This window comes from Pseudomonas viridiflava, assembly GCF_003702045.1.
Taxonomy (GTDB): domain Bacteria; phylum Pseudomonadota; class Gammaproteobacteria; order Pseudomonadales; family Pseudomonadaceae; genus Aquipseudomonas; species Aquipseudomonas viridiflava_C.
Window position 1 is genome coordinate 1 of sequence record NZ_RBTP01000066.1, and the last position, 47,541, is coordinate 47,541.

At 58.6% G+C, this 47,541-nt stretch carries 41 protein-coding genes and 2 tRNA genes; 14 read left to right on the forward strand and 29 right to left on the reverse strand.

The genetic code is table 11. The features are described from left to right. Nucleotide 1 precedes the first annotated feature (1 nt). From ALP40_RS19680 to rluD, 5 genes are all read right to left on the reverse strand, one after another. Nucleotides 2-78 (reverse strand) — tRNA-Pro (locus ALP40_RS19680). Nucleotides 79-107: 29 nt separating this feature from the next. Further along, a tRNA-Asn gene (locus ALP40_RS19685) sits at nucleotides 108-183 on the reverse strand. A 296-nt stretch (nucleotides 184-479) separates the two neighbouring features. Beyond that, a complete protein-coding gene (gene clpB / locus ALP40_RS19690; RefSeq protein WP_122209869.1) occupies nucleotides 480-3,044 on the reverse strand; it encodes an ATP-dependent chaperone ClpB in 2,565 nt (854 codons plus the stop codon). A 177-nt stretch (nucleotides 3,045-3,221) separates the two neighbouring features. Further along, a complete protein-coding gene (gene pgeF, locus ALP40_RS19695) occupies nucleotides 3,222-3,950 on the reverse strand; it encodes a peptidoglycan editing factor PgeF (protein WP_122209870.1) in 729 nt (242 codons plus the stop codon). Further along, entirely contained in the window at nucleotides 3,947-4,909 is a 963-nt protein-coding gene (gene rluD, locus ALP40_RS19700; RefSeq protein WP_122209871.1) for a 23S rRNA pseudouridine(1911/1915/1917) synthase RluD, read from the reverse strand. The genes pgeF and rluD overlap by 4 nt, the downstream gene beginning before the upstream one ends. Nucleotides 4,910-5,058: 149 nt before the next feature. On the opposite strand from rluD, the gene ALP40_RS19705 reads away from it, so the two are divergent. From ALP40_RS19705 to ALP40_RS19720, 4 genes are all read left to right on the forward strand, one after another. Further along, entirely contained in the window at nucleotides 5,059-6,081 is a 1,023-nt protein-coding gene (locus ALP40_RS19705) for an outer membrane protein assembly factor BamD (RefSeq protein ID WP_122209872.1), read from the forward strand. Nucleotides 6,082-6,202: 121 nt separating this feature from the next. Beyond that, nucleotides 6,203-6,442: a PP0621 family protein gene (locus tag ALP40_RS19710; RefSeq protein WP_122209873.1), complete on the forward strand. Its 240-nt coding sequence runs from the start codon at nucleotides 6,203-6,205 to the stop codon at nucleotides 6,440-6,442. Next, nucleotides 6,432-8,024 carry a PAS domain-containing sensor histidine kinase gene (locus tag ALP40_RS19715; RefSeq protein ID WP_122209874.1) on the forward strand — a complete coding sequence of 531 codons (1,593 nt, stop codon included), beginning with the start codon at nucleotides 6,432-6,434 and terminating at the stop codon, nucleotides 8,022-8,024. The genes ALP40_RS19710 and ALP40_RS19715 overlap by 11 nt, the downstream gene beginning before the upstream one ends. 2 nt (nucleotides 8,025-8,026) lie before the next feature. Beyond that, a complete protein-coding gene (locus ALP40_RS19720) occupies nucleotides 8,027-9,367 on the forward strand; it encodes a sigma-54 dependent transcriptional regulator (RefSeq protein WP_122209875.1) in 1,341 nt (446 codons plus the stop codon). Between the two features lie 257 nt (nucleotides 9,368-9,624). On the opposite strand, the gene thiO is transcribed toward ALP40_RS19720, so the two are convergent. The 7 genes from thiO to ALP40_RS19755 are packed head-to-tail and all read right to left on the reverse strand — an operon-like array spanning nucleotide 9,625 to nucleotide 16,599. Further along, the gene (gene thiO / locus ALP40_RS19725; RefSeq protein ID WP_122209876.1) at nucleotides 9,625-10,737 is read right to left on the reverse strand and encodes a glycine oxidase ThiO; all 1,113 of its coding nucleotides are present in this window, start codon (nucleotides 10,735-10,737) and stop codon (nucleotides 9,625-9,627) included. 27 nt (nucleotides 10,738-10,764) lie between these two features. Next, nucleotides 10,765-11,166 carry a type IV pilin protein gene (locus ALP40_RS19730; protein ID WP_122209877.1) on the reverse strand — a complete coding sequence of 134 codons (402 nt, stop codon included), beginning with the start codon at nucleotides 11,164-11,166 and terminating at the stop codon, nucleotides 10,765-10,767. Nucleotides 11,167-11,177: 11 nt separating this feature from the next. After that, nucleotides 11,178-14,396, reverse strand: coding sequence for a pilus assembly protein (locus ALP40_RS19735; protein ID WP_122209878.1), 3,219 nt, complete (start codon nucleotides 14,394-14,396; stop codon nucleotides 11,178-11,180). Next, nucleotides 14,380-14,895: a PilX N-terminal domain-containing pilus assembly protein gene (locus ALP40_RS19740; RefSeq protein ID WP_122209879.1), complete on the reverse strand. Its 516-nt coding sequence runs from the start codon at nucleotides 14,893-14,895 to the stop codon at nucleotides 14,380-14,382. The genes ALP40_RS19735 and ALP40_RS19740 overlap by 17 nt, the downstream gene beginning before the upstream one ends. Nucleotides 14,896-14,906: 11 nt before the next feature. Then, complete coding sequence (locus ALP40_RS19745) at nucleotides 14,907-15,611, reverse strand: PilW family protein (RefSeq protein WP_122209880.1); 705 nt, start codon at nucleotides 15,609-15,611, stop codon at nucleotides 14,907-14,909. Next, a complete protein-coding gene (gene pilV, locus ALP40_RS19750; RefSeq protein WP_122209881.1) occupies nucleotides 15,608-16,117 on the reverse strand; it encodes a type IV pilus modification protein PilV in 510 nt (169 codons plus the stop codon). Before pilV ends, ALP40_RS19745 begins: the two co-directional genes overlap by 4 nt. Further along, complete coding sequence (locus tag ALP40_RS19755; RefSeq protein WP_122209882.1) at nucleotides 16,117-16,599, reverse strand: GspH/FimT family pseudopilin; 483 nt, start codon at nucleotides 16,597-16,599, stop codon at nucleotides 16,117-16,119. The genes pilV and ALP40_RS19755 overlap by 1 nt, the downstream gene beginning before the upstream one ends. Before the next feature lie 131 nt (nucleotides 16,600-16,730). On the opposite strand from ALP40_RS19755, the gene ALP40_RS19760 reads away from it, so the two are divergent. Next, nucleotides 16,731-17,231 (forward strand): GspH/FimT family pseudopilin, encoded by a 501-nt coding sequence (locus ALP40_RS19760; RefSeq protein WP_122209883.1) that lies wholly within the window; start codon nucleotides 16,731-16,733, stop codon nucleotides 17,229-17,231. A 6-nt stretch (nucleotides 17,232-17,237) separates the two neighbouring features. On the opposite strand, the gene ispH is transcribed toward ALP40_RS19760, so the two are convergent. The 6 genes from ispH to murJ form a co-directional block, all read right to left on the reverse strand. Next, on the reverse strand, nucleotides 17,238-18,185 hold the full coding sequence (gene ispH, locus ALP40_RS19765; RefSeq protein ID WP_122209884.1) for a 4-hydroxy-3-methylbut-2-enyl diphosphate reductase: 948 nt from the start codon (nucleotides 18,183-18,185) through the stop codon (nucleotides 17,238-17,240). 58 nt (nucleotides 18,186-18,243) lie between these two features. After that, complete coding sequence (locus ALP40_RS19770; protein WP_122209885.1) at nucleotides 18,244-18,720, reverse strand: peptidylprolyl isomerase; 477 nt, start codon at nucleotides 18,718-18,720, stop codon at nucleotides 18,244-18,246. After that, nucleotides 18,713-19,228: a signal peptidase II gene (lspA, locus tag ALP40_RS19775; RefSeq protein ID WP_083181190.1), complete on the reverse strand. Its 516-nt coding sequence runs from the start codon at nucleotides 19,226-19,228 to the stop codon at nucleotides 18,713-18,715. The genes ALP40_RS19770 and lspA overlap by 8 nt, the downstream gene beginning before the upstream one ends. After that, on the reverse strand, nucleotides 19,221-22,052 hold the full coding sequence (ileS, locus tag ALP40_RS19780) for an isoleucine--tRNA ligase (protein ID WP_122209886.1): 2,832 nt from the start codon (nucleotides 22,050-22,052) through the stop codon (nucleotides 19,221-19,223). The genes lspA and ileS overlap by 8 nt, the downstream gene beginning before the upstream one ends. After that, complete coding sequence (gene ribF / locus ALP40_RS19785; RefSeq protein WP_122209887.1) at nucleotides 22,049-22,999, reverse strand: bifunctional riboflavin kinase/FAD synthetase; 951 nt, start codon at nucleotides 22,997-22,999, stop codon at nucleotides 22,049-22,051. Before ribF ends, ileS begins: the two co-directional genes overlap by 4 nt. Before the next feature lie 132 nt (nucleotides 23,000-23,131). Continuing rightward, nucleotides 23,132-24,670 (reverse strand): murein biosynthesis integral membrane protein MurJ, encoded by a 1,539-nt coding sequence (gene murJ / locus ALP40_RS19790; RefSeq protein ID WP_122209888.1) that lies wholly within the window; start codon nucleotides 24,668-24,670, stop codon nucleotides 23,132-23,134. 252 nt (nucleotides 24,671-24,922) lie between these two features. On the opposite strand from murJ, the gene rpsT reads away from it, so the two are divergent. Beyond that, complete coding sequence (gene rpsT, locus ALP40_RS19795) at nucleotides 24,923-25,201, forward strand: 30S ribosomal protein S20 (RefSeq protein ID WP_003344603.1); 279 nt, start codon at nucleotides 24,923-24,925, stop codon at nucleotides 25,199-25,201. A gap of 296 nt (nucleotides 25,202-25,497) precedes the next feature. Here rpsT and ALP40_RS19800 read toward each other — a convergent pair whose 3' ends face one another. From ALP40_RS19800 to rplU, 5 genes are all read right to left on the reverse strand, one after another. Next, nucleotides 25,498-25,968, reverse strand: coding sequence for a CreA family protein (locus ALP40_RS19800; RefSeq protein WP_122209889.1), 471 nt, complete (start codon nucleotides 25,966-25,968; stop codon nucleotides 25,498-25,500). Between the two features lie 28 nt (nucleotides 25,969-25,996). Beyond that, entirely contained in the window at nucleotides 25,997-27,115 is a 1,119-nt protein-coding gene (gene proB, locus ALP40_RS19805; RefSeq protein WP_122210037.1) for a glutamate 5-kinase, read from the reverse strand. Between the two features lie 89 nt (nucleotides 27,116-27,204). Further along, nucleotides 27,205-28,428, reverse strand: a complete 1,224-nt coding sequence (cgtA, locus tag ALP40_RS19810; protein WP_004884053.1) for an Obg family GTPase CgtA — start codon at nucleotides 28,426-28,428, stop codon at nucleotides 27,205-27,207. Nucleotides 28,429-28,644: 216 nt separating this feature from the next. Continuing rightward, nucleotides 28,645-28,920, reverse strand: a complete 276-nt coding sequence (gene rpmA / locus ALP40_RS19815) for a 50S ribosomal protein L27 (RefSeq protein ID WP_002551972.1) — start codon at nucleotides 28,918-28,920, stop codon at nucleotides 28,645-28,647. A 32-nt stretch (nucleotides 28,921-28,952) separates the two neighbouring features. Further along, entirely contained in the window at nucleotides 28,953-29,264 is a 312-nt protein-coding gene (gene rplU, locus ALP40_RS19820) for a 50S ribosomal protein L21 (RefSeq protein WP_002551971.1), read from the reverse strand. Between the two features lie 240 nt (nucleotides 29,265-29,504). On the opposite strand from rplU, the gene ALP40_RS19825 reads away from it, so the two are divergent. Beyond that, the gene (locus ALP40_RS19825) at nucleotides 29,505-30,473 is read left to right on the forward strand and encodes a polyprenyl synthetase family protein (protein ID WP_122209890.1); all 969 of its coding nucleotides are present in this window, start codon (nucleotides 29,505-29,507) and stop codon (nucleotides 30,471-30,473) included. 330 nt (nucleotides 30,474-30,803) lie between these two features. Further along, complete coding sequence (locus ALP40_RS19830; protein ID WP_122209891.1) at nucleotides 30,804-31,046, forward strand: hypothetical protein; 243 nt, start codon at nucleotides 30,804-30,806, stop codon at nucleotides 31,044-31,046. Between the two features lie 79 nt (nucleotides 31,047-31,125). Here the strand turns inward: ALP40_RS19830 and ALP40_RS19835 are convergent, their stop codons facing one another. The 5 genes from ALP40_RS19835 to ALP40_RS19855 all read right to left on the reverse strand — a co-directional run bounded on the left by ALP40_RS19835 (nucleotide 31,126) and on the right by ALP40_RS19855 (nucleotide 35,911). Then, a complete protein-coding gene (locus tag ALP40_RS19835) occupies nucleotides 31,126-31,743 on the reverse strand; it encodes an FKBP-type peptidyl-prolyl cis-trans isomerase (RefSeq protein ID WP_122209892.1) in 618 nt (205 codons plus the stop codon). Between the two features lie 151 nt (nucleotides 31,744-31,894). Beyond that, nucleotides 31,895-32,203, reverse strand: coding sequence for a DUF6482 family protein (locus ALP40_RS19840; protein ID WP_122209893.1), 309 nt, complete (start codon nucleotides 32,201-32,203; stop codon nucleotides 31,895-31,897). A gap of 144 nt (nucleotides 32,204-32,347) precedes the next feature. Next, nucleotides 32,348-32,863, reverse strand: coding sequence for a TIGR00645 family protein (locus ALP40_RS19845; RefSeq protein WP_122209894.1), 516 nt, complete (start codon nucleotides 32,861-32,863; stop codon nucleotides 32,348-32,350). Between the two features lie 98 nt (nucleotides 32,864-32,961). Continuing rightward, nucleotides 32,962-33,291, reverse strand: coding sequence for a hypothetical protein (locus ALP40_RS19850; RefSeq protein ID WP_122209895.1), 330 nt, complete (start codon nucleotides 33,289-33,291; stop codon nucleotides 32,962-32,964). A gap of 184 nt (nucleotides 33,292-33,475) precedes the next feature. Further along, nucleotides 33,476-35,911, reverse strand: a complete 2,436-nt coding sequence (locus ALP40_RS19855; RefSeq protein ID WP_122209896.1) for a Lon protease family protein — start codon at nucleotides 35,909-35,911, stop codon at nucleotides 33,476-33,478. 287 nt (nucleotides 35,912-36,198) lie between these two features. Between ALP40_RS19855 and ALP40_RS19860 the strand changes: the two genes are divergently transcribed. The 4 genes from ALP40_RS19860 to ALP40_RS19875 all read left to right on the forward strand — a co-directional run bounded on the left by ALP40_RS19860 (nucleotide 36,199) and on the right by ALP40_RS19875 (nucleotide 39,741). After that, nucleotides 36,199-36,687: a DUF3015 domain-containing protein gene (locus ALP40_RS19860; RefSeq protein ID WP_004884045.1), complete on the forward strand. Its 489-nt coding sequence runs from the start codon at nucleotides 36,199-36,201 to the stop codon at nucleotides 36,685-36,687. Between the two features lie 61 nt (nucleotides 36,688-36,748). After that, nucleotides 36,749-38,602: a DUF4105 domain-containing protein gene (locus ALP40_RS19865; protein WP_122209897.1), complete on the forward strand. Its 1,854-nt coding sequence runs from the start codon at nucleotides 36,749-36,751 to the stop codon at nucleotides 38,600-38,602. 206 nt (nucleotides 38,603-38,808) lie between these two features. After that, the gene (locus ALP40_RS19870; RefSeq protein WP_122209898.1) at nucleotides 38,809-39,162 is read left to right on the forward strand and encodes a hypothetical protein; all 354 of its coding nucleotides are present in this window, start codon (nucleotides 38,809-38,811) and stop codon (nucleotides 39,160-39,162) included. A gap of 78 nt (nucleotides 39,163-39,240) precedes the next feature. Beyond that, a complete protein-coding gene (locus tag ALP40_RS19875) occupies nucleotides 39,241-39,741 on the forward strand; it encodes a GreA/GreB family elongation factor (protein WP_122209899.1) in 501 nt (166 codons plus the stop codon). Nucleotides 39,742-39,948: 207 nt separating this feature from the next. Here ALP40_RS19875 and ettA read toward each other — a convergent pair whose 3' ends face one another. Next, nucleotides 39,949-41,613, reverse strand: a complete 1,665-nt coding sequence (ettA, locus tag ALP40_RS19880; protein WP_122209900.1) for an energy-dependent translational throttle protein EttA — start codon at nucleotides 41,611-41,613, stop codon at nucleotides 39,949-39,951. Between the two features lie 489 nt (nucleotides 41,614-42,102). Here ettA and ALP40_RS19885 point away from each other — a divergent pair, with 489 nt between their 5' ends. Beyond that, nucleotides 42,103-45,834: an EAL domain-containing protein gene (locus ALP40_RS19885; RefSeq protein ID WP_259640738.1), complete on the forward strand. Its 3,732-nt coding sequence runs from the start codon at nucleotides 42,103-42,105 to the stop codon at nucleotides 45,832-45,834. Between the two features lie 234 nt (nucleotides 45,835-46,068). After that, complete coding sequence (gene glyA / locus ALP40_RS19890) at nucleotides 46,069-47,322, forward strand: serine hydroxymethyltransferase (RefSeq protein WP_122209902.1); 1,254 nt, start codon at nucleotides 46,069-46,071, stop codon at nucleotides 47,320-47,322. The last annotated feature ends 219 nt before the right edge of the window (nucleotides 47,323-47,541 follow it).

Sequence of the window (47,541 nt, forward strand, 5' to 3'; positions counted from 1 at the left end):
ATGGTCGGGGTAAGGGGATTCGAACTCCTGACATCCTGCTCCCAAAGCAGGCGCGCTACCGGACTGCGCTATACCCCGACTGAAACATCATTGAACCTTGCGAAATCTGGCTCCACGACCTGGACTCGAACCAGGGACCCAGTGATTAACAGTCACTTGCTCTACCAACTGAGCTATCGCGGAACTATCGATTTCAGATTCAACGTTACCACTTACCGCATTGAAATCACATCGCTGTTAACTCTTTGATTTCAATCTCAATGACGTTTGCGCTTCGTTTGTATCGTTGCGTTCACGTCTCTGAGGCGCGCTATTCTACAATTTTAAAAACACCTGTCAACCCTCTAAATTGCTTTTTAAGACAATGATTTGCGATTTTTTTTCAGATCGCCTTTCAGGGCTGATTTTGCTGCGCGTACAGCGCTCAACAAAAAGGGCTCCCGCTTGGGGAGCCCTCCTTTATAAGGCAACAGGCCTCATCAGGCAAACACGATCTCGTCGTCCACCACGCTGCCGGTAATGCTCGTGCCCGGCACAAAGCTGCCCGACAGGATGAGCTGTGCCAGCGGGTTTTCAATCCAGCGCTGGATGGCACGCTTCAGTGGCCGTGCGCCATAGACTGGGTCATAGCCCACCGCAATCAGCTTGTCCAACGCCTCCGGGCTCAGTGCCAACGACAACTCCCGCTCGGTCAGACGCTTGCGCAGGCGGTCGAGCTGGATGTCGGTGATGCCGGCAATCTGATCACGGGCCAACGGCTCGAAGATCACCACTTCGTCGATCCGGTTGATGAACTCCGGCCGGAAGTGCGTACTGACCGCATCCATCACCGCCGCGCGCTGCGCTTCACGATCGCCCACCAATTCCTGAATCTGCGCCGAGCCCAGGTTGGAGGTCATCACGATCACGGTATTGCGGAAATCAACCGTACGTCCGTGGCTATCGGTCAGGCGGCCATCTTCCAGTACCTGCAACAGAATGTTGAAAACGTCCGAATGCGCTTTCTCGACCTCATCGAGCAGGATCACCGAGTACGGCTTGCGACGAACGGCCTCGGTCAGGTAACCGCCCTCTTCATACCCCACATAACCCGGTGGTGCCCCGATGAGCCGCGCCACGGAATGTTTTTCCATGAACTCGGACATGTCGATACGCACCATCGCTTCTTCGGTGTCGAACAGGAACTCGGCCAGCGCCTTGCACAATTCCGTCTTACCGACGCCGGTCGGGCCGAGGAACATGAACGAGCCGCTTGGGCGATTAGGGTCGGACAGTCCCGCACGAGAACGACGCACGGCGTTCGACACAGCGACCACGGCTTCTTCCTGGCCGATCACCCGGTTGTGCAACAGGGTTTCCATTTTCAACAGTTTTTCGCGCTCGCCTTCCAGCATCTTGGAAACCGGAATGCCGGTCCACTTCGACACGACCTCAGCGATCTCTTCCTCGGTCACTTTGCTACGCAGCAGCTGGTTCTCGGGCTTGCCGTGCTGATCCACCATTTGCAGGCTGCGTTCCAGGTCTGGAATGATCCCGTACTGCAATTCAGCCATGCGATTCAGATCGCCACGACGACGCGCCGCTTCCAGCTCCTGACGCGACTGTTCGATTTTCTGTTGAATCTGCGCCGAACCGGTCACTTCAGCTTTTTCCGACGTCCAGATTTCTTCCAGATCGGCGTACTCAAGCTCCAGGCGCTGGATTTCGTCCTGAAGCTTTTCCAGGCGCTTCATGGCCGCTTCGTCTTTCTCTTTCTTGAGCGCCTGAGCTTCAACCTTCAACTGGATCAAGCGACGCTCAAGGCGATCAAGGACTTCGGGCTTGGAATCGATTTCCATACGAATTCGGCTGGCCGCCTCATCGATCAGGTCAATGGCCTTGTCAGGCAGTTGACGATCAGTGATGTAGCGATGGCTCAGCTTCGCCGCGGCGATGATCGCACCGTCGGTGATGGCTACTTTGTGGTGGACTTCATAACGCTCTTTCAGGCCACGCAGAATGGCGATGGTGTCCTCTTCGCTCGGCTCATCCACCAGCACTTTCTGGAAGCGGCGCTCAAGCGCGGCGTCCTTCTCTATATATTGGCGGTACTCATTGAGCGTGGTCGCGCCAACGCAATGCAGCTCACCGCGCGCCAACGCAGGCTTGAGCATATTGCCTGCATCCATCGAGCCCTCGCCTTTGCCGGCACCAACCATCGTGTGCAGCTCGTCGATGAACAGGATGATCTGGCCTTCCTGCTTGGACAGCTCGTTAAGCAGCGACTTCAGGCGTTCTTCGAACTCGCCGCGGTACTTGGCACCCGCAATCAGCGCGCCCATGTCCAGCGACAGCAGACGCTTGCCACGAAGGCCGTCAGGAACTTCACCATTAATGATGCGCTGCGCCAGACCTTCGGCAATGGCGGTCTTGCCCACACCGGGCTCACCGATCAGCACCGGGTTATTCTTGGTGCGGCGTTGCAGCACCTGAATCGTGCGACGAATCTCGTCGTCACGGCCGATCACTGGGTCAAGCTTGCCTTCTTCGGCGCGCTTGGTCAGGTCGACGGTGTACTTATCCAGCGCCTGGCGTGATTCTTCAACGTTAGGATCGTTGATCGCCCCGCCGCCGCGCAGGTTGTTGATGGCGTTTTCCAGCGCTTTCTTGCTGACGCCCTGCCCCAGCAACAACTTGCCGAGTTTGCTGTTCTCGTCCATTGCCGCGAGCAACACCAGTTCACTTGAAATGAACTGATCACCCTTCTGCTGCGCCAGACGGTCGGCCTGGTTGAGAAGGCGCGCCAGATCCTGCGACATGTTGACGTCGCCGGTCGGATTCTGGATTTTCGGCAGTTGATCGAGCTCTTTGCTCAACTCCTTGCGCAGGCTGTTGATGTCAAAGCCCACCTGCAACAGCAGGGGCTTGATCGAGCCGCCTTGTTGCTCAAGCAATGCCTGCATCAAATGCGCAGGCTCAATGGCTGGGTGGTCGAGGCCCACTGCCAGCGATTGCGAATCGGATAACGCTAACTGTAATTTGCTGGTCAATCTGTCGATACGCATAGTCACCTTCCTTTAAAGCAGGCCGGAGCAATGAACACACCTGTGATGAAAACCTGCTGAACACTTATGGATGCGCAATAGATGCGGGCAATTCTGTGTGTTTCAAGACTGGCTCGATTGATGTGGATCAGCCTCACGCTCAGGCAAGCCTAGCTGGCTTGCACAAAAGAGCAGGCGTCAGGCGTGATCGATCCAGATCAGCGAGGCAAATCGACCGGTGCGGGCTGCACGCCGATAGGAGAAAAAGCGCGGATCGGTGAAGGTATCGAAACCGCCACCATAAACGGAAACGATGCCGCTGGCTGCCAATCGCAGGCGGGCCAGGCTGTAGATGTCAGCCATGAAGCGATCCGGGTTGGAACTGGCGACAAACGCACTGGCCGTTTCTGGATGCTGGTTCACGAACGTTTCGCGAACCTCAGGCCCGACTTCGAACGACGGCTGACCGATGGCAGGACCGAGCCAGACCAGAGCGTCTTGAGGATCGGCCTGCAAACTGTTGGCCGTCGCTTCCAGAACTCCTCCCGCCAGACCACGCCAGCCGGCATGCGCGGCGGCGACTCGCGTGCCGTCACGGCGGCAGAACAACGCGGGCAGACAATCGGCAGTCATGATGGTGCAGGCAATACCGGGCGTTTGCGTCCAGCTGGCGTCGGCTTCCATGACGCCCGAAGGATCGGCGTGAGCAACCACAACACCATGCACCTGACGCAACCAGCCGGGCTGGACATTCAAGCAAGTGGTCAGCCGCGAGCGATTGTCGGCAACGGCCTCTGGGCGGTCATCAACGTGATCGCCCAGATTGAAGGTGTCGAACGGGGCCAGACTGACCCCGCCCGCGCGAGTGGTGACGCAGGACTTGATGTGAGCTGGCGCAGGCCAGTCAGGTATCAGCCAGTCATTCACCCGATGAACGCCTCGCGATCCTGCTTGAGCAGGGACAGCAGCCAGACGAAATCGTCAGGCAGTGGCGATTCCCAGCTCATGCGCTTACCGGTCGTCGGGTGATCCAGCTCCAGAAAACGCGCATGCAGGGCCTGGCGCGGAAAGGTCTTGAGCGAATCGACCATCGTCAGGCTGGCAGCGGGCGGAATACGGAAACGACCACCGTAAGCCGGATCGCCGACCAACGGGTAATTGATGTGCGCCATGTGTACGCGAATCTGGTGCGTACGACCGGTTTCCAGCTTGACCCGCACATGGGTGTGAGAACGGAAACGCTCAAGCACTCGGTAATGACTCACCGCCTGCTTGCCGCCTTCCATCACCGCCATGCGCTGGCGCTGTTGACCATGACGACCAATCGGCGCATCGATCTTGCCGCCTGCGGTCACGACACCGATCACGATGCATTCATAGATGCGGCTCACGCTGCGGCTCTGAAGCTGTGTCACCAGCTGGGTCTGCGCCTGAATGGTCTTGGCGACCACCATCAGACCGGTGGTGTCCTTGTCCAGACGATGCACGATGCCGGCGCGCGGAACATTGATGATGTCCGGCACATGGTGCAACAGGGCATTGAGCAGCGTACCGTCGGCGTGACCGGCAGCCGGATGCACCACCAGGCCCGCAGGCTTGTTGATGACCAGGATCTGGTCGTCTTCGTAGACGATGTCCAGCTCGATGTCCTGAGCGACCCATTCACCCTGGGCCTCCTGCTCGGCAACAAGCTCGAGGATGGCACCACCATGCACGATGTCACGCGGGCGCAGAACGCCACCGTCCACAGTCAGGCGGCCGTCCTTGATCCAGGCGGAAAGGCGCGAGCGCGAGTGCTCAGCGAATAATTGTGCGGCGACTTGATCGAGGCGTTGACCGCCCAATTCGGACGGCACCTCTGCGCGGAGTTCTATATTTTCGGACATGACCAGACTAGGTGGCGGCTAGCCTTTGGTTTCGGCAGCGCGCTTGTGGTTAAATACGGCGTCTTTTGTCCCGCCGGTATCGCGGGGCGCTCATCATAACAGGACGGCCCCGCCCAAGACAGCAGGCCGTTATAGGGACGCAAGCCGCCATGCAAGTGAAACACCTGCTGCTGATCGCCATCCTCGCATTGACTGCGGCCTGTTCGTCGAAGGAAGTCATCGACGAAAACCTCAGCGAAGTCGAGCTGTACCAGCAGGCGCAGGCCGACCTGGGCAATAACAGCTATAACAGCGCCACTGAGAAGCTCAAGGCGCTGGAATCTCGCTATCCGTTCGGTCGCTACGCCGACCAGGCCCAGCTTGAGCTGATCTACTCCAACTACAAGAACGGTGAACCCGAGGCCGCGAAATCCGCTGCCGAGCGTTTCATTCGTCTGCACCCTCAGCACCCGAACGTCGATTACGCCTACTACATGAAAGGCCTGACCTCGTTCGACCAGGACGTCGGCCTGCTGGCGCGCTTCCTGCCGCTGGACCAGACCAAACGTGACCCGGGTGCCGCTCGTGACTCGTTCAACGAGTTCGCGCAGTTGACCAGCCGTTTCCCGAACAGCCGTTATTCGCCCGACGCCAAGCAGCGCATGATCTACCTGCGCAACCTGCTGGCTTCGTACGAAATTCACGTGGCCGACTACTACCTGACCCGTCAGGCCTACGTCGCCGCTGCCAACCGCGGTCGTTATGTGGTCGAGAACTTCCAGGAAACGCCGTCTGTTGGTGATGGCCTGGCCGTAATGGTCGAGTCTTACCAGCGCCTGCATCTGGACGATCTGGCTGCCACCAGCCTTGAAGTGCTGAAAACCAACTACCCGAACCATCCGCAGTTGAACAACGGCGAATTCACCCCTCGTGAGGCAGAAGCGGACAACCGTTCGTGGCTGTCCAAGGCGACGCTGGGTCTGATCAGCGGCAGCGCACCACTGCCACCGGGTGAAACCCGTGCCGACCAGGACATCAAGAAGCAGTATCAGGACGCCAAGGACTCCATCCCTAAAGAGCTGCTGCCGGAAAACCAGGCAGAGCTGGATGAGCAGGCCGAAAAAGAAGCCGAAGAGAAAGGAACCAAGAGCCGTTCCTGGTTCAGTTACATGACCCTGGGCCTGTTCGACTGAGTCGGACACAGCCCTTAAAAAGAGGCCCATTCAGGGCCTCTTTTTTTATGCGCGCTCGCCACTGTGCGCCGGCCTGCTCCTTGGCTACACTGCGCAGACTCAACTCACTAAGCGGGTAGTCATGCTTCGGTTATTAATGTGGGCCGCGCTGATCGCGGCGGCGATCTGGTTCATCAAGCGCCTGCTCAATCCCCCGAAACCAAAACCCCGCCCGGCCCCGCCTGACAACACGGCTGCGCCGATGGTGCGTTGCGCCCATTGCGGCGTTCATCTTCCTCGTGACCGCGCATTGAGCCAGGAAAAACAATGGTATTGCAGCGAGGCGCACCGGCTAGAAGGCCCCGCGGCTCGTGACCGCTGAGGTACTTTCCCTCAGCAGTGCCCAAGCGCAACGGATTCTGCGGCTCTATCACCTTTATCGCCTCGTTATCGGCGTCCTGCTGGTATCGCTGATCTCCACCAGCCTGGACACCGAACTGTTGCAGATGGCCAACCCGAACCTGTTTCGGGCTGGCTGCTGGTTGTATCTGGTGTTCAACATTCTGGTCGTGGTGCTGCTGGAACGCCCTAGCCGCCAGTCTCATCTGTTCAGCCTGGCGATGACTGACGCGGTCATGCTCTCCGGCCTGTTCTACGCCGCCGGTGGTCCTTCAAGCGGTATCGGCAACCTGTTGATCGCATCGGTTGCGATCAGCAACGTGCTGCTGCGTGGTCGAATCGGTCTGCTGATCGCTGCGGTTTCGGCCATTGGCATTATTTACCTGACGTTCTATATCAGCTTCGGAACGCCTTCGGTTTCCAATGACTACGTTCAGGCCGGCTTGTTGGGCGCCATGTGCTTCGCCGCCGCCCTTATGGTGCAGGCCCTCACGGCTCGCATGCTGAACAGCGAGGTGCTGGCCAGACAGCGTGCCGCCGACGTCGATAATCTCGAAGAACTCAACGCGCTGATTTTGCAACGCATGCGCACTGGCATTCTGGTGCTGGACGCCCGGCGCCAGGTGCTCCTGGCCAATCAGGGCGCACTCAGCCTGCTGGGGCATGAGCAACTGGTCGGTCACGTGATCGACCATTACTGCCCGCAACTGGTGGACCGTCTGCGCCACTGGCTGATCAACCCGGTCATGGTGCCGCGCAGCATCACCACCTCGGCCATCGGCCCCGAGCTGCAACCCAGCTTTGCAGCGGTCAACCGGGGCGATCAGCTCCAGACCCTGATTTTTCTAGAGGACCTGACCCAAGTCGCCCATCAGGCTCAGCAATTGAAGCTGGCTGCACTGGGGCGCCTGACGGCTGGCATCGCCCACGAAATCCGCAACCCGCTCGGCGCAGTCAGCCATGCAGCACAACTGCTGAACGAATCGGAAGAACTAACCGCGCCGGACCGACGTTTGGGACAGATCATTCATGACCAGTCGCGGCGGATCAACCTCGTCATCGAGAACGTGCTGCAGCTGTCCAGGCGTCGTGAAGCCCAGCGTGAATTGCTTGACCTGAAACACTGGCTGGAAACCTTTGTGGCAGACTTTCGCAGCGCCGCTTCGCCTGATCAAAACATTGAGGTTGAAATCGGCATCGGCATGCTGACCACCCGCATGGACGCCGAACAGCTGAATCAGGTCGTGACCAACCTGCTGCAAAACGGTCTGCGCTACAGCCGTCAGAATCACCCCACTGCTCAGGTGCTGCTCAGGCTGTATCACGATCAGAACAGCGATCTGCCCACGCTGGAGGTGCTGGATGATGGCCCCGGCGTCAGCGAGAAGCACTTGGGCAAACTGTTCGAACCGTTTTTCACCACCGAAAGCAAAGGGACGGGCCTGGGCCTCTACCTGTCGCGAGAGCTATGCGAAAGCAATCAGGCACACCTGGATTATGCCCCTCGTCAAAGCGGCGGCAGTTGTCTGCGTATTACCTTCGCCCACCCGTTCAAACCGAGCTGAAGATGACCCCACGGCAAAAAATCCTGATCGTCGATGATGAGCCGGACATTCGCGAACTCCTGGAGATCACTCTGGGCCGGATGAAGCTCGACACCCGCAGCGCTCGCAATGTCGCTGAAGCCCATGACTGGCTGGCGCGCGAGCCCTTCGACCTGTGCCTGACCGACATGCGCCTGCCGGACGGTAATGGCCTGGAACTGGTGCAGCACATCCAGCAGAACTTCGCTCACGTCCCGGTGGCGATGATCACCGCTCATGGCAGTCTGGACACGGCCATTCATGCGCTCAAGGCGGGTGCGTTCGACTTTCTGACCAAACCGGTAGACCTCGGTCGCCTGCGTGAACTGGTCAACAGCGCGTTGCGCCTCACACCCGTCGTGCAGCCGGTACGCACCCTGGACAACCGCCTGCTGGGCGATTCGCCGCCCATGCGCACGCTGCGCAGCCAGATCGCCAAACTGGCGCGCAGTCAGGCCCCCGTTTATATCAGCGGCGAGTCCGGCAGCGGCAAAGAGTTGGTGGCGAAGCTTATTCACGAACAAGGCCCGCGCGGGGAGAAACCGTTCGTGCCGGTCAACTGCGGCGCCATTCCTTCTGACCTGATGGAAAGCGAATTCTTCGGGCATCGCAAAGGCAGCTTCACCGGCGCCCATGAAGACAAGCCCGGACTGTTCCAGGCGGCGCAGAACGGCACGCTGTTTCTGGACGAGGTGGCCGATCTGCCATTGGCCATGCAGGTCAAACTGCTGCGCGCGATACAGGAGAAGTCCATTCGCAGCGTCGGGGGCCAGCAGGAACAAGTGGTGGATGTACGAATTCTCTGTGCAACCCACAAGGACCTAAGTGTGGAGGTGGCCGCAGGACGCTTCCGGCAGGATTTGTATTACCGGTTGAACGTCATCGAACTGCGCGTGCCGTCCCTGCGCGAGCGTCGTGAAGACATCGATCAATTGGCCGCCATCGTCCTGCAGCGACTGGCGACCAACAGCGGACTGCCCGCCGCCAGGCTCGACGCTCAGGCACTGGATACGCTGAAAAACTATCGCTTCCCAGGCAACGTTCGTGAGCTTGAAAATATGCTGGAGCGTGCCTATACGTTGTGCGAAAACGACGAAATCCATGCGTCTGACCTGCGCCTGGCCGAGTCTGCCAGACCTCAGGAGAGCGACGGCCCGAACCTGGCGGACATCGACAATCTGGAAGACTATCTTGAAGGCATCGAGCGCAAACTGATTCTGCAGGCCCTGGAAGAGACCCGCTGGAACAGGACCGCGGCAGCCCAGCGACTCAGCCTGTCATTCAGGTCAATGCGTTATCGATTGAAGAAGCTGGGGCTGGATTGAGCGGGAAGGCGCGGGTGTTCGTTGGCCTCTGACACAGTGCTGTGTCGCTGCGAATACAGATTGTGGGAGCGGACTTGTCCGCGAAAGCAGTATTTCAGCCACTGCATATGCGTCGGATGTAACAGCCTTTTCGCGGACAAGTCCGCTCCCACGAACCGGTGTTTGCTGCGCGACAGCGCCACGTTGAAGACGTGGTGGGGCCTCACACAAAAACCGCGTTTATCCAGCAAACTATAATTTATCGACGAAAGCGCAGCTCATATTAGGGCGGGCGTCATACGCCCTTCCGGCGAATACGGAGCAGGATCAATGATCGGCTCATGCCCCAGCAGCAAATCGGCAAGCAACTGGCACGAGGCTGGCGCCAGCACCAGGCCGTTGCGGTAATGACCGCTGTTGAGCCACAACCCTTCGAAACCGGGCACAGGGCCAATGAACGGAATACCTTCCGGCGAGCCCGGGCGCAACCCCGCCCACTGAGCGACCGGCTCGGCATCCGCCAACGCCGGAATCAGTTCAATGGCCGAGGCCTTGAGGCTTTCAAGCGCAGCATTGGTTGTTGTCTTGTCGAAGCCTGCGTGTTCCAGCGTGCTGCCGATCAGGATGTGTCCGTCACGCCGCGGGATCGCGTATCGCCCTTTCGCCAGCACCATGCTGGGTAAAAAGTCCGACGCGCATTTGTAGAGGATCATCTGCCCTTTGACGGGCTCGACCGGCAGATCAAGCCCCAGCGTACCGAGCAACTCACCACTCCAGGCACCCGCTGCAAGAATCACGCGATCAGCGAGCACATCGCCTGTAGCCGTCATCACGCCCTTGACTCGACCGTTACGACGCACAAAGCCCTTGACCTCGCACTGCTCGCGAATCTCGACATTGGGCATCGCCAGCAAGGCGGCCTTGAGGGATTTGACCAGCCTGGGATTTCGCACGTTGGCCACGTCGGCCATATAGATAGCCCGCGAATACCCTTTCCCGAGCGGCGGGACTGCATCGTGTACCGCTGAAATATCAACGCTGCTCAGCGGGCGGCCTTCGCGCGCAGCCCATTCGAGCGCTTGCTGCTCGTCGTCCAGATCCAGCCAGTACAAACCGGTGGTATGGACTTCCGGGTCCAGGCCCGTCTGTTTGAAAAGCCGCTCGCCCAAATGCGGATAGAAATCCTGAGACCAGTGCGCCAACGCCGTCACGGCGGGACTGTAGCGCCAAGGGTAGAGCGGCGAGACGATCCCTCCGCCCGCCCAGGAAGACTCCAGTCCCACGCCGGACCGATCCAGCAGCACGACGCTGACGTGCGCCGACGCCAGGTTGAAGGCAGTCAACAAACCGATTACACCACCGCCGACGATCACTACGTGTTGCTTGGGCATTTTGCTCTCTGGGCAAGTTGAAAAGGGTTAACGGCCCCAACAGTCCTTTCTCGTCACACCACTGGATGCGCCTGTGTTGCTGTACTCGCCCGTACTCTTGATGACGAAATTGCCGCACTTGTCGCCGTTCATCATCGAGGTGCCAATGGGGGTCGCGGTCAGTGTGAAGTCGGTTGCCGTAGGGGCGATGGCAATGGTGTAGAAAGAATTCCCGGCGCTCAGGCCCGGCGCATTCATGTAAGTCCTGTTACGCGAATAAAACCGCTCCAGCGCCTGGGTCTGCTCGGACAGCAGGCTGGCTATCTCAGCGCGATGGCTACGCTTCACGTACTCGGTGTAACTGGGGTAAGCCACCGCCGCAAGAATACCGACAATCGCCACGACGATCATGAGTTCGATCAACGTAAAGCCCTTGGATGTTGCTTGCATGGTCAGCTTCCCTATTGAATTTGTCGCCACATGATACGTTGGTTAACCCCGCCCTTTTCAAACACAACGCTCGGTTGACCGGCGCTGGTATCGGTCACGACCTTGCTTTCGTTACCTGACCCGCTAGCACTGGGCGGCGAGACGATAGCCGAAATGACAGGAATACCTGTACCTATACCTAAACCCGAAATCCTCAGGTCGCCGCCGTTTATCACGTTGTCACCATTGGTGTCGAGCACTTGGTAATTGAGCATGCTCCCCGTAGCGGCATCGAGTTCAAATATCCGACCGGTACCGGTACTTTCGCAAGGATCGTCCGAGTTGACGGAGGCAGTGGAGAAGATAATTCGCCCCCGACTGGTTTGAGCAGGGTAGATAATTCGCTCTCCCAAGTAAGGAGTAGCGATCGACAGCGGCATGAACCAACCTCTTTTGGAGGCCCAGTCCACATCCCTCGTGGTCGATGTGAAGTAGGTACTTCCATTACTGACGACGCTGCCATTGACGTCCTGCTGTTGGAGGTTCGCTTCGACAATATTGCCTGTTCCGCCATCAGCATCCCAGATCGCATAGAAATCCTGCTGTGCCGTGGTCTGCTTGTCGGCCGTTTCAAGAAACTTGCCGGTCCCGAAGTAGACAAGCTTGCCGTTGAGTGGGTGATTAAGCAGGATGGGTTGCACGGTTATAGGCTGACCGGCGCCCCTTGGCGCGGTGAACAACGGCGCACCTCCAAAAGCGACTTTCCAGCCGGATGCGTCGGATGAGCTCAGATCAAACTTCCATAGCCGCCCTTTCAAATCGCCGGCATAAGCGGCCTGAACGACGTTCTGAGAATTGACACGCAGCTTGACTGAAGACAGGCCGTTGTCTGTCTCATTCCCGATGACCGGCGTAGGGATTTCTGCAATGAGCGCCCCGGTATTGGCGTTGAGGACAAACAGTGAGGCCCTGCCGGTGAAGCTGCCATAGCCGTTACCCAACACAACAATCCCTGCGCCGCTCGCCATGCGGGCCACATCAGGCTTTGCATAGGCGAAGCCCAGGTTATTGAAGGCGTTGGAAGGCGTAGAGGTATCAGGCGCTTTGACCTCCCATAACGCGCTAGGCGTATTACTGGTGCCTTCGAACAGCTTGACCGCAAAAAATGCCTTGCCGCCGGCACCGGTCCCTCCGAACGCCACCGTACGCCATGCGGAACCTGCCGAAACCTGCGTGTCAAAAACCGACACCTGACCATCCACTGTGAACTTGTGTACACCAGAACCGTAGGTCGCCGACGCCACAGTTGCCAACGAAGCCAGCGCCGTCGATGGCATGTACGCATAACGCCGTGAGCCGTCGGTAGTATTGATGATGTTAAAGAAACCGTCATTGGCATTTGCCAACAGGCTGGGCGTCATGGTGCTGGCCTTGGTCGCCAGATAGCTCGTGTAGCTGTTGTCACCCACCAGCTCGGTAGCCGTCTTCTGCGTGGGCATCCCGGCCGCTAATGGCGCATTAATGATGTCCCCCAGCAGTCTGGTGCGCGTACGCAACTTACTGTTTGCCGCACCTTTGGCCCAGGCAATCAACTCGGTTCCCGTCACATTGCTCGGCAGCGTCAGGTTGAATGCATTCTTCTGCGGGGTGCTTAGATTGGCGTAATCCAGGGTGATTCTGCCGGGCGTCGCCGTATTCCATGATTCAAAAACAGCAGATCCTGCACCGCTGACAATGGTGTTGTCCGTGTTCCAGACCGTATCGCCCAAAGTGCCAGTTGTAGGGTTGATGTTGTAAGCCTTGATCGTGCCATGCCAGTCCGACGGGTCGTAAATTGTCTGGTAGAACTGGGTGCCGGTTTGCAGCGTGAGCGAGTTGGCAGCGCCCGCGCTCCCCGAGCCTATTCGGGCGTAGATATCACTCAGCGCGAGATTCAGCGCGGAACTGAGGCCTGCACTGTCATTGGCCTGGAAGTACTTACCATGACCATGATTGTTGTCGGCGGTGTCCAGAAGCATTTGATTGTCGACCGTAAAACCGATGGTGTACGTCGACAGGTTCTGCTTGCTGAAGCCTGCGCTGTCCCAACTCTTGCCGGTCAGATCACCTGGAGATGCCGTAGAGTCCTTGCGCATATCAATGTCGTAGGCAAACTTGGCCACGTCATCCAGATACTGAGTATCGCCCTCACCGTCCCCTTGAAGATTGGGACCGTCATTGGCGGCGTTCAAATCCCAGTTGGGCAATGAACGCGTGGTATCGGCAAGGTCATCAGGGTCATTGTTGGGTATCGAGCGGTCATAGGTGGGCAGACCATCGGTGATCACCACGCCATAGTTCTTTTGGCAGCGGTACTGAATGGGGCTCACGTAGGTCGCAGCGTTTTGATAAAACGGCGACATCCCGCGAAAGTAACGAGTGATCTCATAATAGGTTTCAGCCAGCGGTGTGTTGGCCGTTGGCTGCAGCGCGCCAATTGCCGCCTTTAGCGCGTCATTGTTCTTATTGGCCTGATCCTGACTGACTGCGATGGGCTGATACTTCGAGGTCGCCACCGGGGACAGATCCATGACGGCCCGGGCGATCCTGCCGCCAGGGCCGGGGTCACCGTTACTCGGATCATTGAAGGTCGCCAGCCCGATCCTGAGCGTCGGGTTATTCGTCACCAGGTTGGTCGCCACGGACTTTGCGACATTCATACGAAAGTCGTTGGGAATCACGCCATTGGTGTAGAAGCGAACCCCAGCATCGAAAAAACCCGGATTTACCAGGTCAATCAGATACGAAAGATAGTCTGCGGTATAACGCGTCAGACCATTCCCGGCCGGGTCAGGCAATACCAGGCAATACCCCTGTCCGTTGCGAAAGACCGGGCGTCCGCCAAACAGACAGCTCAACGAAATATTGAGCACTCCCGTGGCGTTTATGTCGCCTAACGCCAGCGTTTCCCCACCCGAGATGGTGCTGATGAAAGGACACGGCACTGTAATCAGGCCACTCACGCACTGCGTGGAGTAGAACTGGATATCCGGACGATTGACATTGGGGTTGAAACCCGACGCCCAGATAATGTTGTACATGCTGCCCGAATTATCGACCAGCAACATAAGATTGGGCGGTACCGCCGAAGAACTGAGCAGTGGAGCCTGAGCGGGAGTGAACGCGTAGACCGGTGTCGTCAGGTAGAGCGCCAACAATGCGCCGTAGACGCACTTCAGGGCACGGCGAAGCGTCTTAGCAATTGGTGGCATAGATACTCTCCAGAACAGTTCGCGACGTGCCTTTGATGGAAACGGCTGTCACTCGGTACATCGTTACCTGACTCGGATTCGAAGTCGCGCATTTGAAAATTGCCGCCGCCGGAGGCCCCAGATTTTGAATGCCATAAAAACCCAAACCGGCATCAAGAGCGACCCAGGTCACGCCTGAAGCACCGTTCCTGCCGGCTGCGGTCACGACAGTGGATTCAACCGGGGGCGCACACGTAGCGTTACTGGCGCACTGTGCAATCGAAAACCCAGGCTTTTGTATCTCCGACTCGCCCAACCTCAACACCGCTTCTGCCGCTTGAAACGACACGTTGCGGGTGGCCACGCTGCCCGCCATTTTTTCCTGCAGGGTCGCGTTTTGCATGGAAGAAATGCCCAATAGCGTGAGCAACAACAGAAACACCAGGCTGACCAGCAGAACCATGCCCCGCTGATGGGCAGGAAGCGCTTTTCTCACTCTGAATCCTTTGGTCTTGATCATGTCAGGCCCGTTCAAAAGCGGTTACGCACGTGCGCGACAACGCTGTAACTCTGCTGCATGACCCGGTTGTTCGGATCTTGCAGAGTCAACTCGATGCGAATACTGCGGATGTCTGCGGCATTGGCCACATTGATGGTCGAGGTATAAGACATGGGATTGCCTGCCATGCCGAAAAACACTCTGAACCGGGTAACGTTTTGCAGCAATGGCTGCACTGCCCCTCCGGTACCGTAACGTATCGTCAGGTCTGTCCCGGTGAGCGTGTACACCAACTGCCTTAGCGGAAATGCCGTTTCGCCTGCCAGCGGCGCTCTGGCGCCTGCATACAGTTGTGTGTTGGTCCTGCAGTCCGAGGTGATCGTCCATGTGGGCACGCTGCCGGTGAAACCCACATCGGTGGTCACCAAGGTGAGCGTATTGTTCGTGCTATCCCACAAGATGGGATTATCGAGCGCCGCAGGCCAGGCAATGGCCGGTGAGGTGGGCGTGTAGTTGTTAAAGCTCAAGCAACCGTAGGTGCCCGCCATGCGGATTTCCTGCATCAGCTTGCTCAATACGAACCTGGCATCTTCCTGCATGCTGGCCGCCGCGTTCTGGCTCTGATAAGTGGCTCGGGAAGCGGTGAATATCTGGACGATGCCCAGCGTGACCAGAAGTCCGAGGACAAGAGCCACCATGATTTCGATCAGGCCAAAACCTCTGCTCAGTCTCCTCATGGGTTGACCCCTACGCGTGAGGTCAGAACAAAGGTCTGTGTGGGGGTAGTTGCAGATCCTGACGCTTTGTCGCTTGCCGCTGCTGCGCGTGCATCACTCCAGCCAATGGTGATCGTCACTTCTGGCGCATTGGCAACGGTGATCACTCCCGTTCCGGTGGCCCCTGCAAAAGCCGTGATATTGGCACTGAAGTCGGCCAGGTCCTGATCACGGGCGATGTTCGGGTTCGCAACTGGCGCGGAGCCCAGGTTCGGCAACGCATAAGTGGCCAGGACGTTGGTCGTCCCGTTTGCAAAGGCATTACCGTCTACGTTCGCGCGAATCCGGTCCATCATGTCGTAGGCGATAAAGCTGGCCTGGCTGCTCATCGCTGCGCTGTCGGTGTATTTCAGCGCGTTGAGCTGAATAGCCGCCGCGCCCAGCAATCCGATGGCGAGGATCAGCACCGAAACCAGCACCTCGATCAGGGTCATGCCGTTCTGGCGATGTCGTGGCTTGTTGGGCATTAGCAGCTTCCACCGAGGACGATCCGGCCGGTCAGGCAGACATTCATGGTTCGGATGATAGAGCCTCGTGTGTAAGTCATCGCCACGGCATTGGCTGGCGCGATGAGCCCGCCCAGATTATTGAAATCCAACGCAGTGACATTGGCCGCGACCAGCGTGCCGCCGCTGCTCATTGCCGCGACCTTGCGCAGGACTTTTGTCGAGTCGGCCGCGACCGTGCCCGCATCGGCAACCTGATACACCTGCAACTCGGTATTCCACGCCGTTCCCGTGGTCGGCGCGATTCTTACCGTCACTCCTCTGTTTATCGCCTCAAGCCGCGCATAGTTGAGGGCCCGCTGCAAATCATTGAGCTCGGTATCGGCCTTGTTGCCCTGCAAGGTGCTGGTGAAATTCGGGATCGCGATAGCTGCCAGGATGCCCACCAGGGACACAGTGACTAACAATTCGATGAGGCTGAATCCCTTGGCGATATGACGCATTGAGTGTCTCCTAGACGTTACGACTATAAGGCAGCAATGCCGTCGGAAAATCTATAGCGGGACGTACGGTTGTTTTGCGATGACGAACGCCCGAACGCATCTGAAACAGTCTTTCCAGGGAAGGAAAACGAATGAAGCCGTCAGGTTTTACGCTGATCGAATTGTTAGTCGTGGTTGCACTGGTAGCCATTCTTGCCAACGTTGCGACACCTTCTGTCACGCAAATCATTGATAGCAACCGCAGGCTCGTCGCCGCTCAGGAACTGGCCAGCGGCATACGCTCCGCACGCGTCGCCGCCATCACACACAATCAATTTGTGACAGTTCACGCCATCGAAGCTGACTGGAGCAAGGGCTGGAGGATCATTCTCGACCCGGATGGCAAAGGCCCTGACGATCAGGACGTGTTGCTCATCGAGCGCGCCAGAACGGCGAACACCAGAATCGTCGGCAACCGGAAACTGGCCGGGCACCTGACATTCAATGGGTTAGGCGGACTGGTGAACAGAGCCAACGGAACACTGTTTGTCTGTGTAAGAAATCAGCCGGTCAGCCACTATCGCGTGATAGTGGCTGCGACCGGCAGGGTCAGGATCGCAGACCAGAAAACCGAATCACCGCTGTGCGGCTGAGCCGATTCAGAGCAACGATTTGACCCGCAGTTCCTTGGGCATGGAGAACGTGATGTTCTCCTCGCGACCGGCCAGCTCATCCGCGCCTGTCGCACCCCAGGCTTGCAGTTGCTGGATCACGCCGCGCACCAGCACTTCAGGAGCAGAAGCACCGGCAGTGATGCCGATGCGCTCGACACCCTCAAACCAGCCGCGCTGCATGTCTTCGGCACCGTCGATGAGGTAAGCAGGCGTGGACATCCGCTCGGCCAGTTCCCGCAGACGATTGGAGTTGGAGCTGTTCGGGCTGCCCACCACCAATACCACATCGCACTCGTCAGCCAGTTGCTTGACCGCGTCCTGACGGTTCTGCGTGGCGTAGCAGATGTCATCCTTGCGAGGCCCGCCGATGGCCGGGAATTTCTGACGCAATGCATCGATGACCCGGCTGGTGTCGTCCATCGATAACGTAGTCTGGGTCACGAACGCCAACGAATCGGGATTGCGCACCTGCAGGCTGGCAACGTCCGCTTCATCTTCGACCAGATAGATCGCACCGCCATTGGTGGCATCGTACTGCCCCATCGTGCCTTCGACTTCCGGGTGACCTTCGTGGCCAATCAGGATGCATTCGCGGCCATCTCGGCTGTAGCGGGCCACTTCGATGTGGACCTTGGTGACCAGTGGACAAGTGGCATCGAACACCTTCAGCCCACGCCCGGCCGCCTCAGTGCGCACCGCCTGGGAAACGCCGTGGGCACTGAAGATGACGATGACGTCGTCGGGCACTTGATCCAGCTCTTCGACGAAGATCGCGCCACGGGAGCGCAGGTCTTCAACGACGAATTTGTTATGAACCACTTCATGGCGCACATAGATCGGCGGACCAAACACTTCCAGAGCGCGATTGACGATTTCGATCGCGCGATCCACACCGGCACAAAAGCCGCGGGGGTTGGCGAGTTTGATTTGCATGCTGTGCCTCATGGTTACGTGCGAAGCAGCCCGACCGCAGCCGGGCTCGATATCGGGATCAGGACGCCAGAATCGCCTTCACTTCAAAGATTTGCACTTCAAAGCTCAGTGTCTTGCCTGCCAGCGGGTGGTTGAAGTCGATGGTGACCTGCTCATCATCGAATGCTTTCACCACGCCGGGCAACTCGGTGTTTGCCGCATCATTGAAGATCACCAGCAACCCTTCGGACAGTTCCATACCCGCGAACTGCGAGCGTGGCATGATCTGCACGTTTTGTGGGTTGGGCTGACCAAAGGCGTTTTCCGGCAGAATCTGCACGGTCTTCCGGTCGCCGGCCTTGAAGCCGAAAATGGCGGCTTCAAAGCCCGGCAGCAGATTGCCGTCACCGACCTTGAACGTGGCCGGTGCCTTTTCGAAGGTGCTGTCGACGGTGTCGCCGTTTTCCAGACGCAGAGCGAAGTGCAGTGTGACCTGCGTGTTCTGGCCGATGCGCAGCTCGTCGGACGAGCCTTGGGTCGAAGACTGTTCAGTCATGGGCAGGCTCTCCGGTTTTCTTGCTCTTGAACATATCCAGCGCCAACATGATCGCGCCAACGGTGATGCCACTGTCGGCCACGTTGAAGGCCGGGAAGTGCCAACGGTTCTGCCAGTGAACCAGAATGAAGTCGATCACGTGGCCCAGCACGATGCGGTCATAGAGGTTACCCAATGCACCGCCCAGCACCAGCGCCAGCGCGATGGCCAGCCAGGTATCGTCGCGCCCCAGGCGCTTGAGCCAGACCACCAGCACGCCACTGACCACGACAGCGATCAGGGCGAATAACCAGCGCTGCCAGCCAGCACCGTCGGCCAGGAAGCTGAAGGCCGCACCGGTGTTGTAGGCCAGCATCCAGCTGAAGTAATCGGGAATCACCACAATCTGTTCGTACAGGCCCAGGCGGTTCTCGAAGTAGAACTTGCTGGCCTGGTCGATGACCAGGACCAGCACGCTCAACCACAACCAGCTCAGACGGCCGAAACGGCCCGGAGCGGAATCACGCATAGTGACGCACCTCGCCCGCACCGCTGATGTTGTCCACGCAGCGACCGCAGATTTCAGGATGCTCAGGGTTCACACCGACATCTTCACGGTGATGCCAGCAACGGGCGCACTTGGCGTGACCGGACTTGACCACTTTCAGCTTCAGACCGGCGACTTCAGTGACCACGGCGTCAGCCGGTGCCGACGCCAGGGGCGCGACACTGGCCGTGGACGTGATCAGCACGAAGCGCAGCTCGTTGCTCAGCTTCGACAGATCAGCGACCAGCGAGTCTTCGGCGTACAAGGTCACTTCGGCCTGCAGGTTGCCGCCAATGGCCTTGGCTGCGCGCAGGTTTTCCATTTCCTTGTTGACTGAGGTCTTCACCGCCATGATCCGCTCCCAGTAGGCACGGTCCATTTCGAAGTTGGCCGGCATTTCGGTCAGGCCTTCGTACCAGGTGTTGAGCATCACGGATTCGTTGCGCTCGCCCGGCAGGAACTGCCACAGCTCGTCGGCGGTAAAGGCCAGGATCGGCGCGATCCAGCGCACCAGCGCTTCAGAGATGTGGAACAGAGCGGTCTGGCACGAGCGACGCGCCGTGCTGTTGGCTGCAGTCGTGTACTGACGATCCTTGATGATGTCCAGGTAGAACCCACCCAGCTCCTGCACGCAGAAGTTGTGGACCTTGGAGTACACGTTCCAGAAACGGTATTCGCTGTAGTGCTCTTGCAGTTCGCGTTGCAGCAGCAACGTACGGTCCACCGCCCAGCGGTCCAGCGCCAACATTTCATCGGCCGGTAACAGATCGGTCGCCGGGTTGAAGCCCGAGAGGTTGGAGAGCAGGAAGCGCGCCGTGTTGCGGATACGCCGGTAGGCATCGGCGCTGCGCTGCAGGATCTGGTCAGAGACTGCCATTTCGCCGGAATAGTCAGTCGCCGAGACCCACAGGCGCATGATGTCGGCACCCAGCGAATCGTTGACCTTCTGCGGCGCAACCACGTTTTTCAGCGACTTGGACATCTTGCGGCCGTTCTCGTCAACCACGAACCCGTGGGTCAGGAGTTCGCGATACGGCGCATGGTTGTCGATGGCGCAACCGGTCAGCAGCGACGAATGGAACCAGCCGCGATGCTGGTCGGAGCCTTCCAGGTAAAGGTCGGCGCGAGGACCGCTTTCGTGGCCCATTGGGTGCGAACCGCGCAACACATGCCAGTGTGTGGTGCCGGAGTCGAACCAGACGTCCAGGGTGTCGGAGATCTTGTCGTACTTGGCCGCCTCGTCTCCCAGCAGTTCGCTGGCGTCGAGCTTGAACCAGGCCTCGATGCCTTCTTTCTCGACGCGCTGCGCCACTTCTTCCATCAACTCGACGGTACGTGGGTGCAGCTCGCCACTTTCCTTGTGCAGGAAGAACGGAATCGGCACGCCCCAGTTGCGCTGACGCGAGATGCACCAGTCGGGACGATTGGCGATCATCGAATGCAAACGCGCCTGGCCCCAAGCCGGGACGAACTGGGTGTCTTCGATGGCTTTGACCGCACGCTCACGCAGTGTGTCGCCCACGACCGGCTGCTTGTCCATGCCAACGAACCACTGCGCAGTGGCGCGGTAGATCAGCGGCGACTTGTGACGCCAGCAATGCATGTAGCTGTGGCTGATGGTTTCGGTGTCCATCAGGCTGCCGACTTCGGCCAGCTTGTCGATGATGCTCTGGTTGGCCTTGAAGATGAACTGGCCACCGAAGAACTCCAGCGATTCGACATACACGCCGTTGCTCTGCACCGGGCTGATGATGTCGTCGTTGGTGATGCCGTAAGCCTTGCTGATAGTGAAGTCGTCCACGCCATAGGCAGGTGAGCAGTGAACGACGCCTGTACCGGCACCCAGCTCGACGTAGTCAGCCAGATACACCGGCGACAGACGATCATAGAAAGGATGACGGAAGTTGATCAGCTCCAGCGACTGGCCAGTGGTGGTCGCGATGACCGAGCCTTCCAGCTTGTAGCGAGCCAGGCAGGACTCGACCAGTTCCTCGGCCAGCACCAGCAGTTTGTCGCCGACATCGACCAGCGCGTAGTTGAACTCCGGGTGGACGTTCAGCGCCTGGTTGGCCGGAATGGTCCACGGGGTGGTGGTCCAGATGACGATGGAAGCAGGCTTGTCCAGCGAAGCCAGGCCAAATGCAGCGGCCAGTTTCGCTTCGTCGGCGATCGGGAACGCAACGTCGATGGTCGAGGACTTCTTGTCCTGATATTCGACTTCAGCTTCGGCCAGCGCCGAACCGCAATCGAAACACCAGTTGACCGGCTTCAGGCCCTTGAAGACGAAACCGCCCTTGACCATTTCGGCCAACGCGCGGATTTCTCCGGCCTCGTTGGAGAAGTTCATGGTCAGATACGGATTGCTCCAGTCACCCAGCACGCCCAGACGGATGAACTCGGATTTCTGCCCTTCGATCTGCTCGGCCGCATAGGCGCGGCACAACTCGCGGGTTTTGTCCGCAGACAGGTTCTTGCCGTGAGTCACTTCGACCTTGTGCTCGATCGGCAGGCCATGACAGTCCCAGCCCGGCACATACGGGGCATCGAAGCCCGCCAGGGTCTTGGACCGCAGGATCATGTCCTTAAGAATCTTGTTGACGGCATGACCGATGTGAATATTGCCGTTGGCGTACGGAGGGCCGTCGTGCAGGACGAACTTCGGACGATCCTTGCCAATTTCGCGCAGCTTCTGGTACAGGCCAATGCTGTCCCAGCGCTGCAGAGTTTGCGGCTCGCGCTGGGGCAGGCCGGCCTTCATAGGGAAGGCGGTGTCCGGAAGGTTTAGCGTGGCTTTATAGTCGGTCATTTCAGGCTCTTGGTTAGCGGTTGACCATGCCAATGGGCACGGGCGGCGGCGACGTCCGCATTGATCGCCGTCTTGAGCGCCTCCAGAGAGGCAAAACGCTGCTCATCACGCAGCTTGTGGTGGAAAGCCACCGTTAAACGCCGGCCATAAAGGTCGCCGGCAAAATCCAGAAGATGCACCTCAAGGTGGGCACTGCCATCACCCGCCACACTCGGTCGCACGCCGATGTTGGCGACACCCGGCCAGGCCTTGCCATCGATGTCCACGCTGACCAGGTACACCCCGCTCAACGGCACACGACGACGCTTGAGTTGCACGTTGGCGGTGGGCGTACCCAACTGACGCGCCAGCTTCTGGCCATGCAATACCCGTCCGGTGATCTGGAACGGGCGACCGAGCATGCGCTCGGCCAAGGCAAAATCCGCGGCAGCCAGGGCTTTACGCACCTTGGTACTGCTGACGCGAAGGCCATCGATTTCAACGGTCTGTGCCGCTTCCACCGTAAATCCATACGTCGTTCCGGCCTGTTGCAGAAAGTCGAAATCACCGACCCGGTCACAGCCGAAACGAAAATCATCGCCCACTTCAAGGTGCTGGATGCCCAAACCGTCAATCAGCACGGTTTCGACAAAGCTGGCAGCACTGAGTTTGCTCAAACGCTGATTGAAAGACAGGCACAGGACCCGATCCACACCTTCAGCGCTCAACAGCTCAAGTTTGTCGCGCAGACGGGCCAGACGCGCCGGAGCCGTCTCTGGCGCGAAGAACTCGCGCGGTTGTGGTTCGAAGATAACCACACAGCTGGGCACGCCCAACTCGACAGCCCGCTCACGCAAACGCGCCAGGATTGCCTGGTGGCCGCGGTGAACACCGTCGAAATTGCCAATCGTGGCGACGCAGCCCCGATGCTCGGGACGCAGGTTGTGAAGACCTCTAACCAGCTGCATAACGCGCTTCTTGCTCATAAAGTGGCCGATTATAACCACACACGGCCCCGGACGACAGGCAACACGCCAGGACCCGATCAAAGCCGTCGGCGCATCACCTGCAAACCCGACAACTCACCTTTGAAATACCGCTTACAGGATCGCCTTGCGGGCAAAATCCCGAAGCCTGAAACCCAACAGCAGAAGCATCGCGAAATAGGTCACGACTCCCGCTGCCACCAAGGCGCCCAAGCGCAGGAATCGCTCGAACATCTGCCCCTCATCCCATGCGGGCATGAAGTGCATCAACCCCAACAGAACGGCCGACATCACCGCCACTGCGATCACCAGCTTTAACAGAAACTTAACCCAGCCCGGCTGCGGCTGAAACAACGCCTGCTTGCGCAGTTGCCAGAACAACAGCCCGGCATTGATGCACGCACCGACACTGATCGCCAACGCCAGACCCGCGTGCTGCAACGGCACGATAAACGCCAGGTTGAGCAGTTGAGTCACTATGAGGGTGAAGATCGCGATTTTCACCGGGGTACGAATATTTTGCTGTGCATAAAACCCCGGAGCCAGCACCTTGATCAGGATGATCCCCAGCAGACCGACCGAATAGGCAACCAGCGCACGCTGCGTCATGGCGGCATCCAGCGCATCGAATTTACCGTATTGAAACAGAGAAACGGTCAGCGGTTCGGCCAGCAAACCCAGTGCCAGCGTGCAAGGCAGCACCAGCACGAAGCACAGACGCAGCCCCCAGTCGAGAATCCGCGAATATTCCTGACGGTCCCGCTGTGCATAGGTTTTCGACAGGATCGGCAGCAGAATCGTGCCCAACGCAACGCCCAGCACGCCGGACGGCAGCTCCATGAGGCGGTCGGCATAGTACATCCACGACACCGAACCGGCGACGAGGAACGAGGCAAATATCGTGTTGATAATCAGAGAAATCTGACTGACGGAGACGCCAAGGATCGCGGGCAGCATCTGCTTCATCACACGCCAGACGCCTGTATCACGCAGATTCAGACGCGGCAGCACCAGCATGCCGATCTTTTTCAAGTGCGGGAGTTGATACAGCAACTGCAAAAGACCTCCCGCCAGCACCGCCCAGCCCAGCGCCATGACCGGCGGATCGAAGTACGGGGTCAGGAACAGCGCGAAAAAGATCATGCTTACGTTGAGCAGGGTCGGCACGAACGCTGGCACCGAGAAACGGTTCCACGTATTAAGAATCGCCCCTGCTAGCGACGACAGCGAAATCAGCAATATATAAGGAAACGTCACCCGCAGCAGGTCAGAGGTCAGCGCAAATTTTTCGGGTGTGTCGACAAAGCCAGGCGCCGTGGCCCAGATCACCCAGGGCGCGAAGATCACGCCCAGCAGCGTCACCAGAGCCAGGACCAGCGTCAGCAGCCCGGTGACGTACGCCACGAACGTACGGGTCGCTTCTTCGCCCTGCTGGCTCTTGTACTCGGCCAGAATCGGCACGAACGCCTGGGAAAACGCCCCCTCGGCGAAGATGCGCCGCAGCAGATTGGGCAGCTTGAAGGCGATGAAGAAGGCATCGGTCGCCATTCCGGCACCGAAAGTGCGCGCAATGATGGTGTCCCGCACAAAGCCCAGAACTCTGGAAACCATTGTGATAGAGCTGACGGCGGCGAGTGATTTGAGTAGATTCATTGAAAGACTTGTACGCCTTGGCAAAGGATGGGCGATTAAGCCGTCCATTTATGCGATACTTCGCGCCGCTAAAAAGGCCCGAAGCCAAAGGCCGCGAGTTTACAGGTCGCACGCCGGAAATAAATCATCCGGATAAAAGCAGCGACCACTCAGCGGAACACCTTAACTGCCCTTGACAAGACTTCAACTCATCGGCATGATTCGCGGCCTATTTTGTTTGCTATTTCACAAAGTCTTTCGAGGAGCTCGACGGTGGCCAACACACCTTCCGCCAAAAAACGTGCAAAACAGGCTGAGAAGCGTCGCAGCCACAACGCCAGCCTGCGTTCCATGGTTCGTACCTACATCAAGAATGTAGTTAAAGCCATCGACGCAAAAGACGCTGAAAAAGCGCAAGCTGCCTATGTTCTGGCTGTACCTGTTATCGACCGTATGGCCGATAAAGGCATCATCCACAAGAACAAAGCTGCTCGCCATAAAGGCCGCCTGAACGGTCACATCAAGGCCCTGAGCCTTGCTGCTGCAGCCTAAGCGATCTGCTTGTTAAAAAACCGACCCTAGGGTCGGTTTTTTATTGCCTGCGAGAAAGCAGAGTCATATTGGTCAATACCCCCTGCCTGCAGGTAACACCACACCTTCAACGTGGCACTGGCGCGTGCAAACAACGATCCCGTGGGAGCGAGCTTGCTCGCGAATACTGAGTACAAAATACTGAATCTCTAGCGGATGCAGGGCCTTTTCATGAGCAAGCTCACTCCCACATTCGAGGCACGATCACTCCCATGTGCCGCGCGCAAGAAACTCGAACTTGCGGGAGCCTACCAGAATCAAGGCGCTGGCGCGGGTGACCACGGCAGGATCGGGATGGCCGTCACAGCGTTCTGCGGACTGCCCTCAATGATCCGATCGCTATAGACCAGATACACCAGCGAGTTACGCTTCTTGTCGAAGAAACGCACCACCTGCATGGTCTTGAACACCAGCGACGTACGCTCTTTGAAGACCTCGTCTCCGTCCTTGAGATTTTCCTTGAAATGGATCGGCCCCACCTGGCGGCACGCGATCGACGCCTCGGCGCGGTCCTCAGCCAACCCCAACCCACCTTTGATTCCGCCCGTCTTGGCGCGCGACAGGTAGCAAGTCACCCCATCGACCTTCGGATCGTCAAACGCCTCAACCACGATTCGATCATTCGGCCCGACCATCTTGAACACGGTCGACACCTGACCGATCTCTTCTGCCGACACCAGCACCGGCACGAATAGCAGAGCAGCCAATACACTTTTCATGACACGCATCGAGCGCTCCTTCTATTAGCGGCCTGAATCAGACGAGAATCAGGTTGTCGCGATGAATCAATTCGGGCTCAGCCATATAGCCCAACTCGCGAACGATGGCCTCGGACGACTGACCAATAATTTTCTGAGCCTCTACCGCACTGTAGTTGCTCAAGCCGCGCGCGACCTCACGCCCATCCTGCGCAACACAGACGACCATCTCGCCGCGCCGAAAGCTGCCTTGCACCAACTTGACACCCACCGGCAACAGACTCTTGTGATCGCGCGCCAAAGCAGACACCGCGCCATCGTCCAGTACCAGCGTGCCGCGAGTCTGCAGATGACCGGCCAGCCACTGCTTGCGCGCCGCCAGCATGCCGCGCTCGGGCGACAGCAGCGTACCCAGCCGCTCGCCACTCTTGAGCCGCGCCAGGACGCGCTCTATACGACCGCCGACAATCACGGTGTGCGCCCCGGAACGCGCCGCCAGACGCGCAGCACGCAGCTTGGTCTGCATCCCGCCACGCCCCAGCGCCCCACCAGTACTGCCCGCCACCGCATCCAGCGCCGGATCATCTGCGCGCGCCTCGAAAATCAGCTGAGCATCAGGGTTGTTGCGCGGATCGGCATCGAACATACCGTCGCGATCCGTGAGAATGACCAACAGATCAGCCTCAACCAGATTAGCTACCAGCGCCGCGAGCGTGTCGTTGTCGCCGAAACGAATTTCATCGGTGACCACCGTATCGTTTTCATTGATGACCGGCACGACACCCAGCTCGACGAGCGTACGCAAGGTACTGCGCGCATTCAGGTAACGCTTGCGATCTGACAGGTCGTCATGAGTGAGCAGGATCTGCGCAGTGTGCCGGTCATGCTCGGCAAAGCTCGATTCCCACGCCTGAACCAGCCCCATCTGACCGATGGCGGCCGCAGCCTGAAGCTCATGCATTGCACTGGGCCGAACAGTCCAGCCGAGGCGACTCATACCGGCAGCCACCGCTCCGGAAGAAACCAGCACCAGCTCGACGCCTGCCTCATGCAGCGCCACCATCTGCTCTACCCACACGCCCATAGCCGCGCGATCCAGCCCCTTGCCATCCGCAGTCAGCAAGGCACTACCGATCTTCACAACCCAGCGCTGGGCTCCCGTCACTTTGCTGCGCATCATCTTCCAACCTTAGCCAGAGAGTTTTCAAATTCGGGATACGAAAACGCCGCTAACAACGTAGCGGCGTTCAAGTTTACTTCAAGCGATCAGTCACGGACGTAAATGATTTCCGGACCATCTTCGTCGTCCACATCTTCCTCGTCCCAGTCATCATCGCCGATGTCATGCACGCTCTTGACGCCACTGCGACGCAGCGCACGCTGATCGTCCAGCGCCTGCAACTGAGCACGCGCTTCGTCTTCGATGCGCTGATCCAGCTCGGCCAGCTCTTCAGCGTAACCAGGCTCCTCGGCAATACGCAGGCTGCGCTCCTCAAGATAACGCATGATGTCGCGCGTAAGCTGCTCGGTGCCTTCTTTGGCGATGGCAGAAATCACATAGACCGGGCCTGTCCATTCCAGGCGGTCAACGATTTCCTGCTTGCGAGCTTCATGCTCTTCTTCAAGCAACTGGTCGCACTTGTTCAGCACCAGCCAGCGATCACGATCGGCCAGGGAAGGACTGAACTTCACCAACTCGTTGACGATGATTTCAGCCGAATCGGCTGCACTGGTTTCATCCAGCGGCGCCATGTCGACGAGGTGCAACAGCAAGCGAGTACGCGCCAGGTGCTTCAGGAAGCGAATACCCAGGCCAGCGCCATCGGAGGCACCCTCGATCAGACCAGGGATGTCGGCCACGACGAAGCTCTTCCAGCGATCGACGCTGACCACACCCAGGTTCGGCACCAGCGTGGTGAACGGATAGTCAGCCACTTTCGGCTTGGCAGCAGACACCGAGCGAATGAAGGTACTTTTACCCGCATTCGGCAAGCCCAGCAGACCGACGTCGGCCAGCACTTTCAATTCCAGCTTCAGGTCACGCTGATCGCCAGGCTTGCCCGGCGTGGTCTGGCGCGGTGCGCGGTTGGTACTGGATTTGAAACGCGTATTGCCCAGACCGTGCCAGCCGCCCTGCGCAACCATGATGCGCTGACCGTCTTTGGTCAGGTCACCAATGATTTCCTGAGTGGTGGCGTCGATGATCGTGGTGCCCACAGGCACGCGCAGCACCAACTCTTCACCCTTGCGACCGGTGCAGTCAGTGCTGCCGCCATTGGAGCCGCGCTCGGCATCGAAGTGACGGGTATAGCGATAGTCGACCAACGTGTTCAGGTTGACATCGGCCATCATGTAGACCGAACCACCATCACCACCGTCGCCGCCGTTCGGGCCACCGTTTTCAATGAATTTTTCGCGACGGAAGCTCATGCAACCGTTGCCGCCATCACCGGCCTTTACTCGAATGGATACTTCATCTACAAATTTCATAACGCACGCCTCCCGCCACAGGGACGAGCAGAACCACATAAATTACATAAGACTCTTGCAAAAATGAGCGTTGCGATACCGATCAGAAACCAGCGACCCCAGGGGTCAACATCACAACAGCCCGCACAAACAGTTTTGCAAGAGACTCACCTGACTCTCTACCTCTACAAACGAAAAAGCCCCGTCGCAAGACAGGGCTTTTAAGCTACTGCGTGATTACGCTGCGGAGACTTCAGTCTTCGGAACGATGCTCACGTAGCGGCGACCGAAGGCGCCCTTGACTTGAAACTTGATCACGCCTTCCACTTTCGCGAACAGGGTGTGATCTTTACCCATGCCAACGCCGTAGCCAGCGTGGAATTGGGTGCCGCGCTGACGCACGATGATGTTGCCCGGAATGATAGCCTGGCCGCCATACATCTTCACGCCAAGGCGTTTGGCTTCTGAGTCGCGCCCGTTACGGGTACTACCACCAGCTTTTTTGTGTGCCATGAGTCAATTCTCCAAATGAGGATTAGGCTGAATTAAGCCTGAATACCTGTGATTTTGATCTCGGTGTACCACTGGCGGTGGCCCATGCGCTTCATGTGGTGCTTACGACGACGGAACTTGATGATGCGAACCTTATCGTGACGACCTTGCGAAACCACTTCTGCCACGACAGTAGCGCCAGCAACAACCGGAGCACCGATATTGACGTCGTCGCCATTACCAACCAGCAGAACGCGGTCGAAAGTGACGGATTCGCCAGTAGCGATTTCCAGCTTTTCAATTTTCAGGTATTCACCTGGGGCGACTTTGTACTGCTTGCCACCGGTAACAATTACTGCGTACATGGTATTTCTCCGAAAATCCTGCTCACCCAGCTCTTTATAAGAAGAGTATCGGCTGGCATGGCTGCATAGGGCTGGAACGGCCCGTTTGCAATTGCGTAAGGCAGGTGCTGCCCAGGAAAGTTAGGGTGCGCGATTGTACGCAAGGCAATCCCGGGTTGCAAGAGGCCGCTCGTCATACCTTGACACGCTCTACCCCGCGACCTAGCATGCGGCGCAACCTTTCCGGAGCACGTGTCGCTGATGCAACCCCAAGCCTTCTACCGCGCGGTGGCGGACGACTTTAGTGCCGTTGACGTTATCATCAAAAAGCAACTGACGTCACGCGTACCGCTGGTCTCGAAAATCGGCGATTACATCACGTCCGCCGGTGGCAAGCGCCTGCGTCCGTTGCTGGTGCTGCTGTGTGGTAAGGCACTGGGTCGCGAAGGCGACGACGTGCGCCTGCTGGCCGCCACCATCGAATTCCTGCACACCGCTACCCTGCTGCATGACGATGTCGTCGACATGTCCGGCATGCGTCGTGGCCGCTCGACTGCCAATGCGCTGTGGGGCAATGCGCCCAGCGTGCTGGTCGGCGACTTCCTTTATTCGCGCTCTTTCGAAATGATGGTCGAACTCGGCTCGATGGACGTGATGCGAATTCTGTCCAAGGCTACGCGCGTGATTGCCGAAGGCGAAGTGCTGCAATTGTCCAAAGTTCGAGACGCCAGCACCACTGAAGAAATTTACATGGACGTGATTCGCGGCAAGACAGCCATGCTGTTCGAAGCCTCGACCCACAGTGCCGCCGCATTGTGTAGCGCCTCTGCCGAGCAGACCGAAGCGCTGCGCACCTTTGGTGACCATCTGGGCGTTGCGTTCCAGCTGGTGGATGACCTGCTGGACTACCGGGGCGATGCCGAGACGCTGGGCAAGAACGTCGGTGACGACCTCGCCGAAGGCAAGCCGACGCTGCCGCTGATCTACACCATGCGTGAAGGCACGCCTGAGCAGGCGGCACTGGTTCGCCAGGCCATTCAGAAAGGCGGCCTGGAAGATCTGGAAAGCATCCGCAATGCCGTCGAAAGCGCCGGCGCCCTGGATTACACCGCACAGCTGGCCCGTGACTACGCCGCCAAAGCCATTGCCTGCCTGAACGCCCTGCCGCCCAGCGAATACCGCGATGCGCTGATCGAACTGAGCGAGTTCGCTGTAGCGCGCACGCACTGATTCCGTCAGGCATTACCCAAAAGCCCGTCCTTGTGACGGGCTTTTTGTTTAACAGGTCGTTGACGCTCCGCTTCCAGGCGCACATACCGAAACCTCAACGTTCCCCATCCAATGAGACGCAGAGCGTCTAGGCTGCCTGCCCACGCAAAGCATGGGCACGGTCATCATTCGCCATACTGCTCGTTCCTCACGCTCCGCATGGGAACGACCATGATCCGAATTCACTGACCCACATCAACCGCCCGGCACAAAATGAGAATTAATCTCAATAGAGCCTTGCTATTATCCCAATAAGAATTATTCTCATCAAACCGATACAGGAGATGGAACATGACTTATTTGATCGATGCATGGCTGGACCGCCCACACCCGTACCTGAGAATTCTTCATCGCGAAACCGGGGAAGTGTGCGCAGTGCTTGAGGAAGATGCGTTGGAGGAATTACGTGATCAAGGCGATCTGGATGTGCACAGCCTGAGTTCCAGCGAGCCGGTGGTGCTCAAGGAGTTGGTGCGCAATTTGTTTCTGTTCTGCTATGCACGGGCGTTGCGCCCGATAGGCGAGTTGCACTGAACATGAAGCATCAGCACAACTGCGTTGCTGAACGAATCGCGTCGACTCGTTCAGCAACCTTGCATACCGCCTGAAACCGTTACAGGACAGCCAGCAGTTCCACATCAAACACCAGCACGCTGTGCGGTGCGATGCTGCCGACGCCTTGCTCGCCGTAAGCCAGCTCGCTCGGCACATACAGACGCCATTTGCTGCCGGTGTTCATCAGTTGCAGCGCCTCGGTCCAGCCGGCAATTACGCCGCCGACCGGGAATTCGGCAGGCTCGCCACGATCGTACGAGCTATCGAACACGGTGCCATCGATCAACGTGCCGTGGTAGTGAGTACGAACCTGACTTTCACGCGTAGGCTTTGGACCCGTACCTGCGGTCAGTACTTCGAACTGCAGACCCGAGGCCAGTGTGGTCACGCCTTCGCGCTTGGCGTTTTCAGCCAGGAAAGCCAGACCGGCACCCGCAGCTTTTTCAGCCTTGGCAGCCGCTTCGGCTTGCATGATTTCGCGGATGACCTTGAAGCTGGCGGACATTTCTTCCTGACCTACGCGGCTCGGCAGACTGTTGAACGCATCGGTCAGGCCCGCCAGGATGGCGTCCAGGTTGACGCCCGGTGGCGGGTTGTCGCGCAGTTGGTCGCCCAACTGACGGCCAATGCCGTAGCTGACGCGAGTTTCGTCGGTGGACAGATTGACTTCGGACATGACACTGCTCCGCAAAGGGGCGCGCTGTCGGCGGACATGAACCCTGCCTGGCATTCATGACCTGCTCGGTTGCACCCCGAACCAAAAGGGCGGCCAGCCTAGCACAGTTGACCTGACAGGCCCTACCACCGTGGCGAAGCGCGGTGTTGTGTCAGGACCAGGATGAGTGAAACGAGATGGGCATGCGCATCTCGGAGCGGTCATTGACCGGCATACCGCAGAGTTCGTCATGCACCACGCAATGGACCAGATAGAACGGCACCACCGGCAGGTTTTTGAGCAGATCCCGTGCGTGCTCGACCGAACGCAGGTGAAGGGTCTTGCCCGCTGGGTCCTTGAGCATCCCGGAGCTGCCTTCCATCAGCACCTCCAGCAGATAGATGCCGCCCTCGATAGAGATCAGATTCAGCTCATTGACCCGTCCCGCCTGAGCGTGGTCGGTAAATTCCTGATAATTCATGATCGAACCTCTTTCGTCGTTTGCTGAAAGCATCGCAAGGGACTTTTTACAGCACACCGAAACAACAATCCAGAAACGAAAACGCCCGCCCCCGGCTCGACGTCAAGCTTGGGGCAGGCGAATGCAAGGCGTAGATCCTCGATCTCAGTGCTTGGATGCCTTATCGAGCTTGTCCAGTTTGGTCAGCTTATCCAGGTAGCCCATCGCGAACGCCGAGATCACAAAAGTCATGTGGATAATCACGTACCACATCAGGTATTCAGGCTTGATGTTGGTCGCGTCCATGAACACGCGCAGCAGGTGAATGGACGAGATCGCCACGATAGACGCCGCCACTTTCATTTTCAGCGACGACGAATCCATCGTGCCCAGCCAGTTGAGCTTTTCCTTGTCCTCGTCGATATCCAGCTGCGAAACGAAGTTCTCGTAGCCGGAGATCATCACCATGACCAGCAGACCGCCCACCAGCGCCATGTCGATCAGCGACAGCAGGACCAGGATGAGGTCGGCCTCGGCCAGGCTGAAGATATTGGGAAGGACGTGAAAGATTTCCTGAAAGAACTTAAGGCACAGCGCAAGCAACCCAAGGGACAACCCGAAATAGATCGGTGCCAGCAACCAGCGCGATGCGTACATGGCATTTTCGAAGAAACGTTCCATTGAAACTCGCAAGTGTGGTGAAAAAGACGCGCGAGTATATCAGCGGGAACGGAAGGCTCTAGCTGTGCGACAAAATAACGCACAGAAATGCAGGCTCACTAGAACGGAGAGGAACGTTTGTAACCAGGTCTGCTCTTGCTGATACGGCGCAACTCGGCCTGCATGTGCAACACCCAGATCGGCACGTCTTCAGCGAACAGATAGCCGCTCGACGTCAGGCTTTCAGCAATGTTTTCCAGCATGGACTGCGCGGCGTCCAGGCTGTTGAACGGCCCTTGAGAGCGAATGGCGGAAGGGTGTTCGCCAGACATCCCTGCGGCGAACAGCAGCATCCACGTGCCCTCCTCACCGGAAACAGGACGGATGACGCATTCGATACGGGTTATCAAACCCAGGCATTGACGGGTGAGGCAAAGGCAGCGCGGCATCGCAAGCTCCTTGTCAGCAGCGGTATCAACCTCCCTTGTCCGCTGGGTGCGTCGGGAAGAGGTGCCAGTCCATTTGGCCACCACGGTCAATTCACAGCATAGAAGAAAGGTTAGCTGACGAAACCATTCCTGATGAACGGGCATCGGACTTACCTGAGGTCACCCGATGCCGCTCACGGCAGCATTACGCCTTGAGTTCAGGCTGCAACTGGGCAGGCTCCTTCTCGAGTTCTTCCTTCAGGTCTTCATCACTGAGCATTTCCGCGATATCCCGAAGACGCTCCACCACTCGGGCATTGACACTGCCTTCGGGGAATTCGCCGTGCTCGTCCGGCTCACCGGCCGGCTCGCCCACCAGCAGGCTCAAGGCTTCATCAGCCTGACGCACCGCATAGATATGGAACTGGCCGTCACGCACCGCCTGTACCACACGCTCATCAAGCATCAGCGTGGTCACGTTGGCGTGCGGGATGATTGCGCCCTGCTCGCCCGTCAGACCACGTGCCTCGCACAGACGGAAGAAGCCTTCGATCTTCTCGTTGACCCCGCCGACCGCCTGCACTTCACCAAACTGGTTGATGGAGCCGGTGATCGCGAAGCACTGCTTCAGCGGGGTGCGTGACAGCGCCGAAATCAGCGTGCAGACCTCGCCCAACGAAGCGCTGTCGCCGTCGACATAACCGTAGGACTGCTCCAGGGCGATACTGGCGGAAATCGCCAGCGGGAATTCCTGCGCGTAACGGCTACCCAGGTAACCGGTCAGGATCATCACGCCTTTGGAGTGGATCGGCTGCCCGAGGTTGACTTCACGCTCAATGTCGACGATGCCGCTGCCGCCCGGGTACACCGTCGCAGAGATGCGAGCCGGCACCCCGAATGCGGAGTCGCCCACTTCCAGAACGGTGAGGCCGTTGCACTTGCCGACGGCGGCCCCCTCGGTGTCGATCAGAATGACGCCGGCCATCATGTCATCGAGAATGCGTGCAGAAACCCGTCCGGTGCGCGTGGCCTTGGCCTTGAGCGCACGCTCGATGTGACCTGCGTCGGTCTTGTCGTCGCTGGCCAGTTGCCGGATGAAATCCGCTTCGCTGACCAGCTGGAACAGATCGCCGATGCGTGCCGACAACCGCCCCTGGTGCTCGGCAAGGCGCGCACTGTAGGTGGCCAGACGCGCAACGGCGTCGGCTGTCAGGGGTGCCATGCCCTCCTCCGACGTTCGGGTTTTCAGCAACTGAGCGAACTGCTCCAGGGTTTCGTCGACCATCGGAATTTCTTCGTCGAAGTCGACCAGCACGCGGAACATCTCCTGGAAGTCCGGATCAAGGTCTTGCAGCGTGTAGTACAGCGAACGCGAACCGATGATGACGATTTTGACGTTCCACGGAATGACCTGCGGCGTCAGCGTCACGGTAGCCACGCGACCCAGCTCGCCAAGCGGCGACTCCATCTTCAGCTTGCGCGATTGCAGGGTACGCTTGAGTGCGTCCCACACGAATGGCTCGCCAAGCATCTTTTCCGCTTCAAGAATCAGGAAGCCGCCATTGGCACGGTGCAGCGCACCCGGGCGCAGTTGGCGATAGGTGGTGTAAAGCGCGCCCTGATCCGTGCTGTATTCAATACGGCCAAACAGGTTGTCGTAGGTTGGATGCGGCTCGAACACAACCGGCGCGCCGCCATCATGGGTGTGACCGACCACCAGGCTGGGGCTGTATTGCTCTTCGAGCAGCTTGCGGGCCTGGGCATCGGTCTTGCTGTCATCGACCAATTGCTCGACCAGCGTCTTGAGCAGATACACCTGCATCGCTTGCAGGTACGCGCAAACGGCGGCGTTTTCGGCGTACTTTTCCGACAGCGGAGCCAGCAACGGCTGCAACGTCAGGGTGATGGTTTCTTCGTTCAACTGACGCAGCTGATTATTCGATTCGCGCTTCCACTGTGGCAGGCTCGCCAACTCTTCGTTCAGACGCTCTTCCAGCGCCGAGATGTCTTCGTGAAAACGGTCCCGATCCGCCTCAGGCAGTTGCGAGAACTCGGCTTCGTCCAGCGCTTTGCCGTCCGCCATCGGCGTGAAGGCGATGTTGCTGCTGTCGCGGTACAGCGCGATGTCCTTTTCCAGCGACAAACGCTCGATCACATCCAGGGCGCGGTCGTAGCGCTGATTGAACGCGCGATCGATCGAGCTTTTCTTCTGCTGGTACGACGGGTGTTCGAATACAGCGGGAAAGGTCACCAGCAGATTATCGATCAAACCACCGATGTCGGCGATGAACGCCTGCGCGCTGCCCGGAGGCAACTCCAGCGCCCGCGGCTCGCGAGGCTCGTCGAAATTATTGACGTAAACCCAGTCCGATGGCGTTTGCATCCGCTTGCCTTCGGCCTTGAGGTAGCGTTTCACGAACGAGAAACGGCCGGTGCCAGGCTCGCCCATGACGAATACGTTGTAACCGGGACGCGGCATCGCGACCCCGAACTGCAAAGCTTCTACCGCTCGCTCCTGGCCGAGCACACCGCGAAAGGGTTCCAGCTCATGGGTGGTCGAAAAGCTGAACTGTTCAGCGGAAAACGGACGGGTCAGCGCGTGAGGCGCCAGGCGTAGGTTGGCTGCGACAGAATCGGGCATCAGTGTTCCTTACATCATGCGGGGCAGATGTCGGCATTCTGGCGCTCGCCGCACACGACTTGCAAGGCAGGCTTTCGGGGCAAAAGACGTCTGGATGATTTTTACTCCCTCGAACGGCGTTTCAGCGCAGATGAAAAATGCCGTTTTGGGCAATATTCTGCAATAGTTCACGGAACCCTTGTAACGTGCCTAAACTCAAACTTGCGCGGACGACTCGAAAAAGTCTTCCGGCTTGGTGTGACACTAAAGAAACTCGACCCTTGGCTGACCATAAAGAGAAAAAAGCTATGAAACGGATTCTTCTAGGAACGCTCTTCGCCGCTGTATCCATCAACGCTATGGCTCAAGCGCCAGGCGGCCCGGATTGCGGTTGGGGCAACATGCTGTTTGAAGGTCAACGCGGCACTCCCGCTCACTTCCTGGCTTCCACTACCAACGGTACTTCGGGCAACGCCACATTCGGCATGACCTCCGGCACCAACGGCTGCTCCACCAACAGCGCCCTGACGTATGGCGGCAAATCCTGGCTGGCCATGAACGGCATGATGGATGAGCTCTCCAAAGACATGGCAATGGGCCAAGGTGAAGCACTGACCACCTACGCGGTCGTGCTGGGCGTTGCACCGGAAGACCGTGCGCGCTTCGCTTCCGTCACTCACGAGCACTTCTCGCAAATCTTCAGCAAGGCTGACGCCACTGCCGAAGACGTTCACGCCAACACCGTTAACGTTCTGAAAAACGATCCAACCCTGGCCAAGTACGCTACCCAGGCTTAAAGTCGTTCGCCCGCCCCCCTTCGCGAGGGGCGGGACTCCTCTCCCTGACTAGTTGCCCTCTATGCTCAAACGTCTTGCCTTGCTGGCGCTGTTTGTCTGTGCCCCCTTGTCTGCCGCGCCGCGTGTGGCTGCCGACCGTTTGCAGCAACTGGCCAACGAGCCGTTCTGGATTTCACTGGGCCACTACGAGGCAGGCAAGCTCGGCGGCTGGCGCAGTTATGTTGACGACCCCAAATTCTTTCTTGCGGCTGACGGCGCGCACGACCCGAAGGCTGAACTGAGCGCTACGCTCGACGCCCTCTACGCCCCCGTGACCAACGAACAGACGCATGCCCAATGCGTTTACCCTGCAAGGACCCGCTGGCTGCGTGATCAGTTGAAACTGACCGACCTGCCGGTACTGGACTGCAAGGAATTCAAGGCCTGGTACAAAGACGTAGCCCCGGACAGCACCGTGCTGATCTTCCCGGCGGCCTATCTCAACAGTCCATCCTCCATGTTCGGCCACACACTGCTGCGCATCGACCCGGCGAGCGCGAAGGCCAACAACACCACGCTGCTGAGCTACGCGATCAACTTCGGTGCGTACATCGAAGGCATGGACAACAGCATTCTGTATGCCTGGAAAGGCTTGATGGGCGGCTACCCCGGCCTGTTCGCGCTGGTGCCCTATCAGGAGAAGCTGTCGGAATACCGCAGTCTGGAAAACCGTGACTTGTGGGAGTACCGGCTCAATCTGACGCCCGAGGAAACCGGGCGCATGGTCGAGCATGTCTGGGAACTGAAACAGATTCGCTTCAGCTATTTCTTCTTCGACGAAAACTGCTCGTACCGTTTGCTGGAGCTGTTGCAAGTGGCGCGCCCCGGGTTGCACCTGACCGAGCAGTTCGGGCTGACGGCCATTCCGACGGACACGGTCAAGGCGATCAAAGCGGCCGGGCTTGTAGAGAGCATTGATTATCGCCCTTCCCGCGAACGCGAGCTGCTGAGCCGCGCCGAGCCGCTGGACGCGGACGAACAGCAGTGGGTGCTCAAGGTCAGCGCTGACCAGAAACAACTGCAAGACAGCCAGTACCTGGCACAGCCCAAGGAGCGCCGTGCGTTGATTCAGGACGCGGCCTATCGCCTCGAACGCTATCGTGCCAACGGACTGGAACGTGACGCCGCGCGCTCGCAACGCAGCTTCGAACTGTTGCAGGCCATCAACCAGAATCCGCCGCCGCAACTGGATATCCAGCGTCCCGGCCTGCCAGAAGATGGTCATGAATCCCGTACCTGGCAATTGGGCGTCGGCACCCGCGGTGACAGGGCCTTTGGCGAATACGGCCTGCGCATGGCGTATCACGACCTGAACGACAACGCTTATGGCTTCCCCCTCGGTGCGCAGATCGAAATCCTGCAACTCAAAGTGCGCCAATACGAAGGCAACGACTGGCAAGTTCAGCAGTTGGACCTGGCCACCATCCGCTCGCTGACCCCGCGCACCGAACTGCTTAAGCCGTGGTCGTGGCAAGTGACCGGAGGCCTTGAGCGCGTGCTGGGCAAACATGGCGATGAAAATCTGGTCAGCCATGTCAATGGCGGCGCGGGCGGCACCTGGCAACTGAGCGAAGGCGTATTGGGCTTCGCGCTGGGTACCGTGCGCGTCGAGCACAACAACGACTTTTCGGAATTCATCTCACCCGCCGCCGGTTTCAATACTGGCGTGCTGTGGCGCAACCCGCTGGGCAACCTGAGCCTGGAAGCCAAAGGCGACTACTTCACCAATGGCGAAGTGCGCCGCAGCGTCAGCCTCAACCAGCAGTGGGAGCTGTCCCGCAACGTAGGCCTGCGCCTGAGCGCACAACGTGAATTCAGCCAGATGAGCTCGCCACAGAACGAAGTGATGCTTGAGGTGAAGTGGTATCACTATTGAGGCGTGACGCTCTTGCGCACCGCCGGGGAGCGTCTCAAAAGACGCTCCCCGGCGGTGCGTGAGCGCTGACGCTTCCACGCCCGTCGCATGGGGATGCCGCCCAGAAGTGCAAGATATCTCATTGCCACCACACATCCCCTACGTCGTTTTTACAAATAACTCACATATTCGCTTCTAGACTCTACTCATACGTAGAGGAATCCACCATGAAGCTGCATTGGGTGTTGTTGTCGCTGGCCATTGGGCTGGCGGGTTGTCAGTCCGCCCACGATCAAATGCTGGCTGAAGGTTATCCGCCCGGCTTCGCCGACGGTTATCAGGACGGCTGTGGCAGTGGCAAGGCGGCGGCAGGCGCGTTCACCGGGCAGTTCAAGAAAGACGTGCCGCGCTACCTCAAAGACAAGATCTACGCAGAAGGCTGGGGCGATGGTTTTCGCCAGTGTCAGGCCTATCAGGAAAATCGCGGCCGCTTCGATCCGGGGCAGATCTTCAACGATCGTGATCGCGACTGGGAGCGGGAAAAGACTCGTAGCGCTGCGAAAGCCTACCGTCCGAACTGATCGGCTCACCCTGATCGGCAGTTCGACGAAACCAATCCCCCCTCCCGATAGCCCAATATCAATTAGGGAGGACATTTCATGAGCCGCGCGTTTGTAAACGAAGACAATGCCGCCGCCGACGCCAGTCAGCCGGTGGAGCGACTGGTCAGCGAACAACCCAATTACGTCACCGCCCACGGTCTGGTATTGCTGCAACAACAGGTGAGCAATCTTCAGGCGCAGCACAGCGCGCAGACTGCCCAGGGCGATAACGCCGACAAGCAACGTCTGGCAGACCTTGAGCGCGACTTGCGCTACTTCAATCAGCGCCTGCAAAGCGCACAGGTGGTCACGCCTGCCCTTTCGACCGAGAAAGTCCAGATTGGCAGCTGGGTCACATTTGCCGACGAAAATGACCAGCAGCAGCGCATTCAGTTGGTGGGTGAGGATCAGGCCGATGCGGCCAAAGGTTTGATCAACTGGGGCTCGCCGCTGGGCCGGGCTTTAATGGGGGCGCAGTTGGGCGATGAGGTGCTGTGGAAAAGGCCGGCGGGTGATCAGATGATTGAAGTGGTGCTGATCGACACGGACAAGGGTTGAACGAACACCCTTTCCGAAAAGTGCATAAAACATAGTTCTGTGGGAGCGAGCTTGCTCGCGAAGACCCTATTTCAAATGTGATGTTTAGAGTGCAGGTAAAGGCCCTTTCGCGAGCAAGCTCGCTCCCACGGCCCTGTATCTCTGGAAAAACGCAGCCTTCAAAAGGCTGCGCTGTTTTCCACAGTAACGCGAACTTACGACGCTATATCACGCCAGTTTCTTGTGACGCACCCGGTGCGGCTGGGCAGCGGCATCGCCAAGACGCTTCTTGCGATCCGCTTCGTATTCGGTGTAGTTGCCTTCGAAGAATACCGCTTGCGAATCGTCTTCGTACGCCAGAATGTGAGTCGCGACACGGTCAAGGAACCACCGATCGTGGGAGATCACAATGGCAGCGCCCGGGAAGTCCAGCAGCGCTTCCTCCAGCGAACGCAGGGTTTCAACGTCAAGGTCGTTGGACGGTTCGTCGAGCAGCAGCACGTTGCCGCCCTCTTTCAAGGTCAGCGCCAGGTGCAGACGACCGCGCTCACCACCGGACAGGTCCTTGACGAACTTCTGTTGATCGCCGCCCTTGAAGTTGAAGCGACCCACATAGGTACGTGATGGAATTTCATAGTTGCCGATACGGATCACGTCCGAACCATCCGAAACCGCCTGGAACACCGACTTGCTGCCATCCAGGTCGTCACGGCTCTGGTCAACACAGGCCAGCTGCACGGTTTCACCGATTTCGATGCTGCCCGAATCCGGTTGCTCTTTGCCCATCAGCATGCGGAACAGGGTCGACTTACCGGCACCGTTACCGCCAATCACGCCAACGATCGCGCCTTTAGGCATGGCGAATGACAGGTTGTCGATCAGGACGCGATCGCCGTAGCCCTTGGTGACATTCTTGAATTCAATGACCTTGTCGCCCAGACGCGGACCAGCCGGGATATAAATCTCGTTGGTTTCGCTGCGTTTCTGGAATTCCTGCGACTGCATCTCTTCGAAGCGTTGCAGACGAGCCTTGGACTTGGACTGACGCGCCTTGGCACCTTTGCGAACCCACTCCAGCTCATCTTTCATGGCCTTTTCATGGGCCGACTGCTGCTTGGATTCCTGGGCCAGACGATCGGACTTGGCTTCAAGCCAGCCCGAATAGTTGCCCTCGTAAGGAATGCCCGCACCGCGGTCGAGTTCCAGAATCCAGCCGGCGACGTTGTCCAGGAAGTAACGGTCGTGCGTGATCGCGACCACTGTGCCCGGGAAATCGTGCAGGAAGTGCTCCAGCCAGGCGACCGAGTCGGCGTCCAGGTGGTTGGTCGGTTCGTCGAGCAGCAGCATGTCAGGCGCGGACAGCAGCAGGCGGCACAGGGCTACGCGACGCTTTTCACCGCCCGACAGGACAGAGATTTTTGCGTCCCAGGCGGGCAGACGCAGCGCATCGGCGGCGACTTCCAGCTGGCGCTCAAGGTTATGGCCGTCGCTGGCTTGCAGGATCGCTTCGAGCTTGGCCTGTTCAGCGGCCAGCTTGTCGAAATCAGCATCCGGGTCGGCGTATTCGGCGTAGACCTGATCCAGGCGTGCCTGGGCATCCTTGATAACGCTGACCGCTTCTTCAACCACTTCACGCACGGTTTTGGTGGGGTCAAGTTGCGGTTCCTGCGGCAGATAACCCACGTTCAGCTCAGGCATCGGGCGCGCTTCGCCATCGAACTCGGTGTCGACGCCAGCCATTATTTTCAACAGCGTGGACTTACCCGAGCCGTTGAGGCCCAGCACGCCGATCTTGGCGCCCGGAAAGAAAGAGAGAGAAATGTTCTTGAGGATTTCCCGCTTCGGCGGCACAACTTTGCTCAGCCGATGCATGGTAAAGACGTATTGAGCCATTGAATGAAAACCTGGTGTCTGTGATAAGGACCGATCTGGAGCGCGAGCTTAAAGCTCCGACCGAAAAAAAGCTTTTATTTGTCTTTCAGACTTGCCGCATGAGCGTTCCACGCCTTGAATCAGAACAGGCAGAGAACAAATTCGAGTGCCTGGGCAGCTGTAAAGCTGCATCTTGGTTTGCACACAGTGGAGTCACTCATGCAGGAGTCGGGCTGTGATCGCGCGTTGCGCAAAGCTACCCGAATGCGGCCTGCAGGGCAAACGATCCGGCCCGGCGGGACTGGCACTCTGCCACAACTCAAGGCATGCTAGCCGCCCTTTTGGGCGACCGGCTTATATTGCATAGCGCATCGCTGCTTCAGTTCAGTAGTCAGGAACAACGACTTGCCGATATCAACGACCTCTTCGCCATCGAGTACCGCCCAACGCGGTACTGCCAGGCCTCTGCGTGGTTCATTGAAAGGTGCGCTGGCAGGGTTGGTGTTGCTGATGATTGCACTGCTGCTCTGGCAATTGATCGAGCAATTTCATCAGACCCAGGAGCGCCAGCGCCAGCGCAGCCTTGACTATGCCACGCAGCTTTCGGACCGCCTCAGCCTTAACATGGCGCTCAACGCTCAGATCGCCATGAATCTGCTGGAGGACATCCAGTCATCAGGACAACGGCTCGATCAACGCACAACGCTGGATGGCGTGCGTACGGCCCTACCGGCAGTGCGCAGCGTGGTCAGTCTCGCGCCCACGGGCGAGGTGATCAAAGACAGCGCCGACTTGCCTGGCGATGCGGCCATTCTGAAAAGCGCCTTGAAGCAGGCAACCGGGCGTCCCTTCTTTTACACCAGCAACGAGGACGGTTCGCAGATCTATCTGCTGATTCGCCAGAGCGGTGGATTGACCGGTAATTACTGGGTCGTGCGCATGGTCCCCGACGCGCTCAAGGCCTTCATTCAACAGCCGACGCAGGATTTTCAGCACCTGTGGCGACTGGAAAAACGCAACACGCAACGTGTCATCCTGCGCGAACCCTTACCTGAAAATGGCACGGACACCGCCCACACCGACACCCTTCTGCTTCAACCCCTGAGCAACAGTGACTGGCAACTGCGCGGGCTCTTCGATGCACACAAGACGCGTCAGGACCTGCTCGCCCCCTTGTTGGGCAAGTGCCTTGTGGGCCTGCTGCTTTCGATTCTGCCGCTCATTGCCCTCATGAGCATTCGCGTAAGACAGCGCCAGGTGCTCGAAAGCCAGCGCCGCTATCGGGACATTTTCGAAGGCGCTGGCGTGGCCATTTGCGTGATGGACATGTCCAGCCTGCCTGAGCGTCTTGAAACCTTGCAGATCCGTACCTGCGAAGACCTTGATCTGATGCTCAAGAACCAGCCGGCCTTTCTCGACCGGCTGCTGCAGCAGTTGCGCATCAACCAGGTCAACGAGGTTGCGCTGGGACTGCTCAACGTCGATGGTGGTGAGCAGGCGTGGCAGCAGTTGATCGAGGGGGAGTCGCGCGCGCGCCCAGGGATCGGCATCGAGATCATCCGTGCAGTCCTGGACAATCAGCCGCAGCTGGAGCTGGAAATCCGTCGCACTCGGGAAGGCGGTCAGGATCAGCACCTGTGGTTGGTCCTGAGACTGCCGGACAGTCGCGCCGACTTCGACGCGGTCATTCTCAGCATCGGCGACATCACCAGCCGCAAGCAGATCGAGCTGTCGCTGCTGGACCGTGAAAGTTTCTGGTCGGATGTGGTCCGCACCGTCCCTGATCACCTGTATGTGCAAGATGTGCTCAGCCAGCGCATGATTTACAGCAACCACCATTTGGGCCATACCCTGGGTTACAGCAAGTCCGAACTCAACGCGATGGGCGAGTTTTTCTGGGAAATCCTGCTTCACCCGGACGACGCCAAGCCCTATCAGGACATGCGCCTGCGCCAGCGTCATCACGGGCACAACGAACTGCTGGAATGCGTCCTGCGCTTTCGCCACCGCGACAACCAGTGGCGCTGCTTCGATGTTCGCGAGCAGGCGCTGGCACGGGACAGTCAGAACTTGGTGACGCGCATTATCGGCGTGGCCAAAGACATCACTGATCAGGTCGCCTCCAGCCAGTCTCTGCGCGACAGTGAACAGCGTCATCGCATGCTCGCCGAGAGCATCAGCGATGTGATCTTTTCCACTGACAGCCAACTGGAACCCAACTATGTCAGCCCGTCGGTCCATAGCGTGCTGGGTTACAGCGCCGACTGGATTCTCACCCACGGCTGGGGTGCGACGATCGCCAACCCGCAACAGCTGACGGGTTTCGATGCACTGATCCGCAACATACGCAAAGTCCTGCACAAGCCCAATGAACTGCTGAAGCTGCGCGGCGACACGACCCCGAGGCTGTTCGTGTTCGACTGCCTGCGGGCCGATGGCCGCAAAGTCCCTGTAGAGCTGCGCATGGTGCTGGTGTGGGACGAGCATGACAATTTTGAAGGCCTTCTAGGCGTCGGACGCGACATCAGCCAGCAGCGCCGTGCGGAAAAAGACCTGCGCATGGCCGCCACGGTGTTCGAACACTCCACTTCGGCCATCCTGATTACCGACCCCGCCGGCTACATCGTTCAGGTCAACGAGGCATTCACTCGCGTGAGCGGCTATGAAGTGGCACAGGTCCTCGACCAATTGCCCGGCATGCTGACGGTGGAAGCTGAACAGGAAGCGCACCTGCGTTATGTGATCAAGCAACTCAACAATCGCGGCACTTGGGAAGGCGAGGTCAGGCTCAAGCGTCGCAACGGCGAGCATTATCCGGCGTGGGTCGGCATTACTGCTGTGGTGGATGACGAGGGCGATCTGGCGAGCTACGTGTGTTTCTTCACCGATATCAGCGAGCGCAAAGCCAGCGAAGAGCGCATTCACCGCCTGGCTTATTACGATGCCCTGACCCACCTGCCTAACCGTACGCTGTTTCAGGACCGCCTGCATTCGGCCCTGCAACAGGCTGAGCGTCAGCAGGCCTGGGTGGTACTGATGTTCCTCGACCTGGACCGTTTCAAGCCCATCAACGACTCGCTGGGCCATGCTGCGGGTGACCGCATGCTTCAGGAAATGGCGACGCGTCTTCTGGCCTGTGTTACGGACGACGACACGGTGGCACGCATGGGCGGGGATGAATTTACTCTGCTGCTGCAACCGGGGCCTACGCGGGAAAGCGCGTTGCATCGCGCCGTGCATGTCGCCGAGAAAATCCTGACCAGCCTGGTGACGCCTTTCGTCCTGGAAGGCCGAGAGTTTTTCGTGACCGCCAGTATCGGCATCGCGCTCAGCCCGCAGGATGGGCATGAGTTGAGCCAGTTGATGAAAAACGCCGACACGGCGATGTATCACGCCAAGGAACGCGGCAAGAACAACTTCCAGTTCTATCAGGCCGACATGAACGCCAGTGCGCTCGAGCGTCTGGAGCTGGAAAGCGATCTGCGTCACGCCCTTGAGCAGCGGGAATTCACGCTGTATTACCAGCCGCAATTCAGCGGCGATGGCAAGCGGCTGACGGGCGCCGAAGCGCTGCTGCGCTGGCGTCATCCACGCCGTGGCCTGGTGCCGCCCAATGACTTCATACCCGTGCTTGAAGAGCTTGGCCTGGTGGTCGAGGTCGGTGACTGGGTGCTGACCGAGGCCTGCAGCCAGCTCAAACAGTGGCATCAGGCGAAAGTGCGCGTCCCCAAGGTGTCCGTGAACATCTCGGCCCGGCAGTTCTCGGACGGCCAGCTCGGCAAACGCATCGCCAGCATTCTGGACAACACCGGCCTGTCTCCGGCGTGCCTGGAGCTGGAGTTGACCGAGAGCATTCTGATGCGCGAAGTCAACGAGGCCATGCAGATACTCGACGGCCTCAAAAATCTGGGGCTCAGTATTGCGGTGGATGACTTCGGCACCGGGTACTCGTCGCTTAACTACCTCAAGCAGTTCCCGATTGATGTTTTGAAGATCGACCGCACGTTCGTCGACGGCCTGCCCTCCGGCGAACAGGACGCGCAGATTGCCCGGGCGATCATCGCAATGGCCCACAGCCTGAATCTTGCCGTCATCGCCGAAGGTGTGGAAACCCAGGAACAACTGGACTTCCTGCGCGAGCACGGCTGTGACGAAGTACAAGGCTACCTGTTCGGCCGCCCGATGCCCGCCAGCCAGTTCGAAGCGCAGTTCAGCAATGATGCGTTGTTCATGCTGGATTGAATGGGTGTCTCGGCCTGTTCGCGGACGAGTCCGCTCCCACAAAATCGCGTTTCTTCAACGGGTTACAGGTTGTCTGAAAAGAGGCGGTTTTTCAGTCGCCCTGGCGTCCGGGAACCACCCGCCAGGCGCAATCTGCACCCCATTCATCCAGCGCATGACTGCCTTTCATATGCCAGATAAAACTCGATGGGGTAGAATACCCGCCTTTTCCGCCATGCCCCCTTGAGGACTGCCATGTTCAGCCGTGATTTGACTATCGCCAAGTACGACGCCGATCTGTTTGCCGCTATGGAGCAAGAAGCTCTGCGTCAGGAAGAACACATCGAGCTGATTGCCTCGGAAAACTACACCAGTCCGGCCGTCATGGAAGCTCAGGGCTCGGTCCTGACCAACAAGTACGCTGAAGGCTACCCAGGCAAGCGTTACTACGGCGGCTGCGAATACGTCGACGTGGTTGAGCAACTGGCTATCGATCGCGCCAAGGAGCTGTTCGGCGCCGATTACGCCAACGTTCAGCCGCACGCAGGCTCGCAAGCCAACTCCGCTGTCTACCTGGCCCTGCTGCAAGGCGGCGACACCATCCTGGGCATGAGCCTGGCCCACGGCGGTCACCTGACCCACGGCGCCAGCGTTTCGGCCTCCGGCAAGCTGTACAACGCCGTGCAGTACGGTATCGATGCCAACGGCATGATCGACTACGACGAAGTCGAGCGTCTGGCCGTCGAACACAAGCCGAAAATGATCGTGGCCGGTTTCTCTGCCTACTCGCAGATCCTGGACTTCCCGCGTTTCCGCGCAATCGCAGACAAGATCGGTGCTTACCTGTTCGTCGACATGGCTCACGTAGCCGGTCTGGTTGCCGCAGGTGTCTACCCCAACCCGGTGCCGTTCGCTGACGTCGTGACCACCACCACCCACAAGACCCTGCGCGGTCCACGTGGCGGCCTGATCCTGGCTCGCGCCAACGCTGACATCGAGAAGAAGCTGAACTCGGCCGTCTTCCCGGGCTCGCAAGGCGGCCCGCTGGAGCACGTGATCGCGGCCAAGGCCGTGTGCTTCAAGGAAGCGCTGCAGCCTGAGTTCAAGGCCTACCAGCAGCAAGTGGTCAAGAACGCCAAGGCAATGGCCGGTGTGTTCATCGAACGCGGCTTCGACGTCGTATCCGGCGGTACTGAAAATCACCTGTTCCTGTTGTCGCTGATCAAACAGGACATCTCCGGTAAAGACGCCGACGCCGCACTGGGTCGCGCTTTCATCACCGTCAACAAGAACTCTGTCCCGAACGACCCACGCTCCCCGTTCGTCACCTCCGGCCTGCGCTTCGGTACTCCAGCTGTGACCACTCGCGGCTTCAAGGAAGCAGAGTGCAAGGAACTGGCCGGCTGGATCTGCGACATCCTGGCTGACCTGAACAACGAAGCCGTGATCGATGCGGTTCGCGAGAAGGTCAAGGCCATCTGCGCCAAGCTGCCGGTTTACGGCGCTTGATCAGAGTAGTCTGACACGCAGTAACTAAAAGCCCCGACTCGAAAGAGCCGGGGCTTTTTTGACACCGTTGCAGAGCATACTGTAATTAAGTACCGAAATTAAACTCCCCCATCATACTTTCACACGGGACTAAATTTGCTATTGCCATATTGGCGCGTCTTGACCAAGCCTTTAACACTGCGTGACATGCCTTACCTCTGCCATTGCCATTGCCATTGC

Coding starts and splice junctions, on each gene's coding strand:
- clpB (WP_122209869.1), bottom strand. CDS start 3,044: ATGCGTATCGACAGATTGACCAGCAAATTACAGTTAGCGTTATCCGAT.
- rluD (WP_122209871.1), bottom strand. CDS start 4,909: ATGTCCGAAAATATAGAACTCCGCGCAGAGGTGCCGTCCGAATTGGGC.
- ALP40_RS19705 (WP_122209872.1), top strand. CDS start 5,059: ATGCAAGTGAAACACCTGCTGCTGATCGCCATCCTCGCATTGACTGCG.
- ALP40_RS19710 (WP_122209873.1), top strand. CDS start 6,203: ATGCTTCGGTTATTAATGTGGGCCGCGCTGATCGCGGCGGCGATCTGG.
- ALP40_RS19720 (WP_122209875.1), top strand. CDS start 8,027: ATGACCCCACGGCAAAAAATCCTGATCGTCGATGATGAGCCGGACATT.
- thiO (WP_122209876.1), bottom strand. CDS start 10,737: ATGCCCAAGCAACACGTAGTGATCGTCGGCGGTGGTGTAATCGGTTTG.
- ALP40_RS19730 (WP_122209877.1), bottom strand. CDS start 11,166: ATGCAAGCAACATCCAAGGGCTTTACGTTGATCGAACTCATGATCGTC.
- ALP40_RS19735 (WP_122209878.1), bottom strand. CDS start 14,396: ATGCCACCAATTGCTAAGACGCTTCGCCGTGCCCTGAAGTGCGTCTAC.
- ALP40_RS19740 (WP_122209879.1), bottom strand. CDS start 14,895: ATGATCAAGACCAAAGGATTCAGAGTGAGAAAAGCGCTTCCTGCCCAT.
- ALP40_RS19745 (WP_122209880.1), bottom strand. CDS start 15,611: ATGAGGAGACTGAGCAGAGGTTTTGGCCTGATCGAAATCATGGTGGCT.
- pilV (WP_122209881.1), bottom strand. CDS start 16,117: ATGCCCAACAAGCCACGACATCGCCAGAACGGCATGACCCTGATCGAG.
- ALP40_RS19755 (WP_122209882.1), bottom strand. CDS start 16,599: ATGCGTCATATCGCCAAGGGATTCAGCCTCATCGAATTGTTAGTCACT.
- ALP40_RS19760 (WP_122209883.1), top strand. CDS start 16,731: ATGAAGCCGTCAGGTTTTACGCTGATCGAATTGTTAGTCGTGGTTGCA.
- ispH (WP_122209884.1), bottom strand. CDS start 18,185: ATGCAAATCAAACTCGCCAACCCCCGCGGCTTTTGTGCCGGTGTGGAT.
- ALP40_RS19770 (WP_122209885.1), bottom strand. CDS start 18,720: ATGACTGAACAGTCTTCGACCCAAGGCTCGTCCGACGAGCTGCGCATC.
- lspA (WP_083181190.1), bottom strand. CDS start 19,228: ATGCGTGATTCCGCTCCGGGCCGTTTCGGCCGTCTGAGCTGGTTGTGG.
- ileS (WP_122209886.1), bottom strand. CDS start 22,052: ATGACCGACTATAAAGCCACGCTAAACCTTCCGGACACCGCCTTCCCT.
- ribF (WP_122209887.1), bottom strand. CDS start 22,999: ATGCAGCTGGTTAGAGGTCTTCACAACCTGCGTCCCGAGCATCGGGGC.
- murJ (WP_122209888.1), bottom strand. CDS start 24,670: ATGAATCTACTCAAATCACTCGCCGCCGTCAGCTCTATCACAATGGTT.
- ALP40_RS19800 (WP_122209889.1), bottom strand. CDS start 25,968: ATGCGTGTCATGAAAAGTGTATTGGCTGCTCTGCTATTCGTGCCGGTG.
- proB (WP_122210037.1), bottom strand. CDS start 27,115: ATGCGCAGCAAAGTGACGGGAGCCCAGCGCTGGGTTGTGAAGATCGGT.
- cgtA (WP_004884053.1), bottom strand. CDS start 28,428: ATGAAATTTGTAGATGAAGTATCCATTCGAGTAAAGGCCGGTGATGGC.
- rpmA (WP_002551972.1), bottom strand. CDS start 28,920: ATGGCACACAAAAAAGCTGGTGGTAGTACCCGTAACGGGCGCGACTCA.
- rplU (WP_002551971.1), bottom strand. CDS start 29,264: ATGTACGCAGTAATTGTTACCGGTGGCAAGCAGTACAAAGTCGCCCCA.
- ALP40_RS19825 (WP_122209890.1), top strand. CDS start 29,505: ATGCAACCCCAAGCCTTCTACCGCGCGGTGGCGGACGACTTTAGTGCC.
- ALP40_RS19830 (WP_122209891.1), top strand. CDS start 30,804: ATGACTTATTTGATCGATGCATGGCTGGACCGCCCACACCCGTACCTG.
- ALP40_RS19835 (WP_122209892.1), bottom strand. CDS start 31,743: ATGTCCGAAGTCAATCTGTCCACCGACGAAACTCGCGTCAGCTACGGC.
- ALP40_RS19840 (WP_122209893.1), bottom strand. CDS start 32,203: ATGAATTATCAGGAATTTACCGACCACGCTCAGGCGGGACGGGTCAAT.
- ALP40_RS19845 (WP_122209894.1), bottom strand. CDS start 32,863: ATGGAACGTTTCTTCGAAAATGCCATGTACGCATCGCGCTGGTTGCTG.
- ALP40_RS19850 (WP_122209895.1), bottom strand. CDS start 33,291: ATGCCGCGCTGCCTTTGCCTCACCCGTCAATGCCTGGGTTTGATAACC.
- ALP40_RS19855 (WP_122209896.1), bottom strand. CDS start 35,911: ATGCCCGATTCTGTCGCAGCCAACCTACGCCTGGCGCCTCACGCGCTG.
- ALP40_RS19860 (WP_004884045.1), top strand. CDS start 36,199: ATGAAACGGATTCTTCTAGGAACGCTCTTCGCCGCTGTATCCATCAAC.
- ALP40_RS19865 (WP_122209897.1), top strand. CDS start 36,749: ATGCTCAAACGTCTTGCCTTGCTGGCGCTGTTTGTCTGTGCCCCCTTG.
- ALP40_RS19870 (WP_122209898.1), top strand. CDS start 38,809: ATGAAGCTGCATTGGGTGTTGTTGTCGCTGGCCATTGGGCTGGCGGGT.
- ALP40_RS19875 (WP_122209899.1), top strand. CDS start 39,241: ATGAGCCGCGCGTTTGTAAACGAAGACAATGCCGCCGCCGACGCCAGT.
- ettA (WP_122209900.1), bottom strand. CDS start 41,613: ATGGCTCAATACGTCTTTACCATGCATCGGCTGAGCAAAGTTGTGCCG.
- ALP40_RS19885 (WP_259640738.1), top strand. CDS start 42,103: ATGATTGCACTGCTGCTCTGGCAATTGATCGAGCAATTTCATCAGACC.
- glyA (WP_122209902.1), top strand. CDS start 46,069: ATGTTCAGCCGTGATTTGACTATCGCCAAGTACGACGCCGATCTGTTT.